59 protein-coding genes and 2 pseudogenes (2 of these 61 running past the window's edge) are annotated in these 55078 nt (G+C 62.4%); 36 read left to right on the forward strand and 25 right to left on the reverse strand.

What is annotated here, in order from left to right; genetic code table 11:
• Positions 1-50 carry the 5' end (the start) of an arginyltransferase gene (locus tag EJ076_RS17775; RefSeq protein ID WP_109668555.1) on the reverse strand. The gene continues 715 nt to the left of window position 1, outside the view, so the window shows 50 of its 765 coding nt (coding positions 1-50); the start codon lies at positions 48-50; the stop codon falls past the left edge of the window.
• A gap of 140 nt (positions 51-190) precedes the next feature.
• Complete coding sequence (locus EJ076_RS17780) at positions 191-661, reverse strand: RDD family protein (protein ID WP_109668557.1); 471 nt, start codon at positions 659-661, stop codon at positions 191-193.
• A gap of 208 nt (positions 662-869) precedes the next feature.
• On the opposite strand from EJ076_RS17780, the gene sthA reads away from it, so the two are divergent.
• Entirely contained in the window at positions 870-2258 is a 1389-nt protein-coding gene (sthA, locus tag EJ076_RS17785) for a Si-specific NAD(P)(+) transhydrogenase (RefSeq protein ID WP_109668559.1), read from the forward strand.
• Positions 2259-2260: 2 nt separating this feature from the next.
• Here sthA and EJ076_RS17790 read toward each other — a convergent pair whose 3' ends face one another.
• The 5 genes from EJ076_RS17790 to EJ076_RS17810 all read right to left on the reverse strand — a co-directional run bounded on the left by EJ076_RS17790 (position 2261) and on the right by EJ076_RS17810 (position 7517).
• Positions 2261-3370: a substrate-binding domain-containing protein gene (locus EJ076_RS17790; RefSeq protein WP_126068769.1), complete on the reverse strand. Its 1110-nt coding sequence runs from the start codon at positions 3368-3370 to the stop codon at positions 2261-2263.
• Complete coding sequence (locus EJ076_RS17795; protein WP_109668563.1) at positions 3370-3987, reverse strand: 5-bromo-4-chloroindolyl phosphate hydrolysis family protein; 618 nt, start codon at positions 3985-3987, stop codon at positions 3370-3372. The genes EJ076_RS17790 and EJ076_RS17795 overlap by 1 nt, the downstream gene beginning before the upstream one ends.
• Positions 3988-4001: 14 nt before the next feature.
• A complete protein-coding gene (locus EJ076_RS17800; RefSeq protein ID WP_126068770.1) occupies positions 4002-5573 on the reverse strand; it encodes a substrate-binding domain-containing protein in 1572 nt (523 codons plus the stop codon).
• Between the two features lie 11 nt (positions 5574-5584).
• The gene (locus tag EJ076_RS17805; protein WP_109668567.1) at positions 5585-6664 is read right to left on the reverse strand and encodes a toxic anion resistance protein; all 1080 of its coding nucleotides are present in this window, start codon (positions 6662-6664) and stop codon (positions 5585-5587) included.
• A 187-nt stretch (positions 6665-6851) separates the two neighbouring features.
• Positions 6852-7517, reverse strand: coding sequence for an alpha/beta hydrolase (locus EJ076_RS17810; protein WP_109668569.1), 666 nt, complete (start codon positions 7515-7517; stop codon positions 6852-6854).
• Positions 7518-7720: 203 nt separating this feature from the next.
• Between EJ076_RS17810 and EJ076_RS17815 the strand changes: the two genes are divergently transcribed.
• Positions 7721-8944, forward strand: coding sequence for an OpgC family protein (locus EJ076_RS17815; protein ID WP_126068771.1), 1224 nt, complete (start codon positions 7721-7723; stop codon positions 8942-8944).
• 13 nt (positions 8945-8957) lie between these two features.
• Here the strand turns inward: EJ076_RS17815 and EJ076_RS17820 are convergent, their stop codons facing one another.
• The gene (locus tag EJ076_RS17820) at positions 8958-10037 is read right to left on the reverse strand and encodes a substrate-binding domain-containing protein (protein ID WP_109668573.1); all 1080 of its coding nucleotides are present in this window, start codon (positions 10035-10037) and stop codon (positions 8958-8960) included.
• 155 nt (positions 10038-10192) lie between these two features.
• Here EJ076_RS17820 and EJ076_RS17825 point away from each other — a divergent pair, with 155 nt between their 5' ends.
• The gene (locus EJ076_RS17825) at positions 10193-10336 is read left to right on the forward strand and encodes a hypothetical protein (RefSeq protein ID WP_126068772.1); all 144 of its coding nucleotides are present in this window, start codon (positions 10193-10195) and stop codon (positions 10334-10336) included.
• Positions 10337-10398: 62 nt separating this feature from the next.
• Positions 10399-10545 carry a hypothetical protein gene (locus tag EJ076_RS17830; RefSeq protein ID WP_082525713.1) on the forward strand — a complete coding sequence of 49 codons (147 nt, stop codon included), beginning with the start codon at positions 10399-10401 and terminating at the stop codon, positions 10543-10545.
• Positions 10546-10606: 61 nt separating this feature from the next.
• Here the strand turns inward: EJ076_RS17830 and EJ076_RS17835 are convergent, their stop codons facing one another.
• Positions 10607-10981 (reverse strand): DUF423 domain-containing protein, encoded by a 375-nt coding sequence (locus EJ076_RS17835; protein ID WP_126068773.1) that lies wholly within the window; start codon positions 10979-10981, stop codon positions 10607-10609.
• Between the two features lie 39 nt (positions 10982-11020).
• Positions 11021-12280 carry a multidrug efflux MFS transporter gene (locus EJ076_RS17840; protein ID WP_126068774.1) on the reverse strand — a complete coding sequence of 420 codons (1260 nt, stop codon included), beginning with the start codon at positions 12278-12280 and terminating at the stop codon, positions 11021-11023.
• A 198-nt stretch (positions 12281-12478) separates the two neighbouring features.
• On the opposite strand from EJ076_RS17840, the gene EJ076_RS17845 reads away from it, so the two are divergent.
• Positions 12479-13144 (forward strand): GntR family transcriptional regulator, encoded by a 666-nt coding sequence (locus tag EJ076_RS17845; protein WP_126068775.1) that lies wholly within the window; start codon positions 12479-12481, stop codon positions 13142-13144.
• A gap of 216 nt (positions 13145-13360) precedes the next feature.
• Positions 13361-13594 (forward strand): DUF982 domain-containing protein, encoded by a 234-nt coding sequence (locus tag EJ076_RS17850; protein ID WP_245462826.1) that lies wholly within the window; start codon positions 13361-13363, stop codon positions 13592-13594.
• Between the two features lie 66 nt (positions 13595-13660).
• On the opposite strand, the gene EJ076_RS17855 is transcribed toward EJ076_RS17850, so the two are convergent.
• Positions 13661-13813 (reverse strand): hypothetical protein, encoded by a 153-nt coding sequence (locus EJ076_RS17855; RefSeq protein ID WP_081738829.1) that lies wholly within the window; start codon positions 13811-13813, stop codon positions 13661-13663.
• Positions 13814-14015: 202 nt separating this feature from the next.
• On the opposite strand from EJ076_RS17855, the gene EJ076_RS17860 reads away from it, so the two are divergent.
• Positions 14016-14987, forward strand: coding sequence for a glycosyl transferase family 90 (locus EJ076_RS17860; RefSeq protein ID WP_126068776.1), 972 nt, complete (start codon positions 14016-14018; stop codon positions 14985-14987).
• Positions 14988-15020: 33 nt separating this feature from the next.
• On the opposite strand, the gene EJ076_RS17865 is transcribed toward EJ076_RS17860, so the two are convergent.
• A complete protein-coding gene (locus EJ076_RS17865; RefSeq protein ID WP_126068777.1) occupies positions 15021-16064 on the reverse strand; it encodes an aldo/keto reductase in 1044 nt (347 codons plus the stop codon).
• Positions 16065-16343: 279 nt separating this feature from the next.
• Between EJ076_RS17865 and ppk2 the strand changes: the two genes are divergently transcribed.
• The gene (gene ppk2 / locus EJ076_RS17870) at positions 16344-17264 is read left to right on the forward strand and encodes a polyphosphate kinase 2 (RefSeq protein WP_056594030.1); all 921 of its coding nucleotides are present in this window, start codon (positions 16344-16346) and stop codon (positions 17262-17264) included.
• A gap of 37 nt (positions 17265-17301) precedes the next feature.
• Here the strand turns inward: ppk2 and EJ076_RS17875 are convergent, their stop codons facing one another.
• The 4 genes from EJ076_RS17875 to EJ076_RS17890 form a co-directional block, all read right to left on the reverse strand.
• Complete coding sequence (locus tag EJ076_RS17875; RefSeq protein WP_126068778.1) at positions 17302-17949, reverse strand: dihydrofolate reductase family protein; 648 nt, start codon at positions 17947-17949, stop codon at positions 17302-17304.
• 218 nt (positions 17950-18167) lie between these two features.
• Positions 18168-19199: a porphobilinogen synthase gene (gene hemB, locus EJ076_RS17880; RefSeq protein ID WP_126068779.1), complete on the reverse strand. Its 1032-nt coding sequence runs from the start codon at positions 19197-19199 to the stop codon at positions 18168-18170.
• Positions 19200-19285: 86 nt separating this feature from the next.
• Positions 19286-20116, reverse strand: a complete 831-nt coding sequence (locus EJ076_RS17885; protein WP_126068780.1) for a DUF2066 domain-containing protein — start codon at positions 20114-20116, stop codon at positions 19286-19288.
• An 87-nt stretch (positions 20117-20203) separates the two neighbouring features.
• Complete coding sequence (locus EJ076_RS17890; protein WP_245462827.1) at positions 20204-20710, reverse strand: pyridoxamine 5'-phosphate oxidase family protein; 507 nt, start codon at positions 20708-20710, stop codon at positions 20204-20206.
• A 190-nt stretch (positions 20711-20900) separates the two neighbouring features.
• Here EJ076_RS17890 and EJ076_RS17895 point away from each other — a divergent pair, with 190 nt between their 5' ends.
• From EJ076_RS17895 to EJ076_RS17910, 4 genes are all read left to right on the forward strand, one after another.
• Positions 20901-21449: an isoprenylcysteine carboxylmethyltransferase family protein gene (locus EJ076_RS17895; protein WP_126068781.1), complete on the forward strand. Its 549-nt coding sequence runs from the start codon at positions 20901-20903 to the stop codon at positions 21447-21449.
• Positions 21450-21558: 109 nt separating this feature from the next.
• Positions 21559-22602 carry an enoyl-CoA hydratase/isomerase family protein gene (locus EJ076_RS17900; RefSeq protein WP_126068782.1) on the forward strand — a complete coding sequence of 348 codons (1044 nt, stop codon included), beginning with the start codon at positions 21559-21561 and terminating at the stop codon, positions 22600-22602.
• The gene (locus EJ076_RS17905) at positions 22599-23021 is read left to right on the forward strand and encodes a DUF6163 family protein (RefSeq protein WP_109668597.1); all 423 of its coding nucleotides are present in this window, start codon (positions 22599-22601) and stop codon (positions 23019-23021) included. Before EJ076_RS17900 ends, EJ076_RS17905 begins: the two co-directional genes overlap by 4 nt.
• A gap of 238 nt (positions 23022-23259) precedes the next feature.
• Complete coding sequence (locus tag EJ076_RS17910) at positions 23260-23775, forward strand: winged helix DNA-binding protein (protein WP_008875359.1); 516 nt, start codon at positions 23260-23262, stop codon at positions 23773-23775.
• A gap of 112 nt (positions 23776-23887) precedes the next feature.
• Here the strand turns inward: EJ076_RS17910 and EJ076_RS17915 are convergent, their stop codons facing one another.
• The gene (locus tag EJ076_RS17915) at positions 23888-24421 is read right to left on the reverse strand and encodes a hypothetical protein (protein ID WP_126068783.1); all 534 of its coding nucleotides are present in this window, start codon (positions 24419-24421) and stop codon (positions 23888-23890) included.
• A 372-nt stretch (positions 24422-24793) separates the two neighbouring features.
• Between EJ076_RS17915 and EJ076_RS17920 the strand changes: the two are divergent.
• From EJ076_RS17920 to EJ076_RS17965, 10 genes and pseudogenes are all read left to right on the forward strand, one after another.
• Positions 24794-26046: pseudogene (locus EJ076_RS17920) on the forward strand (L,D-transpeptidase family protein).
• A 376-nt stretch (positions 26047-26422) separates the two neighbouring features.
• On the forward strand, positions 26423-27736 hold the full coding sequence (glyA, locus tag EJ076_RS17925; RefSeq protein WP_013532252.1) for a serine hydroxymethyltransferase: 1314 nt from the start codon (positions 26423-26425) through the stop codon (positions 27734-27736).
• Positions 27737-27808: 72 nt separating this feature from the next.
• Positions 27809-28462: a hypothetical protein gene (locus EJ076_RS17930; RefSeq protein ID WP_126068784.1), complete on the forward strand. Its 654-nt coding sequence runs from the start codon at positions 27809-27811 to the stop codon at positions 28460-28462.
• Positions 28463-28625: 163 nt separating this feature from the next.
• Positions 28626-29105, forward strand: coding sequence for a transcriptional regulator NrdR (gene nrdR, locus EJ076_RS17935; RefSeq protein WP_023810227.1), 480 nt, complete (start codon positions 28626-28628; stop codon positions 29103-29105).
• 2 nt (positions 29106-29107) lie between these two features.
• The gene (ribD, locus tag EJ076_RS17940) at positions 29108-30223 is read left to right on the forward strand and encodes a bifunctional diaminohydroxyphosphoribosylaminopyrimidine deaminase/5-amino-6-(5-phosphoribosylamino)uracil reductase RibD (protein ID WP_126068785.1); all 1116 of its coding nucleotides are present in this window, start codon (positions 29108-29110) and stop codon (positions 30221-30223) included.
• An 11-nt stretch (positions 30224-30234) separates the two neighbouring features.
• Positions 30235-30852, forward strand: a complete 618-nt coding sequence (locus EJ076_RS17945) for a riboflavin synthase (RefSeq protein WP_126068786.1) — start codon at positions 30235-30237, stop codon at positions 30850-30852.
• Positions 30852-31022 (forward strand): hypothetical protein, encoded by a 171-nt coding sequence (locus EJ076_RS36155; protein ID WP_348639797.1) that lies wholly within the window; start codon positions 30852-30854, stop codon positions 31020-31022. Before EJ076_RS17945 ends, EJ076_RS36155 begins: the two co-directional genes overlap by 1 nt.
• 84 nt (positions 31023-31106) lie before the next feature.
• Positions 31107-31601, forward strand: coding sequence for a 6,7-dimethyl-8-ribityllumazine synthase (gene ribH, locus EJ076_RS17955; RefSeq protein WP_109668609.1), 495 nt, complete (start codon positions 31107-31109; stop codon positions 31599-31601).
• On the forward strand, positions 31598-32098 hold the full coding sequence (gene nusB / locus EJ076_RS17960) for a transcription antitermination factor NusB (protein WP_126068788.1): 501 nt from the start codon (positions 31598-31600) through the stop codon (positions 32096-32098). Before ribH ends, nusB begins: the two co-directional genes overlap by 4 nt.
• Positions 32095-33306: an MFS transporter gene (locus EJ076_RS17965; protein ID WP_126068789.1), complete on the forward strand. Its 1212-nt coding sequence runs from the start codon at positions 32095-32097 to the stop codon at positions 33304-33306. Before nusB ends, EJ076_RS17965 begins: the two co-directional genes overlap by 4 nt.
• An 8-nt stretch (positions 33307-33314) precedes the next feature.
• Here the strand turns inward: EJ076_RS17965 and EJ076_RS17970 are convergent, their stop codons facing one another.
• A complete protein-coding gene (locus EJ076_RS17970; RefSeq protein WP_126068790.1) occupies positions 33315-33887 on the reverse strand; it encodes an NADPH-dependent FMN reductase in 573 nt (190 codons plus the stop codon).
• A gap of 206 nt (positions 33888-34093) precedes the next feature.
• Between EJ076_RS17970 and EJ076_RS17975 the strand changes: the two genes are divergently transcribed.
• The 4 genes from EJ076_RS17975 to EJ076_RS17990 are packed head-to-tail and all read left to right on the forward strand — an operon-like array spanning position 34094 to position 37905.
• Entirely contained in the window at positions 34094-35005 is a 912-nt protein-coding gene (locus tag EJ076_RS17975) for an ABC transporter substrate-binding protein (RefSeq protein WP_126068791.1), read from the forward strand.
• A 55-nt stretch (positions 35006-35060) separates the two neighbouring features.
• Positions 35061-36224, forward strand: a complete 1164-nt coding sequence (locus EJ076_RS17980; protein WP_126068792.1) for an ABC transporter permease — start codon at positions 35061-35063, stop codon at positions 36222-36224.
• Complete coding sequence (locus EJ076_RS17985) at positions 36221-37159, forward strand: ABC transporter ATP-binding protein (protein WP_126068793.1); 939 nt, start codon at positions 36221-36223, stop codon at positions 37157-37159. The genes EJ076_RS17980 and EJ076_RS17985 overlap by 4 nt, the downstream gene beginning before the upstream one ends.
• A complete protein-coding gene (locus EJ076_RS17990) occupies positions 37156-37905 on the forward strand; it encodes an ABC transporter permease (RefSeq protein ID WP_126068794.1) in 750 nt (249 codons plus the stop codon). Before EJ076_RS17985 ends, EJ076_RS17990 begins: the two co-directional genes overlap by 4 nt.
• 27 nt (positions 37906-37932) lie before the next feature.
• Here the strand turns inward: EJ076_RS17990 and EJ076_RS35480 are convergent.
• Positions 37933-38232, reverse strand: a pseudogene (locus EJ076_RS35480) (CatB-related O-acetyltransferase); the annotation flags it as partial.
• Between the two features lie 904 nt (positions 38233-39136).
• On the opposite strand from EJ076_RS35480, the gene EJ076_RS18000 reads away from it, so the two are divergent.
• Complete coding sequence (locus EJ076_RS18000) at positions 39137-41278, forward strand: sodium-translocating pyrophosphatase (protein WP_109668627.1); 2142 nt, start codon at positions 39137-39139, stop codon at positions 41276-41278.
• Between the two features lie 150 nt (positions 41279-41428).
• On the opposite strand, the gene EJ076_RS18005 is transcribed toward EJ076_RS18000, so the two are convergent.
• Positions 41429-41902 (reverse strand): NUDIX pyrophosphatase, encoded by a 474-nt coding sequence (locus EJ076_RS18005; protein WP_126068795.1) that lies wholly within the window; start codon positions 41900-41902, stop codon positions 41429-41431.
• A gap of 154 nt (positions 41903-42056) precedes the next feature.
• Positions 42057-42572 (reverse strand): outer membrane protein assembly factor BamE, encoded by a 516-nt coding sequence (locus EJ076_RS18010; RefSeq protein ID WP_109668931.1) that lies wholly within the window; start codon positions 42570-42572, stop codon positions 42057-42059.
• Positions 42573-42686: 114 nt separating this feature from the next.
• On the opposite strand from EJ076_RS18010, the gene EJ076_RS18015 reads away from it, so the two are divergent.
• The 7 genes from EJ076_RS18015 to EJ076_RS18045 all read left to right on the forward strand — a co-directional run bounded on the left by EJ076_RS18015 (position 42687) and on the right by EJ076_RS18045 (position 47517).
• Positions 42687-43235 (forward strand): ubiquinol-cytochrome C chaperone family protein, encoded by a 549-nt coding sequence (locus tag EJ076_RS18015; RefSeq protein ID WP_126068796.1) that lies wholly within the window; start codon positions 42687-42689, stop codon positions 43233-43235.
• Positions 43232-43780, forward strand: a complete 549-nt coding sequence (locus EJ076_RS18020) for a DUF177 domain-containing protein (RefSeq protein WP_126068797.1) — start codon at positions 43232-43234, stop codon at positions 43778-43780. The genes EJ076_RS18015 and EJ076_RS18020 overlap by 4 nt, the downstream gene beginning before the upstream one ends.
• 113 nt (positions 43781-43893) lie before the next feature.
• On the forward strand, positions 43894-44964 hold the full coding sequence (gene plsX / locus EJ076_RS18025; protein WP_126068798.1) for a phosphate acyltransferase PlsX: 1071 nt from the start codon (positions 43894-43896) through the stop codon (positions 44962-44964).
• A 9-nt stretch (positions 44965-44973) separates the two neighbouring features.
• On the forward strand, positions 44974-45945 hold the full coding sequence (locus EJ076_RS18030; RefSeq protein ID WP_126068799.1) for a beta-ketoacyl-ACP synthase III: 972 nt from the start codon (positions 44974-44976) through the stop codon (positions 45943-45945).
• A gap of 103 nt (positions 45946-46048) precedes the next feature.
• Complete coding sequence (locus tag EJ076_RS18035; RefSeq protein WP_013532231.1) at positions 46049-46372, forward strand: integration host factor subunit alpha; 324 nt, start codon at positions 46049-46051, stop codon at positions 46370-46372.
• A 125-nt stretch (positions 46373-46497) separates the two neighbouring features.
• Positions 46498-47037, forward strand: coding sequence for a MerR family transcriptional regulator (locus EJ076_RS18040; protein ID WP_023810244.1), 540 nt, complete (start codon positions 46498-46500; stop codon positions 47035-47037).
• A 177-nt stretch (positions 47038-47214) separates the two neighbouring features.
• Positions 47215-47517 carry a hypothetical protein gene (locus tag EJ076_RS18045; protein WP_126068800.1) on the forward strand — a complete coding sequence of 101 codons (303 nt, stop codon included), beginning with the start codon at positions 47215-47217 and terminating at the stop codon, positions 47515-47517.
• A gap of 132 nt (positions 47518-47649) precedes the next feature.
• Here EJ076_RS18045 and EJ076_RS18050 read toward each other — a convergent pair whose 3' ends face one another.
• Complete coding sequence (locus EJ076_RS18050; protein ID WP_013531192.1) at positions 47650-48507, reverse strand: helix-turn-helix transcriptional regulator; 858 nt, start codon at positions 48505-48507, stop codon at positions 47650-47652.
• Positions 48508-48736: 229 nt separating this feature from the next.
• Here EJ076_RS18050 and EJ076_RS18055 point away from each other — a divergent pair, with 229 nt between their 5' ends.
• A complete protein-coding gene (locus EJ076_RS18055; RefSeq protein WP_164548675.1) occupies positions 48737-49747 on the forward strand; it encodes a fatty acid desaturase in 1011 nt (336 codons plus the stop codon).
• A 91-nt stretch (positions 49748-49838) separates the two neighbouring features.
• The gene (locus EJ076_RS18060) at positions 49839-50666 is read left to right on the forward strand and encodes a PhnD/SsuA/transferrin family substrate-binding protein (protein ID WP_126068801.1); all 828 of its coding nucleotides are present in this window, start codon (positions 49839-49841) and stop codon (positions 50664-50666) included.
• Here the strand turns inward: EJ076_RS18060 and EJ076_RS18065 are convergent.
• The 3 genes from EJ076_RS18065 to EJ076_RS18080 all read right to left on the reverse strand — a co-directional run.
• Positions 50631-51986, reverse strand: a complete 1356-nt coding sequence (locus EJ076_RS18065; RefSeq protein ID WP_109668646.1) for a Xaa-Pro peptidase family protein — start codon at positions 51984-51986, stop codon at positions 50631-50633. The two genes, EJ076_RS18060 and EJ076_RS18065, sit on opposite strands and share 36 nt — an antisense overlap.
• A gap of 2 nt (positions 51987-51988) precedes the next feature.
• Positions 51989-54559 carry an FAD-dependent oxidoreductase gene (locus tag EJ076_RS18070; RefSeq protein WP_126068802.1) on the reverse strand — a complete coding sequence of 857 codons (2571 nt, stop codon included), beginning with the start codon at positions 54557-54559 and terminating at the stop codon, positions 51989-51991.
• Positions 54560-54729: 170 nt separating this feature from the next.
• Positions 54730-55078, reverse strand: partial view of a trimethylamine methyltransferase family protein gene (locus tag EJ076_RS18080; protein ID WP_109668651.1) — the end only. It continues 1229 nt past the right edge of the window; the window shows 349 of its 1578 coding nt (coding positions 1230-1578); its start codon lies beyond the right edge, outside the window; the stop codon is at positions 54730-54732.

A 55078-nucleotide genomic window follows, 5' to 3' on the forward strand; every position in this document is an offset into this window, starting at 1 on the left:
GACGGCGCGGTCAGGAAGAACTGCGGCGACTGGGTCGGATGCTGCGTCATCGAGCCTTGGAAACACTCCTTCGAATCGCTCTACCTTTGGCGCGGACGGCGAAAAATTCAACAGGATTGTGGAGACGTGGTCGACTCGACGCCTTCATATTTGCGCTCAATCGGTTCGACTGCTCTTCAGAGGGGCCGTTTCAGCGGTCTGTGCGGCTGACGACCGTGCCAAGCAAAAGGTCGTGCAAGGTGCGCTTGCGGTCGGAAAACAGTGTCACCAGAAGGACCAGCGGCGACAGGATGACGTTGCCGGCCCAGAACAGCACCGAATGGACGACCGCGGTGAGGCCGTCGATCGGCCTGCCGTCAAGCCGGTCGAGGCGGATGCCCATCATCTTCATGCCCGTGGTGGCCTGGTCGGTGCTGCCCAGCGTGTTCCAGATATAGAGGATGGCGACGGCCGGCACCAGGACGCCGAACAGCATCCAGCCAAGCCCGAGGGTCAAAAGCCCGAGGAAGAACACCAATATGGCAAACGGAATGGTGAGCAGCGCGACGATGACATAGTCGATCACGAAGGCCAGGATGCGCTTCGTGCGCACGCCGTCATAGGCCCTGACATCGTCAAGCCTGCTGGTGATGATTTCGCCGTCGAGAACGCGCGCGTTCATGTCATTTCCTCGTAACAGGGCCCTGCATAGGGTGCGGGCCGCTCAACAATGAAATGGTGAGGGCCCGTCGCGGAATCAAGATCGGGCTTTTTGCGGCGCACGAACTCAAACAGCGTGAGATGCAATCTGAACCGGTTGAATTTGCGGCGCGGATGGCATTAGCTTGCTGCGGCGCAACAAAGCGCTCAGGGGTAGGGGACGGGGCAAGATGGACTACGACATGCTGGTCATCGGCAGCGGCCCTTCCGGTCGCCGTGCCGCGGTGCAGTCGGCCAAGCTCGGCAAATCGGTGCTGGTGGTCGACCGCGGCCGGCGTCTAGGCGGTGTCTCCGTGCATACCGGCACCATCCCGTCGAAAACGCTGCGCGAAACCGTGCTCAACCTCTCGGGCTGGCGCGAGCGCGGTTTCTACGGGCGCGGCTACCGGGTCAAGCAGGATATCTCGGTCGGCGATCTGGTCGAGCGCCTGCACAAGACGCTCGATCACGAGGTCGAGGTGTTGCAACATCAGTTCATGCGCAACACGGTCAAGAGCGCTCGCGCTGCGGTCAAATTTCTCGGCCCCAACAAGGTCAGCCTGACCACCGATACCGGCGATTACAGCGAGGTTGGTTTTGCCAATGCGCTGATCGCGGTCGGCACCAGGCCGCACCGGCCGCGCGACGTGCCTTTCGACAAGACCCGCGTCTTCGACAGCGACGAGATGCTGGAGCTCGATCGCTTGCCGCGCACGCTGACGGTGATCGGCGCCGGCGTCATCGGCGTCGAATATGCGACGATCTTTTCCGCGCTCGACGTGCCGGTAACCTTGGTCGAGCCGCGCAACTCCATCCTCGATTTCGTCGACCGCGAGATCGTCGACGATTTCATCCACCAGATGCGCGATCGTGGCATGACCATCCGGTTGGGCAGCGCGGTGAAGGAAATACGGTCCAAGCCGGACGCTGCCGAGGTGGAACTGGCCGATGGCCGCACCATTCGTTCCGAGGTCGTGCTCTACGCCGCCGGCCGCACCGGCAATGTCGGCAGCCTGGGCCTGGATGTCGTCGGCATCGACGCCGACACCAGAGGGCGTATCAAAGTCGATCCGCAATCCTTCCAGACCAGCGTCCCCAACATCTATGCCGCCGGCGATGTCATCGGCTTTCCGAGCCTGGCCTCGACTTCGATGGAGCAGGGCAGGGTGGCGGCCTGCCATGCTTTCGGCGTGCCCTTGCCGCCACCGCCGGAAACCTTTCCCTATGGCATCTACGCGGTGCCGGAAATCTCGACGGTCGGCCAGTCCGAGGAACAGGTGCGCGAGAGCGGTGCGGCCTATGAGGTCGGCGTGGCGCGTTTCCGCGAGACCTCGCGCGGCCACATCATGGGCGTCAACACCGGCTTCCTGAAGCTCTTGTTCTCGATCGAAACGCGCCGCCTGCTCGGCGCGCACATCATCGGCGAGGGCGCTACCGAGCTCATCCACATCGGCCAGGCGGTGATCAACCTCGGCGGCACTGTCGACTTCTTCGTCAACAACACCTTCAACTATCCGACGCTCGCCGAGGCCTACAAGATCGCCGGGCTGGATGCCTGGAACAGGATGGGGCGAGGGTAAATCTACCCTTCCATCTGGGCGAGCAGGGCCAGCATCACATCGGCCGAGGGCATCGGCAGAACGGCCTCAATTTCCGCCGGCCGTACGCCGGCGATCGCTGCATCGGCGCCGCCAGTGACGGTGCCGAGAGGTCCGCGAAACCCGTGCTTCGTCCAGGCGAGTTCCTGCAGCTTCGGGCTGGTCAGGGCCTCCAGCAGCCTGTCGGCGGCCGGATCGATGACGATCAGCGGATGCGCCGAATAGACGGTCGGTCTGGGGTAGAGGATTTCGGGCTTGGCGCCTATGCCGGTCTGCACCCTTTGCCAGCGTGCCGGATCGGCGAGCGCCCATTCGACCAGCTGGTTTTCATAGCCGACCACCATCGGCTCGGCGCCCAGGCCACCGGCAATGTACTGGTCGAACAGCTTTCCTGACGACGACGACTTCAGGCCCATGCTGCGGAAGATCGCCTTGGCCTCGTCACCGTGCTGGGCAAGCAGTTCCTGCGTCGCCACATCGCCGCTCATCAGGCTCAGCACCAGGCCGGCGAACATGAAGCCGGAATTGGATCGGTTGGGGTCGGTGGAGACGATGCGTGCCCGGCCGTAGAGTTCGTCTATGCCGAGGTTCGACCAGTTCTTGCCGGCCAATATGGCGTCAAGCAACGCCTTGAGGTCGAGCTGGTTGTAGCCGCCCTTGGCGGCGACCGTGACCAGCCCGCTCTTCTTCAGGCCTTCGACCACCGGTCCCCATGTGTAGACGACGATCGGCGAGTTGAGCACCACCTGGTCGTTTCGGATCGCCACGCCGCTTTTGCGTGCCAGGTCGACCATGATCGACGACGACGGCCACAGGAACTGCGGCTTCTGCGACAGAAGTGCGGATTCGCGCACCATTTCGACGGAGCCGGCGACGCGTGGATCGAGTTCCAGCCCGTAGCCGCCCAGCGCATGGACGACATCCGGATCGGCTAGGAAGGCCTGCTTCTCGCCGCCGATGAAGCCGAACAGATGCGCCTTGTTGCCGAGATAGCCACGGAACTCCGGACGGTCCTTCAGTGTCAGATAGCCACCCGTGCCGGCAGCGGCGGCACCCAGCAGACCCAGTCCGAAAGCGCGGCGCGAAATGGCCATCAGCGACCGATATCCTCTTTCAGCGACTCCTGTATGAGTCGCAGGTCAACGTCGAGCGTGCCGAGTTCACTGTCGGCCAGACTGTCGGCGTAATGCACGAAGGCGTCCTGAAGCTTGGTGATCACCGCGCCGACATTGGTCAGCCGCGCCTGGCTGGGCGCACGCCGGTTGGCCAACGCCGCGTAGCCTTCCGACACCTCGGCCGCCTGTGGCAAATAATAGGTGAGAAATCGCCGCACGGCAGGCGCACTTTCGGGCTTGGCTTCGACCCTGGTGATCACATCGGCGGCGATGTCCGACAGGTTCTTCACCTTTGCCGCCATGTCCTTGTCGGGAATGGTGCGGGCGGTTGCGGCCAGGCGGTCCGCCGCCGGCTGGGCCTGCGCCAGCAACTCGCGCGCAAACGCAACCCGGCTGCCGCCGATCGAGCTGAGGTCGAGCCCTTCGAACAGCTGACGCGGCGCCAGCACGAACACAAGCCCGGCAAAGACCAGCGCGGCGATAACCACCGACACCAGGAACGGGAAATGCGTGAGAAAACTCAAACCGATCAGCAGCACCGCCGAGACGAGGCCCGCCACGATCCAGTTCCAGTCGTTGCCGAACAAGCCACGCATCCTAGCCGCGCATCTCAGTTGTAGCCCCGGGCGGCGCGGAAGGCGCCTGCCAGATCGCCGCTGCCATCGAATACGCGCGCCGAAGTTGCCTTGGCAAGGCTGTCGAGCTGGCTCTTGTCGGCATCGCCGAAGGTGATGCCGAACACCGGCACGCGCGCCGGCGCGCTGCGCCACTGGCTTAGAAACAGGTCGGCGCTGCCGTCGGTGCGGCCATCTGTCATGATGACGATCGCCGGCAGATATTTCGACAGATCCGCTGTTGCCGTGATCTGCTGCAGCGCCTGCTGGGCACAGGCATACATGTCGGTGCCGCCGCCGGCATGCTGGTCCGCGACGGCAGCCAGCAACTGGGCTTGCCCGGCAGCATCGCCGGTCGCTTCGAAATTGGCGCGCACGGCACTGTCGAACGGCAGCACGAAGATGCGGTCGGACGGCGTCCATTGCACCAGCACCTCGCTGGCCTTTTCCGGCGTGAACAGGAACTGCGCCGCTGCCTGTAACTGTTTCTCGCCCTGGTCTTCCATGGAGCCGGAAAAGTCGAAGCACAGTGCCGTCAGTGAAGGCTTGCGCAAGGCTTCCTGATAGAGATCGAGCGCCTTGCGGATCACCGCCGGCTCCGGCATGCGGATCGAGGTCACCAGTTTGCCCGGATCGAAATTCCAGTCGGGTTCGGCCGCGGCCTGGATCGCCGAGCCGCCAAGCGGCAGCCGCCGGCCGGTGTCGGCGATGCGTTTGCGCACCGCATCCGACTGCAGATAGGCGAGCAGGTCGGTGAAGAATTTTTCGACCTCCGGGCCGCGCCCATGGTCGATGAAGCCGAGCGGCGAATCGCCGACCGCGACGCCGTCCGCCGGATAGACGGCATAGAGCGGCTCCTTGCCCATCTGCTTCAGTTTGTCGTTGGTCTCCTTCAGCGTCGCCTCATAGTTCCACATGGCGTCATAGACGGTGCCCTTGCCGGCCGAGTCGACATAGAGGTCTGCCAGCCAGCCCGACGAGCCTGATGAGCGCTCGACGCCTTGCAGCAAAGCGCTCACCGTCTCACGCACATTCGGATTGTCGAGGTCGCCGGGCTCGATCACCTCCTTGCCGCCGAGTGCGCTGGAGAGCATGGCGAGATAGGCGCTGGCGCCGGAATTGGATTGCGTCGCCGACGTCATCAGGAACTTGAGCTTGCCGTCCTTCACCGCGGCCAGAATGTCTTTCATGAAAACATCCTTGCCGACCCAGCCGAGCTCCGCGGCCTTGGATTTGCGCACGCCGAGAATGACCGGCATCTGCGCGATCGAGGTCAGGTTGCGCACCTTGCGGCCTGAATCGAACAGGTCGACCCAGACACTCGAGGCCGGCCAGACCGCATCCTGGTCGAGCCCGGCGGGCCGTTGCAGGCCAAGGCCGATGTCGAGCGAGCCCTCATAGGCAAAGGTGCATGTGGCACCCTGCTTGTCGCAGAATTCCTGAACGATCGGCTGCAGGACAGTGTTTTCCGAGCCCGATACGATCGAGAATTTGACGTGGCTGGCGTTGCAGGCCGCGAGCAGAACCGCCAGGGCCAGCAGCAGAACGGACGTCAGCGTCTTCGGCATGGCGGTTCCGATCAGGCCTGGGTCAGCGCTTTCTTCAGATCGATCGTCATCTGGTCCATCTGCTTTTCAGCATCGGCCCGCTTCTGGCGACCCTCCTGCTGGACCTTCAGCACGCCCTGCACGGTGTCGATGAGATCGCGGTTGGCCTGCGCCAGCGTCTCGACATCGACAATGCCGCGCTGCGCCTGTTCTTCGATCGAGATCGCCTGATCCTTCATCATCTTGGAGGTCTGCCGGATCATCTCATTGGTGGCGTCCGTCACCGTCTTTTGCAGTTCGAGCGCCGATTTCTGATTGGTCAGCCCAAGCAGGATGACCATTTTCTGCTTCCAGGCCGGCACGGTGAGCGCCGAGGTCGCCTGCAGGTTCTCGATCAGCGTCTCGTCGCCGGACTGGACGATGCGGATCTGCGGCAGTTGCTGGATGCCGAGCTGGCGCGCCTGCACCAGATAGAAGACGCGCTTTTCCAGACGATCCAGCGCCTGGACCGCATCCTGATAGGTCTGCGCCTCCAGCGTGCCGCCGACATCGCCGCTGGCCGAATCCGCCGCGGCCTTCAGCTTGGGCAATTCGTTGGTGCGATAGTCGTCGACGAATTTCTTGCCTGCCTGCACATAGGCGTCGAGCTTGAGGATCGAGTCCTTGGTCTGCTCATGCAGGTCGTCGAGCACGGCGATGTCGCGCCGCAGCGTATCCTTGTGGCGGTCGAGTTCGAGGCCGATGCGGTCGATCTGGCCGGCAACATCCTCGTATTTTTCCTTGAAGCGTTCGAGCCGCGCCTTGAAGGAGGAAAACAGATTGCCGAGAAACCCTTCGTCCTTCAGCGAAGCCGGATCGAGGTTCTTGGCCTTCATGATGATGTCGGTCAGCAGATTTCCGGTGTCGCCGAGATCGCGATTGCGAAGCTGACCCAGAATCTTGTCGGCATAGTCGCTGACAGCCTGCTGGGCACGGTCGCCATAGACCGAAATGCCGGCGCGATCCCTGACGTCGATCGTGCTTTCGATCCTGGCGATGTCGGACGGGTCGGCAACGATTGCCGGCAATGTCGAGGTGTCGTCGAGCAGAGTGATGCTGTTCTTGTCGGCCATGCAGACCTCCCCTCAAAATGAACAGTATCTCCATAGGCTGTGTGTGACAGGGATATGTCGGCATTGTGGATAAGGGAAGGGGCCGACCCGGCTCTGGGCGCAAAACATGCGGGTTTCAGCCTGAAAACGGGCAAGGTTTGCAGGGATTCGATCCGGTGGACAAGCTCATTCCGCCGGCTACTGTCCATCAGTCTTGTGCGACGGTGGCTGGCGCTGTCAGCCATTGCCTGACGATCGCCGCGTCGGCGCTGCCGAATTCATGACCCGATGCAACAATCCGGGCATCGATCTCGGCGCCATGCTGGCTGAGCAATGTCACCAGCGCCGGCGCGAAGGGCGCATAGGTGAGATCCGCGGCGCCGGCGATGATGAGCGCTCGCACCTTTGACAGATCCGTCGCCGGCACGTCATCGAGCACCGGCATCGGTCTCAGCAGCGCTGCGCGTTCGACGAGGCCCGGACGCAGCAGCATCAGGCTCGAAACCAGATTGGCGCCGTTCGAATAGCCGAGGAACATCGTGCGGGAGAGGTCGAGATGATGGCGTGCGGCCGCGTCAGCAACGAAACCCGCAAAGGCCTCGGTTTCGGTGCGGATGCTTGCCTGTTCGAAGCGCGTCGGCGTGATGCGCGCGAACCAGCGGAAACCATCCTCCTGGACGATGCGGCCGCGCACCGCGATCAGCACGGCATGCGGCGCGATCTCTCGTGCCAGCGGCACCAATGTGGTCTCGTCGACACCCGACCCATGCAGCAGGAAGAGGCATTCGTCGGTTGAATCCGCAGGGCTGTAAAGGCGGTAGCTGAAGGCGAGATCACGCAGCAGCGCACCATCTTGTGAGGTCCTTTCGGTCATGGCCTCATCCTTTTGATTCCATGATGATTCCCATCAGTTTGCCGGCTTCAAAACGCAATATTTTCAAGCTCCGCGAAAGTTGATTGAACCGGGCGCATTACAGTCCGTTTCTTCGCCGATACCATTGCTTCGGGAGGAATCGAAGCGGTGCGCCGGGGGTCGCATTGCCGGCATGAACAACCAGCTTTGAGGCCTTTTTGTCGATGACCACCCAGATTTCCCCAGACCGCGATGCGCGTGTCCCAGACCGCGATTCGCGCATCGCCGATCGCGACACGCGTATCGATGTGTTCCGCGCTCTCGCTCTGCTGACCATCTATGTCGACCACGTACCGGGTACCGCCTTCGAGTATCTGACGTACAAGAATTTCGGCTTTTCAGACGCGGCGGAAGTCTTCGTGCTGATCTCCGGCATCTCGGTCGCGCTCGCCTATGGCAAGAAATTCCAGCCTGGAAACCGGTTGTTGGCGACGTTGAAGATGTGGCGCCGCGCTGGTGTGCTCTATGCCGCCCACATCGTCACCACCATGGTGGTGATGGCGATCTTCTGCGCCGCGGCGGTGTTTGCCAGGCGACCGGAGCTTTTGACGATGATCAACCTCGAGCCGTTGATCAAGAATACGCCACAAGTGCTGATCGGCATCGTGACGCTCGGCCACCAGCTCGGCTATAACAACATCCTGCCGGTCTATGCCGTGCTGCTCCTGCTGGCGCCGGTCTTTCTGCTCTTCGTCAGCTACCGGCCATTGCCGGCGCTTGCCGCATCCGGCGCGCTGTGGCTGGTCGCTGGGATCTACCAGATTGCTCCGCCCAACTATCCCGAGCCTGGCTTCTGGTTTCTTAATCCACTGTCGTGGCAGTTCCTTTTCAATATCGGCCTGGCAGGCACGCTGCATGTGCGTCGCGGCGGTAGCATCCCGGTCAATCGCTGGCTGGTCGGCGCGGCTTTGGCCTACACCGCGACCGCTGTGGTCTGGGTGCATAGCCCGCTCTGGGGGCAGATCTCCTGGTTGGGTCTGCCTCCGGTGCTGACCGGCTTCGACAAGACGTTCCTGTCACTGCCAAGGCTGCTGCACATATTGGCGGTGAGCTACCTGATCGTGGCATTCCCCGCCATCTCGAACCTGTTTCGCACCGGGCGCGATCATCCGCTTGCCATATTGGGCAAACGATCGCTGCCGGTTTTCATTGCCGGCACTGTGCTCGCAATGGCGGCGCAGGTGCTGAAGCTGATCAATCCGGGCGGATTTGCCTATGACAGCCTGTTGATATCGGCCGGCATCGTCATGCAGTTCGCGGTCGCCTACTATCTCGAATGGCTTTCGGGCCTCGGCTGGTCCGGGAAAAGCAGGCCGGCTCACAATCCGGCACCGCCCGTCCATGCGTCCTTCGGCATGTCGTCGATGGCGACAAGAATGGGGCGTTGAGGCGTCAGGCGGCTCAGGCGGGCGAGGGGCCGGATGAAGCCCGCACCAAGAGGTCGACGGGCAGCGATTGCCGGCTGAACGAGCCGTCGTTTTCAAGGATCGCCTTGACGGCAAGGCGGCCCATCTCGGCGATCGGCTGGACGATTGTGGTCAGCGGCGGCTTGGAAACCGCTCCTTCCGGAACACCGTCGAAGCCGACGATCGAAACGTCGCCCGGTACCGCGATGTCACGCTGCCGCAGCCAGTCCAGTGCATGGAGTGCAATCCTGTCCGACATGGCCAGTATTGCGGTCGGCGTCTCGGCGCCGGCGAAAATATGGTCGAGGCCGGCCCACACGCTCTCCTCGTCGTTGACAGTTTCGTAGATCGGCACACGCGAGACATCGATGTCGAAGCGGGAGAGTTCGGCGAAGTAGCCACGCAGGCGGTCGCGCGTCCCGGAATAGAGGGCCTTCTCCACTTGCTCCTGCGTGGTGGGGCCGAAGCCGGAGTCCGCGACGGGCAAGGCAAGCACCGCAAAGCGACGATGCCCGAGCTCGGTCAGATGTCGGGCCGCCAGGCCGGCCCCGGCGATGTTGTCGACACCGATAGCGGCGACCGCCTCATCATCGTCTGAATCGAGATCGAGTGCCACAAAGGGCAGCTTGCGTTCACGCGCCAGTTCGACCAGCTTTGAACCGCCATCAACGCAGAAGACAATGAAGCCATCGACCAGCGCACTCTGGATGTTCCAGGCGAGCTGTTCGTTGTTGGCGGCGGAGACCAGCGAGATCCCCGCACCGGTCGCATCACAAGCCTGCGAGATGCTGGCCATCATCACCCGGGCGAAAGGGTCGTCGAAGAAGTAGGAAAGCGGCTCGGCCGTCGCGACACCGATGGCGTTGACCTTGCCGGCCCGCAGCAGCCGGCCCTTGGGGTCAGGTCCGCCATATCCCATAGCCTCGGCTGCCGCCTTGACCCGTTCTCGGACCTCCTCGCGCACGATCTCCGGGCGGGCGAATACGTTCGACGCGGTGCCGTGCGACACGCCGGCCGCTTTGGCAATGTCTGCCAGCCGGACCGGTCTTGTCTTTCCAGAGGCCAATAGCGCCATTTTTGTCTCCTCAATTCAGTCCATCTACCACTTTCGTTGGATCGGTTCAAATTTTGACTTGATCATGGGTTCGGTGCGGTGTATGTTTGAATCGATCCAATCCATATTTGATCTTTTGATTGGATCGATTCAATCCTTGGAAAGGGAGATGTGTCATGCACCCCGTCAACTTTCTGTTCGAAGACATTTATCGCAATGACTGGAGCATCTCGTCGAACACCACGACGCAGAAGCGCCGCGGCAAGGCCAGTCCATGGGTTCGCGAACTGCGGTTCCTTGTGGAGCGCAAGCGGAGCTGATCGGGGTCGTTTTTTCGCGCCCATCGATTGGATCGATTCAAGTACTGAAAGGAGTGCATGTCATGCATCCCGTGAGCTATCTGTTCGAAGACATCTATCGCAACTATTGGGGCATCGCGCCGGCCGAACGGCCGGAGGGGCGTCGATTGGCGAGGTTGCGGCGACGCAATCGCGAATCGCTTGTCCAGCCCGAGCGCCGGCAGGACTGACTGCTCCGCAAACGACGTTTGACGGGCGCAGGCTTGGTATCGGGCAGGGCGCCCAGAGGCGTCAGGAACGCGCGCGCACCAGCGCCGAGGCAGCGATCGTCAGCCAGCCGGCGATGAGCAGCGTGCCTCCGATCGGCGCCGACAGCGGGAACAGCCGTGAGCCGATAAAATCACGGGCCAGCAAATCGCCGCAGAACAGCAGAAGTCCAACCAGCAGCACCAGGCCGCCGATATGCAGCGTCCGGTTCGCGCCAAGCAATCCGGCGGCGAGGAAGACCGGCGCATGCATGATCAGGAAGGATGCGGCGGTGCCGACGAACGCGCCGCCCAGATGCGCCGCTGCGGCCGACAGCGCCACGCCGGCGGCGCCACAGAGGCCCCCGGCCAGGACGAGGATACGGCCGATGTTGCCGGAAGGTTGTTCGGCCGTGCTCATGCCGTGGCTCCGTGATCTCAGAGGGATACGCCTAACCCGTCAGGGCTTGCCGGGGTTGGCGAGCATGTCCTGCTCGCGGCGTGACTGCGCCAGCCAGTTATACACCGCGCCCCCGGCCATCAAGACGGATGTGCCCAGAAACACAGAACGCATGCCGAAATGGCCGCCGGCAAAGCCGCCCAGCAAGGGGCCGGCTACCTGCCCGACATATTGGGCGGAGATCGACAGCCCGAGCACGTTGCCGCCGACGCCATCAGGCACATTATGACGGATGACGCTGGTGATGCAGGGTAAGAGCCCGCCTAGCGCCAGACCCATCAGGAAGCGCAGGCCGATGAGTTGCCAGCTCTGCGTGACGAAGGCCTGCGGGATCAACAGCAGCGCCGAGACGGCAAGCGCGCCGATGATGACGTTCCAGTGGCCGACGCGGTCGGCGAGCTTGCCGAGACGCGAAGCCGACAGGATGGCGCCAAGGGCCGCCGCCGACATGACAACGCCTGATATCAGCGTGACGCCGCTCTGGTCTTCGATGAGCTGCTGCACATAGACGGTGATGATCGGCTCGATCGACATGGTGGCGAAACTCAACAGCATGCCAGTCGCCAGCATGGCGACAACAGGCCGCTTGTCGGGGATTTGTGCCCAGCCGCCTTTCGGCTTCTGCTTCGACGGGGCATCTGCTGTTTTAGGCCGGGGATTCTCCTTGATGAGAAAGGCGGTCGCCAAGAACGCCAGGAAGATGACACCGCCGGACAAGAGGAAGGTGGCGCGGATGCCGATCAGCGGCGGCAAGATACCGCCAACCAGTGGGCCGACCAATGCCCCAGCCGTGATGCCGGCAGACAGCAGGCCGAGCGCCCAGCCGGAACGCTCCTTCGGCGTCTGCATGGCGACGAGGATGGTCGATCCCGAGGAATAGCCGCCGGCAAAACCGATCAGCAGCCGCAGCAGCACCAGTTGCCAGACGGTCTGCACCATGCCGGTCAGCGACATGCATATGGCCATGCCGAAGCTGGCGCGAACCAGCATCACCTTGCGGCCGTAGCGGTCGCCGAGACGTCCCCAGAGCGGCGCCACCAGTGCCGCCGCAAAGAACGTCGCGCCATAGGCGATCCCCGACCATTGCACGATCGCCGCGTGGCCCTCGGCGCCGAGCTGCTCGATATAGAGCGGCAGGAATGGCAAAAGCAGCGTCATGGCGACAAGCGTCGAAAACGAACCGGCAAAGCACACGAACAGATTGCGCCGCCAGTGGATGTTGTAGGTGCTGTCGGTCGCCGGAGGCGTATTCTGCGGCATGTCATATGTCCTGTCCGAGCAACGCGGAGCTATGGGTTGCCGCGGATACCAATTTGGGATACCAAGATGGTGCCCCTCATGGACGCAAGCTTGGCCGCTGTCAATGTGGCCCTGTCAAACGTGAACGGGAACCGCGGCCGGCAAGCCGATCGCCGGCAAACGGCCCGAACCAGCAACGGCCAGACAATGGAACCGACAATGTCGCAGATGCAAAGCGTCGAAAAACAGCTTCGGCAGATGATCCTGGGCCTCGAGATCGGTCCCGGCGAGAAGCTGACGGAGCGCTGGATCGAAAGCCGCTTCGGTGCGTCGCGAACCCCGGTCAGGGCGGCACTTCTGCGGCTCGAGACCGAGGGCCTTGTCGGCAGGGAAGGACGTGGCTGGACGGTGTCGCCCATCAATCTGGCTGAACTCGAGCAGATCGCCGTCTACAGGGAGGCGGTCGAGGTTGCGGCACTTCGCTTGACATGCGCCTTGGCGGACCGGAGCGCCGTCGATGTCATCGAGGCGATGCTCGAGTCCTGCGACAACGACACGCCGCGCGAGGAATGGCATCGTGTCGGCATGGATTTTCACATCGAACTGGCGCGTCTGTCGGGCAACGAATTTCTGTTCCGGGCGGTTCGCGATGCCATGACGCGCCTGTCCCGGGCGCGCTGGCTGGAGGTGCGCGACGAAGCGGCCCTTGCTCGCGCCTGGGCCGAACATCGCGCCATTCTGGCAGCCGCACGTCTTGGCGATGCCGATGAAGCCGCGCGCCTGCTCTCAGTCCACATCGTCGGCAGCCGCGACCGGTTGGTGACGTCGCTCGCCAACGATCGGCGCGGTCTTCGCGCCAGAGGCTTTGCCGTCGTCGCCGCCTAGAGCGCAATTCCAGGAAAAGTGTGAAACGGTTTTCCGTCCGGAATTGCGTCAAGACAGGAAAAGTGTTTGCGTCCGGAATTGCTCCAAACGATCTGTGCAGGGCAGGGTATACGCCATGCAAAGGCGTCGTCTGGACGTATGCGCACTTTCGGCCTCGCTTCGCAGACGCCGATGGCGTAAGGAGCGGCGATGGAAAACAACCGATTTGAAACACCTGTGACTGTGAAGTCAGTCGCGGCGGGAAGCACTCAGCTCTTGCGTACGGCGCGTGAGGCTTCCGACTACCTCCTCAACAACTGGCCCGGCAAGCGCAGCCCCAAGCATCGCGCGGCGCTGCAGGCCTGCCATGACGCACTCGCCGGCGACAAGCCGGCGATGAACGCTAGGCGCGCCTTCATTGCGGCAGCGCGCGAAGTGGACGTCTTTGTCAGCGACAAGGCGCCCGCCTGATACAAGCCGGCCATCTGGGCGGCCATCTGGGTTGAGGCATGGCCCGCATCTGCGGGCCTTTTGCCGTCACTTTGCCGTTTCGGTTTCGCCTTCGGTCTCGTCCTCGGGCTTCGAACGTTCCCGCGCCGCAACCTTGGCTGCCAGCTTCTCGGCCTTCTTGGCTGCTTTCTGGCGGTCGCGTTCCTTGCGTTCCTGATCGTAATTTGGTGGTCGCGCCATATCGGCTCCTTTTCACTGCCTCGCGGCTCTGGTCCTGCCTAGGAGCATTAGCCGTCAAACACAACAGCTGAAGCGATAGTGCCCGGCGGTTCGTGGGGACGACGGTCCGGGACTTGCAAGATGCGCGGCACAATGGTGTAGGAGAACCGGGGCGCCAACAAACTGCGCAGCGATCCGCCCGCTTGTTTTGATCAAGTGAACTATGGCCACCATCCAACGAACGACGGCAAGGGTTTTCTACTATGCGCGCAACGTCTTGCGCGATATCGCACCGCAGGCACTCTTCCGTCGGCGGTTGGCGGGCCGTCTCGAACAGGCCAGGCTCTCGGATCAGGCGGTGCGGCGGCGGCTGAATTACTACAACAAGCTGCAGCATGTGTTTTCGCCCAGCCCGGCTGCGGTGCGTCTCGACGAGCTGCCCTCTACGCCGACTATGTACCACTACGACCTCAAGGAGTTTGCCCGTTATTTCGATCCGGCATTGCTCGTCGACGTCGAATTCGGCGACGTCATCGACGTGCCGAAGGTGCCGACGCTGGTCAAGGATCGGCCGATCCGCGCCGACGACGAAAATGCGGTCATCATGAAATTCAACAAGTTTAGGCACTTCTACATGCCGGCCGACGCAACTGCATTCGCCGACAAGCGCCCGGCCGTGGTCTGGCGCGGTGATCTCAACAATCCGAAACGGACAAGATTTCTCGACGCCGTGCGTGACTTGCCGTTTTGCGACGCCGGCTCGCACAAGCCGAACGCGCCGGCCGAGTACAGCAAGCCTTTTCTCAGCATCAGCCAACAGCAGCATAATCGCTACATCGTCTCACTCGAAGGCAACGACGTGGCGACCAACCTCAAATGGATCCTGAATTCGAATTCGCTCTGCCTGATGCCGTTGCCGACATACGAGACATGGTTTGCGGAAAAGCGACTCGAGGCCGGTGTCCACTATGTGCCGCTCGACCCGGATTTCGCCGATGTCACGGAGAAGGTGCGCTATTTCGAACACCACCCGGCCGAGGCGCAACGCATCATCGCCGCGGCCAATGCCTATTGCCGCCAATTCTCCAACGAGCAGGACGAGCAGGCTATCTCCCTGCTCGTCCTCTATAAATATTTTGTCCTCAGCGGTCAGATCAAGCCTGATCCTGAGGTCTGGCGTTTTATCCAGGGTTAGGACGTAGCGTGCCTCGGCGCCAAACCTGGCTCGTCAGATGCCGCTGCGGTCAAGAACCAGGTCGGCGGGGCCGAAGCGGTCCTTTGCCGTCAATTGCTGGTGCCAGTAGGGATATAGCAGCGGTGGCCGGCTGACCGCGTCGAGGCGGCTGCGTTCGTCGTCGGTGAGCACCAGGCTCGCAGCCGCGATATTGTCCCTGAACTGCGTTTCGGTCCTACCGCCGATCACCAGCGAGGAGACTGCGGGTCGGCCAAGCAGCCAGGCCAGTGCTACCTGCGCGGCCGACACGCCGCGCTGCGTGCCGATCTCGACCAGCACATCGACGATCCGCCACAGCCGGTCCTCGTCGCGGATCGGCGGTTCCGACCAGCCGGCGAGCTGACGGGCGGTGGGGCTGTCGCGGCGGTATTTGCCGGACAGCAATCCGCCGGCAAGCGGGCTCCAGACCAGGACGCCCAGCCCCTGGTCGACGGAAATCGGCAGCAATTCATACTCCGCCTCGCGCGCTTCCAGCGTGTAGTGGATCTGCTGGGTGACGAAGCGCGGCTGGTGATGGCTGTCGCTGATGCCAAGCGCCTTCATCACTTGCCAGCCAGAATAGTTGGAGCAGCCGACATAGCGGATCTTGCCCTGCGCAACCAAAGTATCGAGCGCTGCGATGGTTTCCTCCAGCGGCGTCACCCCATCCCATTCGTGCAGGAAGTAGATGTCGATGACGTCGGTCTTGAGCCGCTTCAGGCTCTTCTCGCATTCGCGGATCAGATGATGGCGCGACAAGCCTTCATCGTTCGGACCTTTGCCGATCCGCATCCGCGCCTTGGAGGCGATCAGCACGTCGCCCTTGCGCTTGCCGCCGAGCGCTTCACCGATGATCTCTTCCGAAATGCCGTTCGAATAGACATTGGCGGTGTCGATGACGTTGATGCCGGCATCGATGCAGAGATCGATCATCCGGCGCGCCTCGTCGAGGTCGGTCTTGCCGACCGCCGAAAACGCGCCGGCGCCGCCGAAAGTCATGGTGCCCATGGTCAGTGTCGAAACTTTCAGGCCGGAACGGCCGAGGGTGCGGTATTCCATGTCAGTCCTCGCGATTGCGTTGGGAAGGGGGCTGGGGAGGGGGCCCCGAATGTGGCCGCTATTTGTAGGACAATTTGGGCGACTTGTCTCCATGCCACGACGACGGATCGATCATGCCTCGCTGGATTGACAGCGGCGGTGATCACGCTCGGGCTGCAATAAAACCGTCATTGCCGGCCTATATTGAAGTCGGCTCAGGGTGTTGCCGTTCCGGGCCATAAGCCGGGAGTTTGCGACGCCGGACATGGATCGACAGAGCTTGCAAGCGGAGCAGCTGAGATGACCGAGCTAAAACAGAATTCTCCTGCCAAGGACTGGCTTGAAGCCGAGCTCGCCGACACGCTCGACGAGGACTATGAGCTCGAAATGTCGGAGCCGGCGCTGTCGATGGAGATCGCAAAGATCTACAAGAACGCGCATCCGCCTTCGATCGATCGCATGCAGTATTTTCGCGAGCTGATCACCCTACAGTCCGAATTGATCAAGCTGCAGTCCTGGGTCGCCTACCACAAGAAGAAGCTGGTGGTGATCTTCGAGGGGCGCGACTCGGCCGGCAAGGGTGGCGTCATCAAGCGCATCACCCAGCGGCTCAACCCGCGCATCTGCCGTGTCGTGGCACTACCGGCGCCGACCGAGCGTGAGAAGTCGCAATGGTATTTCCAGCGCTATGTGCCACATCTGCCGGCCGGCGGCGAGATCGTGCTGTTCGACCGCTCCTGGTACAACCGCTCCGGCGTCGAGCGGGTGATGGGCTTTGCCCAGCCCGATCAGGTGGAAGAGTTCTTCCGCGACGTGCCGGAGTTCGAGCGCATGTTGGTCCGCTCGGGCATCACCGTGGTCAAATACTGGTTCTCGATCACCGATGAGGAACAGCAGATGCGCTTCCTGATGCGCATCCACGATCCGATGAAGCAGTGGAAACTATCGCCGATGGACCTGCAGTCGCGCGTGCGCTGGGAGCAGTACACCAAGGCCAAGGAAGAGACCTTCGTGCGCACCAACATCCCGGAAGCCCCCTGGTTCATCGTCGAAGGCAACGACAAGAAGCGGGCGCGGTTGAACTGCATCGACCACCTGCTCAAGCAAATGCCCTATGAAGAGGTCCCGCACGAAGAGATCACGCTGCCGGAGCGCGTTTTCAATCCCGAATACGAACGTCAGACGCTGCCGCGCGAGCTCTACGTGCCGGAGAAGTACTGAGCGTCTTTACCCTCCCCGACGCGGGGAGGGTAAAGAACTACGCCCGCTTGATGATCACGTGCGTGGCGAGCGGCGTCGCCACCTGCTCGCTGCACTGATAGCCCAGCTTGAGCATGTCGAGGCCGCCAAAAAGGTTCTCGCCCGCGCCAAGCAGCACCGGCGCGATCGCCAGATGCATCTCGTCGATCAGCTTCTCCTGGAGATATTGCCGAATGGTGGCGACGCCGCCGCCCACCCGCACGTCCTTGCCGTCCGCCCCGGCTTTCGCCTGTTCAAGCGCCGAATGGATGCCGTCGGTGATGAAATAAAAGGTTGTGCCGCCCTCCATGACGATCGGTTCGCGCTTGTGGTGGGTCAGCACGAAAACCGGCACGTGGTATGGCGGGTTGTCGCCCCACCAGCCCTTCCAGCTGTCGTCAGGCCATTCGCCGCGGATCGGCCCGAACATGTTGCGGCCGAGGATCCAGGCGCCGACATTCTCGAAGCTGCGCGCCGCGAACGCCTCATTGGTATCGGTGGTGCCGCCATCCAGTCCGAGCACCATCTTGCGGAAGGTGCGGGTACCAAATACCCACTTGTGCAGGGATTCCCCGCCGACGCCGAGCGGATTTTGTAGGTTCTGATCGGGACCGGCGCCGTAGCCGTCGAGCGACAGGCTGAAAGCGTTGACACGAAGTTTGGACATGAGAGCCTCCTCGATAACCAGTTGTATTTTGCAATCGGTTATTTGTAGCAAGCTGCTTGCGAATTGCAAGCGGTATTTTTTAGGTACAAACGAGCCTCGAAGCGAATGGTCTAGCGACCCTCGCTCTGGTCTCCCGGCCGGACGTCGGAAATTGTCAGGGATGCCGAGGCGGATCGCCGGCATTTGCTCGCCGCGACCGATCATCGTCGGAAGAGAAGTTATCCCTTCAGCAGTTCCGCCACTTCGGGAGCGAAATAGGTCAAAATGCCGTCGCAGCCGGCGCGCTTGAAGGCGAGCAGCGATTCCAGCATCGCCTTCTCGCCATCGATCCAGCCATTGGCAGCGGCAGCCTTGATCATCGAATATTCGCCCGACACCTGGTAGGCGAAGGTCGGCATCTGGAACTCGTCCTTCAGCCGCCGGATGATGTCGAGATAGGGCAGGCCGGGCTTGACCATCAGCATGTCGGCGCCTTCGGCGATATCCTGCTCGGCCTCGCGCACCGCCTCGTCGGAATTGGCATGGTCGATGTAATAGGTCTTCTTGTCGCCCTTGAGCAGGCCGGCGGTGCCGACCGCCTCGCGATAGGGACCGTAGAAGGCCGAGGCGAACTTGGTCGCATAGGACATGATCGCCACATCCTGGAAACCATTGGCGTCGAGCGCGTCGCGGATGGCGCCGATGCGGCCATCCATCATGTCGGACGGCGCGATGATGTCAGCGCCGGCCGCCGCCTGGATGACGGCCGCGGCTGTCACCTGTTCCACCGTCTCGTCGTTGACGATGATGCCGTCGCGCAGGATGCCGTCATGGCCGTGGCTGGTGAACGGGTCGAGCGCGGCATCGGTGATGATGCCGATCTCCGGCACCGCGTCCTTGATCGCGCGAGTGGCGCGGTTGATGACGTTGTTTGGGTCGAGGATGTGCGAACCGGTCTGGTCGCGCAGCGAGATGTCGACATTGGGGAAGGTGGCGAGCGCGGGAATGCCGAGCTTTGCCGCGCGTTCGGCCTCCTTGACGGCGAGGTCGATCGACAGGCGGAAGACGCCGGGCATGGCGGCGATCGGCTCGCGGATATTCTTGCCGTCAACGACGAAGATCGGCCAGATCAGGTCGTCGACCGAGAGCCTGTTCTCTTGCACCAGACGGCGCGACCAGTCGGCCTTGCGCATGCGGCGCAAGCGGCGGCTGCCGGTGATGTCGTCGACGCTGCGCGCGCCGGCTGGCTTTGTCGGGGTGAATTTGTTCATCGCCAAAACTCCAGATCGGCGGCTTTTACCACGAGCCCTTGCCGCTGACCAATGCGACACGTTTGTGCCAGCAATCCGGTCGAGGCCTATTCGGGCTGCCCGTTGCCCGAAAGAATCTGCGTCGCGCCCTTGATAGCAACGCGGAAAGCCTCATCGAAGCTGACACCGCGCACGTGCCACATATAGGTCTTGCCCGCCATGGCCAGCCGCCAGTCGGCGATCCAGCCCAGCTCCTTGTCGCTCCAGACGAGGCTGCCGGAAAGCGCCTGGTCGGCGCCGGCCTTCTTCGCAATGGTATCGAGCTTTGTCATCTCGGTGTTACGAAGCGCCTGATCGGCCAATCCGGCCTGCGACAGCAGCGCCGCCGTGGGAAAAGCCACCTGCATGGCCAGCGGCGCGGCGGCATTGCCGAACGATTCGCGCATCAGCACGCCGCGCTCGTCGTCGGCATCGAGCGCGAAATGCCTTGTACCGCGCTCGGTCGCCAAAAACACCGCCAGCCGTGGCCGCTCGGCCAGCCACGGCCTGCTGCCGAGCAAAGCCAGCACCGGGTCGATGTCAGCCGGCCTGTACTGGCAATAAAGATTATGAGGCCGATCGTACGTGCCCTGATCGTCATGGTTGGGAATGCCTTCCATGCGGTCGCGGTAGCTGAAGCTGGCGACGAAGCTGCCGGCCTTGTCGCGCAGCGCCACCATCTCCGGTTTCGCCGGCAGGCGCTGATCGCCGGAAACCCGGATCAGAACCGCGTCGAGACAGCGCTTGAACCCGGCCTGGCGGTTTTTCTCGTACTTGCCGTTGACGATGGTCTGAGAGCTGTAGAGGTCCTCGAGGGAGGCCGCGACCGACGGATGGGTTGCCGCGCAAGCGACCATCAGTCCAATCAGCATCAGGACAGCGCGCAAAAGCTGCGACATGGCCCACCGTCCCCCGAAGCCGATCATCGCCGTGACGAACGGCTTTGTAGCATCGGCACCCGCGGCAGCCAAGACGCGCAAATATGACTATCGATTGGACGGCCACGCAAGGTCAGGCCCGGTCCTGAAGAACGATACGTTGTTGGTGAAAATGCTGGCTGGGGCAAGCCTGATCATGCGCCCATCCGGATGTTCGATCTGGGCTACGTTGTCGATGAACCACCCGTTCCAGTTTGGCTCGGGACCGAGATACTTATGGAGTAGCCGTTTGAAGCGGTCCGGCGACATTGGCTCCACGGTAGCGAGGCCGCGCAGCCCCAGATGCAGCAGGATGCCGGCATTGTTGTCGAAGTGAACAATTTCCACCGCGCAGCGCGGATCTCTTTCAATATGCTTTACCGCGCTTGCCTCCGTCGAACCGAGAAGCCAGAGCGCTCCTGCCTCCCAGATGAACCACATCGGCGCATTGCGCGGTGCGCCGTCCGCTGTAACGGTCGCCAGATTCGCCATCAGCGGTCGACCCAGAACATCTTCCGGGTCGAATTTTCGCGGCATCGCTAAATCGAATTCTGGCGCTCCGGGAACAAGGATCATGTGGTCGCCCTTGAGTTGACGGCCTCAGAGATCGGTTAGCCGTGCCTTAGCTGACGATTTTGCACCCATTTGGCCGGCGCGCAAAGACTGCCTCTTTCCGCTCCCGAAATCCAAACGGGCACCTGACCGGCGGGCTTGACGCATCCTCACGCCACGCTAGGTCCGCACGGGTTGACCGAAGGAGCGAGCGATGGTTTTCATCTGGTTCGTCTATGCCGCATGGCTCCTGCTGATTGTCTATCTGACCGTTTCGGCCATCGGCGTGAAACGGGATACCGAGGAGCACATGCCACAGCGCCTGGGCCTGATGGTGGCGATGATTGTTGCTTTCCTGCTTCCGCATCTGTCGACATTCCGTTTCGTCAACTTCGCTCCCGTAAACGCTGCCTTGAGCAGCATTGGTGTCATGGTAACCGCTGCCGGAATGGCCTTCCTGGTCTGGGCGCGGCAAAGCCTGGGCAGCAATTGGAGCCAGATCGTCTCCGCAAAGCAGGGGCATGAACTCGTGACGTCGGGCCCTTACCGCTATGTGCGCCATCCCATGTACAGCGGTGGCCTGGTCGCATGCATCGGTTCGGCGATCGTGGCGGGCGACGGCTTCGTCTTTTTGCTGATACTGCTGGGTTCGATCTTTCTGTGGCGTGTCGGCGCGGAAGACAGGCTCCTGGCACAGCAATTTCCCGCTGAATTCCCCGGCTATGCCCGTCGGACGAAGGCGTTGATCCCGTTCGTGTGGTAGCAGTTTTCAACCGAATGGCGCTTTCCATCACGGGCTACGACAATTGACGTTCGCCCGGTCGCCGCTTAGCACTTCAGTCCCGCCGGCGCGGGGGAGGGATTCTTTCACGATGGATTTTGGCGGAGGCGACGAGATTCGCTTCGAACATCTGGGTCGGGCCGGCATCGTCACCTTGACGCGGCCGCAGGCGCTCAATGCCTTGACGCACCGCATGATCAGGGCGCTCGACGCTGCTCTTTGCGCCTGGGAGACTGATCAAGGCATCGACGTCATCGTCGTCAAGGCCGAGGGCAGGGCCTTTTCGGCCGGCGGCGACATCCTGCATGTCTACGAGACCGGCCGGGCTGGAAAACCGCCGGTCGAGTTCTTCGCCGACGAATACCGGCTCAATGCCCGCATCAACAGCTCTAGGAAACCCTACGTCGCCCTGATCGACGGCATCGTCATGGGCGGTGGCGTCGGCATTTCCTTCCACGGCTCGCATCGGGTGATGACCGAGAATGCCCAGTTCGCCATGCCGGAGGTCGGCATCGGCTTTTTCCCCGATGTCGGCGGCAGCCACCTGCTGCCTGATCTCGGCGGCTCCTTCGGCATGTATCTGGCGCTGACCGGCAATCGCATCCGCTATGGCGACGCCCTGTGGTCGGGCCTGGCCACCCACACCATCAAGGCCGAGGACCAGGGCGGCTTCCTCGACCGGCTGACGCTGACCGGCGACCCGGAATCGGTGCTGCGCGGTTTCTTCATCCAGGCAAGGCGAGAGACCGACAGGCCGACGCTGGAGGCGATATCGAGCCATTTTTCGCAACCGTCCCTGAAACGCGTCATCGACAGCCTGGAGCGGGCAGCAGGCGCCGACGAATTCGCGGCAAAGACGCTGGCGACAATCCTCACCCGCTCGCCCACCAGCCTGCGCGTCGCCTGGCGTCAGATCAGCGCCGGGCTGACCCTGTCCATGGAAGCATGCATGAAGATGGAGTTCCGCATCCTCAACCGGATGCTGGCCGGCCATGATTTCTACGAAGGCATTCGCGCCGCCATCATCGACAAGGGCTCGAAGCCGCAGTGGCGGCCGGCGAGCCTCGGTGCGGTCAGCGATGCCGATGTCGACGCCTATTTCGCTCCGCTGGGCGAAAGGGAGCTCGAGCTGTGAGCGAAGTGACCTCCCGACGTGTCGTGCTGCAGCCCTCCGGGGTGGAGGTGATCTTCGCCTGGTTCCAGCGCGTCATATCGGGCTACTGCCTGCTGTTCGGCATTCTCTACTGGATCAAGCTGATCGGCTTTTATCCGGGCTCGCTGTGGCGTTTCGACCTGATGCCCGTGCATTGGCAGGTGGCGGCCGTGGTGCTCGCCGTGTTCTTTCCCTTCGCCGCTGCCGGCCTGTGGATGCTGGCGTCCTGGGGGCCGGTGATCTGGTTCATTTGCGCGGTGACCGAGACCGTCATGTATGCCGGCTTTCCCGAGCTTTTCGGCCACCGTATGCTGATTGTCGTCTCGCATGCCGCGGTGGCGGTGCTCTACATCGTCTTCCGCGTCGTCATCTACCTGCAGAAGCGCCCTGTCCGCCACTAAGTCCTTGAGCACATTGGCGACCTGGCTTCTGCCTCGATTCGGCCCCTCAATTGTTGCCGAAATCTTTAGGTTAATTATCCTTGCTCGGGTGACCGTTCGTTAAGCCTCTTTCGAAACCTGTTACCGGTAAGCTCTTGTTAGCCCTAGCGTTTAAGTCGAATTTTATGAGTATTCGATAGTGTCGCGATCAAGGTGAAAAACAAAAAATCACCAGGGCGACAAACGAGAGGCAAAGACAATGATCAATTCGCGTCCGGCGGCGAAGACCGCCAACGTATCCGACGATCGCCGCGAGGCTATCCGTTCCCTGTACATGGAATCGCTGCAGCTTGTTGAGCGGCTGCACCGCCGCCTGCTTGATGTGATCAAGGACGAATTCGACCGCAACGGCCGTTCCGACATCAATGCCATCCAGGCGCTGCTGCTGTTCAACATCGGCAATTCCGAGCTGACCGCCGGCGAACTGCGCTCGCGTGGCTACTATCTCGGCTCGAACGTGTCCTACAATCTGAAGAAGCTGGTCGATCTCGGCTTCATCAACCACCAGCGCTCGCGCATCGACCGCCGTTCGGTCCGCGTCTCGCTGACGCCGAAGGGCAACGAGGTGGCCGAGGTCGTCGCCGGCCTTTACGAGCGTCATGTCGGCTCGATCGAACAGGTCGGCGGCATCAACACCGACGAGTTCAAGCAGATGAACCGCGCCCTGCAGCGGCTCGATCGCTTCTGGAACGATACCATCGCCTACCGGATGTAAGGCGCAGCATCAGATCCGGCCCGCGCCACAGAAGCGCGGCCGAAATGTCGACCTTCAGTCAGGGCCGGTGCCGAAAGGCATCGGCCTTTTCTTTTGGCGGCCGTCGTCTCGGCTACGGCTTCAGCGGGCAGAATTTCTCGTGAAAAAACGCAAGCGCCTGTTCGGCCTGGCGCGGCTCGCCGAAGAACGGGCCGATTGCTTCTGGCTCCCTGGTCGGATCGCAACTGCCTTCGGTGTTGGTCGCGCAACTCTTGGTCAACCCCTTGAGCGAGATGGTGGCCGGCGGATTGTCGAAGCCAATGGCCGTAACGGCACTCAAGTCCAGCGTGTAGGCCAGGCGATAATAGGGTTCGCCGTCCTCCTCGAACTGCTGCTCGGCCTTGTAGGTGCAGTCGCTGAGCTTCGTCACCGTGAACCTTAGCGTTTCCATCTTGTCGCCGACCTCGTTGGGGCCGGTGCTGGTAAAGACCGCTGGCGATCGGGAAACCTGTTTGAAGGGTTGGTCGGTCTGCTGCCCGTATCTGGGGATCGCACCCTGTTCGAGGCCATGCACGAAATAGGCGACCATCTCCTCCGGCGTCGGTGGGCTGCCGTTCGGGCCTCCGGCCAAGGCTAATGTCGCGATGACTGCAATGGCACCAGGCATGGCCTCGTTCCTCGCGTTGGGCGAGCTGTCACTGTACTATCAGGGGCTTGTGGCTCATCGGCAAAAATTGTGGTCGGCAATCGCCGATCGATACCAAAAAAGCACGGACCGTTCTTTTCGGAAAGCCGGCCGGGCGGATTTGGGCGCAAGGCCACGTTGCCGCCATATTCCAATGGAACCGAGGATGCCGGTGATGCTGTGGTGAAGGCCGTGCGTTCACCCGGAACCCGTATCGTGCCTCGAGCGTTTGTGGCCAAGCTGACACGGACAATGGTTGGCTAATTGTTAAGATTGCCAATTCTAGAGTGCGGGCAAGATCGCCCCATAACCGAATGCAGTAGATCGAACGCTACAAGAATGTCTGGAACGTCCATGAAAACCAGCCGCCGTTTTTTCCTTTCCGGAGCCTCCGCGCTCGCAGCCGCAGTGGTCGCAGGCGGCGCCAATGCGCAGGATGTGATCGGTGATATCCTGAAATCCTCGGCGCGCGGCAATTGGGACGACCAGTTCGACGCCCGCGCCAGCGAGGGCGGCAAGGTGGCCTCGACGCTGCCGATCTTCAGCCCACAGACCGTCGCTTTCACCGAACAGGCGGTCGCGCAATATCAGAACATTGCCGGGCAGGGCGGTTGGGTAGAGGTTCCCGCGACCAAGAAACTGCAGCTCGGCGTCGATGATCCTGATGTGGTGCCGTTGCGCAAGCGGCTGATGGTTTCTGGCGACCTGTCGCAGAGCGCCGGCATTTCGACAGCTTTCGACTCCTACGTCGACTCGGCGGTCAAGCGCTTCCAGTTGCGTCACGGCCTGCCTGCCGACGGCTCGATGGGCAAATACACCTACGCGGCGATGAATGTCTCGGCGCAAATCCGGCTTGGCCAGTTGCAGACCAATCTGCAGCGGCTGCGCGAGAAGGCCGGCACGCTGGGCAGTCGCTACGTGCTGGTCGACATTCCGGCGGCGCAGGTCGAAGCGGTCGAGAACGACCGCGTCGTGCTTCGCCATACTGCGATTGTCGGCAAGATCGATCGCCAGACGCCGATCGTCAATTCCAAGATCAACGAGATCATCGTCAATCCGTACTGGAATGCGCCGGTCTCGATCGTGCGCAAGGACATCATTCCGCTGATGCGGAAGAATCCCGATTATCTGAAGGACAGCCATATCCGCCTGTTCGCGCCGGACGGCAGCGAAGTCGATCCGCTCAATGTCGACTGGTCGACCGACGACGCCGCCAAGTATCGCTTCCGCCAGGATCCGGGCGCGGGCAATGCGATGGCGTCGGTTAAGATCAATTTCCCGAGCCCCGACGGCGTCTATATGCACGATACCCCCAGCAGAGCCTGTTTGGCAAGATGATGCGCTTCGATTCCTCGGGCTGCGTGCGCGTGCAGAATGTGCGCGACCTCGTCACCTGGATCCTGCGCGACACGCCGGGCTGGGACCGTCAGCATTTCGAGGCGGCGATCAAGACCGGCGAAAACACGCCGATCCAGATTACCAACCCCGTGCCGGTCCACTTCCTCTATCTTTCGGCCTGGTCTACGGCCCCAGGCGTCGTGCAGTTCCGCGACGACGTCTACGCGCTCGACGGCAACAACGAGCTGCAGATCACGTCATCGCTTTAAGTGACTGATTTTTTTATAAAAAGGCCGCCGCTCAGGGCGGCCTTTTCGTTGCTCGGGTGCCGCTGTGTTTCTCGCGGGAGGGGCGGCTGGACAGATCGGCCGGCTTTGCGCATGGTCGGCGGGAAAGTCTGGAACCGGACCATGGAAGTCGCTGTTCATTCTGGCCGTACGCGTCCTCGTCGCCGTGTCCGGCGCGCTGGTGCGTCTGGCGCGCGAGGCCTTGCTGAAGATCGCAAGGCGAGGAAATAGCGACCTGCTGGCTTCGCTGGCGCAATCCGGCCAGCAAATTTCGCGCGGCAAACGTGGCGGGGCGAAAACAACTGTGTTAATGGCGCGGCGAACCTTCGCAGCCCCCGAACCCCGAGGATTTCAGGCCATGGCAACAGCAGCGGCAGTGTCGAACAAATTCGAATCCTTCTTCGAAACCACGCTGGCTGACGCCGATCCGGAGATTTTCGGCGCCATCCGCAACGAACTCGGTCGTCAGCGTCACGAGATCGAGCTGATCGCCTCGGAAAACATTGTTTCCCGCGCCGTGCTTGAAGCGCAAGGCTCGATCATGACCAACAAATACGCCGAGGGCTATCCGGGCAAGCGTTACTATGGCGGCTGCCAGTTCGTCGACGTGGCCGAGGAACTGGCCATCGAGCGGGCAAAGAAGCTGTTCGGCTGCAACTTCGCCAACGTCCAGCCGAATTCCGGCAGCCAGATGAATCAGGCGGTGTTCCTGGCGCTCTTGCAGCCAGGCGATACTTTCATGGGCCTCGACCTCAATTCCGGCGGCCATCTGACCCACGGTTCGCCGGTCAACATGAGTGGCAAATGGTTCAAGGTCGTCTCCTATGGCGTGCGCCAGGACGACCATCTGCTCGACATGGACGCCATCGAGAAGACCGCGCATGAGACCAAGCCGAAGCTGATCCTGGCCGGCGGCACCGCCTATTCGCGCGTCTGGGACTGGAAGCGTTTTCGCGAGATCGCCGATGCGGTCGGCGCCTACCTGATGGTCGACATGGCGCACATCGCCGGCCTGGTCGCCGGCGGCGTGCATCCGTCACCGCTGCCGCACGCCCATGTCGTGACCACCACGACGCACAAGTCGTTGCGCGGCCCGCGCGGCGGCATGATCCTGTGCAATGACGAGGACATCGCCAAGAAGATGAACTCGGCGGTGTTCCCCGGCTTGCAGGGCGGTCCACTGATGCATGTCATCGCCGCCAAGGCGGTGGCTTTCGGCGAAGCGCTGAAGCCGAGCTTCAAGGTCTACGCCGAGAGCGTCGCCGCCAACGCCAAGGCGCTTGCCTCAAGTCTCAAGGAAACCGGGCTCGACATCGTCTCCGGCGGCACCGACAACCATTTGATGCTGGTCGACCTCAGGCCCAAGAATGCCACCGGCAAGCGCGCCGAGGCAGCGCTGGGCCGCGCCAACATCACCTGCAACAAGAACGGCATCCCGTTCGATCCGGAAAAGCCTTTCGTCACCTCGGGCGTGCGTCTCGGCACCCCGGCCGGCACCACGCGCGGCTTTGGCCAGGCCGAATTCCGCGAGATCGGCAAGCTGATCGCCGAAGTGCTGGATGGTCTCAAGGTCGCCAATTCCGACGAGGGCAATGCCGCTGTCGAAGCCGCGGTCAAGGCCAAGGTCGTGGCGCTGACCGATCGTTTCCCGCTCTATCCCTATCTCGGCTGAGGCGATAGGAGGTCTTACCGCCTGCTGCGACGACAAGCGTCTCAGCAGGCCGGGCGACCGGCAGGAGCCTTGATGATGCGACTATTTCGGCTCGCCGACCTTGGCGCCGTAGGCGTTCTGGCCGCTTTGATGGCCTTGCCGCTCCCCGACGTCGCCTTGGCGCAGACCGCCCCTGCTCAAGCCGCGCCCGCGCAACCCGCCCCTGCCCAGGTCGCACCCGCGGCACCGGCCCAGGCGGCACCCAAGCTCGAAACCTTTGGCAGGTGGTCAACCCTGGTCGACGAGGTCGACACCGGTGAGGATCTGCGCAAGACCTGCGCGGCCTCGACCGCCTTTATCGGCGCCGGTGGCGTGCCTGGTACCCTGACGCTCGTCATCACGAACGGCGATGCCCTGCCGCCGGATGCCTACCCGTCCATAACCATCGCTGTTGACAACAAGGATCTGCCGGCCGGCAAGTCCGTCGCCGCCACTTTCGGCGACGACAAGGGCCGCGTCGCCGCAAAGCTCCATTCCGATGGCGCGGTCAACGGCCGGCTCAGCTGGACCGTGGACAATCAGGCCAAGACCAGCCTGGCGCTCTTGCGCGTCATGCGCCGGGCATCGGCGCTTGACGTCTCTTTCGGCGATGCGCCGGTTGGAAGCATATCCATGGACGGCTTCACCAAGGCCTATCGCAGTCTCGGCGCATCGTGCGGGTTTCCGACCGCCGACGTCGCCCCCTGACGACATCGGCACGCAGTCTGGCTGCTTGGCGAGGCTGGCAATCTTGCATGCGCCTCGCTATCTCTGTGGCTGAGAGGCGAGGGGTTGGTGGCGATACTTTGCCATCGTTGCAAAAACCTCTAAGCCTTTCGCTTCACCAGATTCGCCAACCAAAGGCTACTCCATGCGCTGTCCCTATTGCCAGTCAGAAGATACGCAGGTGAAGGATTCGCGCCCCGCCGAGGATGGCGCGGCGATCCGCCGACGGCGCGTCTGCCCCGATTGCGGCGGCCGCTTCACCACCTTCGAGCGTGTGCAGTTGCGCGACCTTGTCGTGGTCAAGAAATCGGGCCGCAAAGTGCCGTTCGACCGCGACAAGCTGTTGCGCTCGGTGGAGATCGCCGTGCGCAAGCGCAATGTCGATCCCGAGCGCATCGATCGCGCGGTGACCGGCATCGTGCGCCAGCTCGAAAGCTCCGGCGAGACCGAAGTGGCCTCCGGCGAGGTCGGCCGACTGGTCATGGAAGCGTTGAAATCGCTCGACGATGTCGCCTATGTCCGCTTCGCCTCGGTTTACCGCAATTTTCGCGAGGCCAAGGATTTCCACGAATTGCTGGGCGAGCTCAAGGGGGACGAAATCAAGGGTGAAGAGGAAGCCAGCTGAGCATGACTGCAAGCGAACAGGCCGCCCTTGATCGCCGCTTCATGGCGGCGGCACTCAGACTGTCGCGAAAAAATGCCGGGCGCACCGCGACCAACCCGTCTGTCGGCACGCTGATCGTGCGCGATGACGGCAATGGCCCGATGATCGTCGGCACCGGCGTCACCGCTGTCGGCGGCCGCCCGCATGCCGAGACCGAGGCCCTGGCCGAGGCTGGCGCGCTCGCGCGCGGCGCCACCGCTTACGTCACTCTCGAACCTTGCGCCCATCATGGCCGCACGCCGCCTTGCGCCAATGCGCTGGTCAATGCCGGTGTCGCGCGCGTCGTCGGCGCCGCCAGCGATCCCGATTCGCGCGTGTCCGGCAAGGGCTACGCAATCCTGCGTGCCGCCGGTGTCGAGGTGGTCGAGAAGGTGTTGGCGGCGGAAGCCGCCGAGCAGATGGCCGGCTATTTGATTCGATCGCTGAGAAAACGCCCCGAAGTGATTCTCAAGCTTGCGCTTTCCAGCGACGGCAAGATCGGCTGGGAAGGCGGGGGACAGGTGTCGATCACCGGCGATATTGCGCGCCGCGAAGTATACCTGATGCGGGCCGAGGCCGACGGCATATTGGTTGGTATCGGCACAGCCCTTGAGGATGATCCGGCCCTGACGGTGCGCTTGCCGGGGCTGGAGAACCGTTCGCCGGCGCGCATCGTGCTCGACCGCCAGATCAGGTTGCCGGAGGCCTCGAAACTGGTTTCGGGCGTTGACCGGGTGCCACTCTATGTCGCCGCTTGCCTTGAGGCCGATCCGTTGCGGCGAGCAGCAATCGAACGCGCCGGTGTGCGCTTCATCGGTACTGAAACGCATGAGGGCGGCGTCGCGCTGCCGGAACTGCTCGAGGATCTGGCAGCGCTTGGCATGGCCAGTGTTCTGGTCGAGGGCGGCGCCAAGGTGGCGAGCGCTTTCCTGGCCGATGGGCTGGTCGACCGCATCGTGCTGTTCGAGGGGCCGGAAGCGATTGGCAATGGCGGCATTGCATCGCCGATCGACGCTGACCATATCCCGGCAGGATTTCGCAAGCTGCGCGAGATGCGCTTTGGCGAAGACAGCTACGCCGAGTGGATAAGAGACCTTTAGGATCAACACCGATGTTTACCGGAATTGTCACCGATGTCGGCACTGTCGCTTCCGTCAAGCCGCTCAGGGAAGGGGTGGGTTTGCGCATCGACACCGCCTATGACCCACAGACCATCGCCATCGGCGCCTCGATCTCCTGTGGCGGCGTTTGCCTGACAGTGACGGCCTTGCCCGACAGCGGCTCGAACGCGCGCTGGTTCGAGGTCGAGGCCTGGGAAGAGGCGCTCAGGCTGACGACGGCGATGGGCTGGAAGTCAGGCACGCGGATCAATCTGGAGCGGGCGCTGAAGATCGGCGACGAACTCGGCGGCCACATCGTTTCGGGTCATGTCGACGGTATGGCGGAGATCGTCGAGCGCAAGGATGAGGGCGACGCGGTGCGTTTTACTCTCGAAGCACCGCGCGAGCTGGCGAAGTTCATTGCGCCAAAAGGCTCGGTCGCACTCGACGGCACCTCGCTCACCGTCAACAAGGTCGAAGCCACGCGTTTCGACGTGCTACTGATCCACCATTCGCTGACCGTGACCACCTGGGGCGAGCGCAAGGTCGGCGACCGCGTCAATCTCGAGATCGACACCATGGCCCGCTACGCGGCGCGTCTCGTGGAGGCAGAGAAAGAGGGGCTTTGATGGTCAAGAATAGACGGATCTCGGCTGAACAAGAAGAAGAACTCCGGCGCCTGACACTCGAAGCGCTGGCCGATGTGGACGCCGGTCGTGTGATCGATCATCAGACCGTACAGACCTGGGTTGATAACCTCGACAGCCATCTCAAGAACGAGGTTAGTGAACCTGAATAGGTTGGCAAACCGGGCGCGTGCAACATCTTCGCTTGCGGTCAACCCGGCTTCGGCCTAAGTCACCGGCGATCCCCGGAGACTTTTATGGCTGGCACATCCCAACACGGCAAAGCCTTCATTCGTCCGAAGACGAAGGCGCATCTGCTCATTGTCGAAGCGCGCTTTCATGACGATCTTGCCGACACGCTGCTCGAAGGCGCGACAAGCGCGCTCGATGAAGCGGGCGCGACTTACGACGTCGTCACCGTTCCAGGTTCGCTCGAGATTCCCGCGGTGATTACCTTCGCGCTGGACGGGGCGACGGAGGGCGGCACACATTATGACGGCTTTGTTGCGCTCGGCACCATCATCCGCGGCGACACCTATCATTTCGACATTGTCGCCAATGAATCCAGCCGCGCGCTCATGGACCTGAGCGTGCAGGACTCGGTCTGCATCGGTAACGGCATCCTGACCACCGAGAATGACGCCCAGGCCTGGACTCGCGCCAAGCGCTCGGAGGGCGACAAGGGTGGCTTTGCCGCGCGTGCGGCGCTGACCATGATCGCCCTCAAGGAACAATTGGGAGCGCGATCGTGAGCGAACCCGCTTCGCCCGGCCAGCCGGCAGTGCGCCACGCCAACAAGCGCGGCGCTGCCCGTCTGGCCGCCGTGCAGGCGCTCTACCAGATGGATGTCGCCGGCAGCGGCGTCTTCGAGATCACCGCCGAATACGAAGCCTTTCGTCTCGGCAAGGAAGTCGACGGCGCGCTCTACCGCGAGGCCGATGCGCAATGGTTTCGCGCCATCCTGGCGGGTGTCGTCGAGAACCAGAAGACCATCGATCCCATCATCCGCCAGGCGCTGACCGAGGACTGGCCGCTGTCGCGGCTCGATTCGACGCTGCGCGGCATTCTGCGCGCCGGCGTCTACGAGCTGATGAAACGCGAGGATGTTCCCGTCGCGGTTATCGTCTCCGAATATGTCGACATCGCCAAGGCTTTCTACGAGGAAGATGAGCCGAAGCTGGTCAATGCCGTTCTCGACCGTGTGTCACGCCGGGTGCGTGGCGAGGGGCGCGGCAAGGACGCATCATGACGGCAATCGCCGTCGAGGCCGGCAGGGAGGCTCGCCGCACCGCTTTGATCCTCGCCGCCTCGCAGGCGATCATCGGCTCGGCGGCCCCCATCGCCATCTCCATGGGGGCGCTGGCCGGGCAATATCTGCTTGGCCCCGACAAATCACTGGCGACGGCGCCGATCACCGGCTTCAACATCGGCGTGGCGCTTGGCGCGTTGCCCGCGGCGGCCATCATCCGCAGCATGGGCCAGCGCGGCGGCTTCATGACCGGAACAATCGTCACCGCGCTTGGCGGCCTCGTCGCCACGCTTGCGCTCTTCCAAAGCAGCTTCTGGCTGTTTGCCTTTGGCTTGCTCACGATCGGTGTCGGCGGCGCCTTCGTCCAGCAGTTCCGCTTCGCCGCCGCCGACAACGCACCGCCGGAGTTCAAGGCGCGCGCCATCTCTTTCGTGCTGGCCGGTGGTATCATCACCGCCATCCTCGGGCCGCAGATCGTCATCTTCACACGCGAATTGTTGGCGCCGGTGATGTTTGCCGGTTCGTTCGTCTCCATCCTGCCGTTGGCCGCGGTCGGCGCCATCATCCTGTCGTTCCTGCGGCTGCCGGCGAAAGCATCCGGCAAGGTGGAGATCGCCGCCAGCGACGCCAGGCCATTGGCCGAAATCGTCACGCAGCCGCGCTTCGTCGCCGCACTTTTCTGCGCGGTCGGCAGCTACGCGCTGATGAGCTTCGTCATGACCGGCGCACCGCTGGCCATGGTCGGTTGCGGACTGTCGGAGGATGACGCGACGCTCGGCATCTCCTGGCACGTCATGGCGATGTTCGCGCCAAGCTTCTTCACCGGCTCGCTGATCCATCGCTTCGGCGCCGAACGCATTGTGGCCCTCGGCCTAGTCCTGCTCATCGGCTGCGCCATTGTCGCTCTGTCGGGCCTGGCGCTCTGGCAATTCTGGACATCGCTGATCCTGCTCGGCCTTGGCTGGAATTTCGGCTTCATCGGCGCGACGGCGATGGTGGCGGCCAGCTACCGGCCGTCGGAAAAGGGCAAGGTGCAAGGCTTCCACGATTTCGTCCTGTTCGGCTCCGTCGCCTGCGCCTCGCTGATGTCGGGCATGGTCTACAACGCCTGGGGTTGGGAGATGCTGAACTGGATGGTATTCCCGGTTGCTGTGCTCTGTTTCGTGGCGCTAGGCGCGCTGAAGGTGACGAGCGCGCACCCGGTTTGACGCCAAACCTATGCGTCCGGCGGCAACACCTGAAGCACCCGCGCTATGAACATGTGGAACTCAGCCATGTAGTTGCGTAGGAAGTCCTCGGTGGATTCGACCGTCACTTCGCCGTCGTCCGTTATCAGTCCCGGCGTGAACTGGATATAGGCTTCCGGCGCATTCATCTGGGGTGAGTTGCAGAAGCTCAGAACGCTGCGCAGGCTTTGTTGGGCGACAGCGGTTGCGATGGCGCCCGGCGATGTTCCGATGACGGCGGACGGTTTGCGCGCGAATGAATTCTTTCCATAGGGGCGGCTGGCCCAGTCGATCGCGTTCTTCAATCCGCCAGGGATCGAGCGATTGTACTCCGGGGTAACGAACAGCACGGCCTGAACGGAGGCGATCGCCTCTTTGAAATCCCTGGCGACCGGTGGGAAATTCGCGTCATAGTCGTAGCTGTAAAGGGGCAGATCCCTGAAAACGATTTCCGTCATTTCAAGTTCCGGAGGAGCCAGTTGAACGAGCGCCTTCGCGAGCTTGCGGTTGATGGATTCCCGGGCAAGACTGCCGATGAGGTAACCGACTTTGTGTATGGCCATGACACGCTCTCCGTGTTTGCCACCCGCACCCTCATTGCATTATCCGCCAGATGGCAGCAGATCGCCAGCGTCGCCTCGAAATCGGCCTTCCGAACAAAAATATTGCGCTGATCCCCCTTGTTATGAAACCGTGTGCCCCGACTGGCCGTTGAAGCCATGCTTATATGCGGCCACCGCATTTCGGTTCATAGCAAGGGGTTTTCACGATGTTTTCAGTCAAGGTCCTGGCCGGCGCGGCATTGGCGCTCGGCATCACGGCGGCTTCCGCCAGCGCCCAGGTGGTTGTGTCTTCGAAGATCGACACCGAGGGCGGCGTGCTCGGCAACATCATCCAGCTCGTCCTCAACGCCAACAACATCAAGACATCAGACCGTATCCAGCTCGGTGGTACGCCGGTGGTGCGCAAGGCGATCACTGCCGGTGAGATCGACATCTATCCCGAATACACCGGCAACGCCGCCTTCTTCTTCGAAAAGGCCGACGACCCGGTCTGGAAAGATGCCGCCGAGGCCTATGAGACGGCCAAGAAGCTCGACTACGACGCCAACAAGATCGTCTGGCTGTCGCCATCACCCGCCAACAACACCTGGGCGATCGCGTTGCGCAAGGAAGTCGCCGAGACCAACAAGCTCGCCACGCTCACTGACTTCGGCAAATATGTCGCGGGCGGCGGCCAGGTGGTGCTGGCGGCTTCCGCCGAGTTCGTCAATTCGGCCGCCGCCCTGCCGGCCTTCCAGACCACCTATGGCTTCACGCTGAAGCCTGAGCAACTGATCACGCTCTCGGGCGGCGACACCGCGGCCACCATCGCTGCCGCCGCCAACCAGACCAGTGGCGCCAACGCCGCCATGGTCTACGGCACCGATGGCGGCATCGCACCGTCCGGGCTCGTCGTGCTCGACGACGACAAGGGCGTGCAGCCGGTCTACCAACCGGCGCCGATCATTCGCGAAAAGGTGCTGAAGGAACATCCCGAGATCGAGACGCTGCTCAAGCCGGTCTTCGCCAAACTCGACCTCGTCACGCTGCAGGAGTTGAACGGTCGCGTGCAGGTCGGCGGCGAGCCGGTCAAGGGCGTCGCCGAAGACTTCCTGAAGAAGAACGGCTTCCTGAAGTAGGACGATTCCGGCGCGCCGCTTTCGTGGCGCGCCGGATCGACTGACGGGGGAGGGCGTGAACATTCGGTTCGACAAGCTCGGCGTGGTCATCGCCGCGATATCAGCCTATGCGGCTTTTGCCGCGCCCTTTGCCACGTTCCGCGCTAACCGCATCGTCCCCGGCCAGGCGCGCTCGATTCTCGAGGCGCTGCCGGCAACCATCGGGGCGCTGCTGCTCGCCATCATCGTCGTCGGCGCGCTCATTGCTCTGTTCAGGACGCCGCTTGTGCTGCGCCTCGCCGCCAGCGTGGTGGCGCTTGCCGCGCTCGCGCTGCTGGTTGGCGTCGCCGGCACATTTCTCACGCCGGCGGGCAACACCTTTGCGAGGGTTTCGCCGGCCTCAGGCTTCTGGATTCTCATCTTTGCCTTCACGCTTTTGCTGGCTGACGTGCTGACACGGCTGAACCTGTCGCCCTGGGGGCGGGTTGGTGTGCTGGTCGCGGCCAGCGCGGCGATCGGTCTTTTGCTGATTTCGGGAAGCTGGAACGACCTTTCCATCCTGAAGGAATACGCCAACCGCGCCGAGAGTTTCTGGGCGGAAGGCTCCAAGCATGTGACGCTGGCGCTCGGTTCGCTGGCTGCTGCGGTGATCGTCGGCCTGCCGCTCGGCATCCTGTGCCATCGCGTCGAAAGGCTGCGCGCCGGCGTGCTCAACGTGCTCAACATCATCCAGACCATTCCCTCGATCGCGCTGTTCGGCCTGCTGATCGCGCCACTCGGCTGGGTCGCCACGCATGTGCCGGGGGCTGCCGCGCTCGGCATTCGTGGCATCGGCACAGCACCCGCCTTCGTCGCACTGTTCCTCTATTCGCTGCTGCCGGTGGTGGCCAACACCGTGGTCGGTCTCGCCGGCGTGCCGCGGGCCGCCAACGACGCCGCGCGCGGCATGGGCATGACCGACAGGCAGCGCCTGTTCGGCGTCGAGTTTCCGCTGGCATTTCCTGTCATTCTCACCGGCATCCGCATCGTTTTGGTGCAGAACATCGGCCTTGCCACCATTGCCGCGCTGATCGGTGGCGGTGGTTTCGGCGTCTTCGTCTTCCAGGGCGTTGGCCAGACGGCGATGGACCTCGTGCTGCTCGGCGCCGTGCCAACGGTCGCGCTCGCCTTCGCCGCCGCCATCATCCTCGATGCGGTGATCGAAATGACTGCCACCAAGCGCAGGGTTGAAACGGCATGATCGAGATCGAAGGCATTACCAAGCGCTATGACGCGACAACAGTGGTCGATGACGTTTCGATGGTCATCGAGCCGCGCACGGTTTGCGTCATTGTCGGCACCTCCGGTTCCGGCAAGACGACGCTGCTGCGCATGATCAACCGGCTGGTCGAGCCGACCTCGGGCATCATCAAGCTCGACGGCGCCGACAATCGTTCGCTGCCGGGTTACGAGCTGCGCCGCAGCATCGGCTACGCCATCCAGGGCCACGGCCTGTTTCCGCATCGTACGGTGGCGCAGAACATTGCCACCGTGCCGGTGCTGCTCGGCTGGGACAAGGCCCGCATCAAGGCCCGGGTCGACGAGTTGATGACGCTCTATCAGCTCGATCCCGAAGCATTCGGTCCGCGCTACCCGCACGAACTGTCCGGCGGCCAGCAGCAGCGTGTCGGCGTTGCCCGCGCGCTCGCCGCCGAGCCCAACGTGCTGTTGATGGACGAACCGTTCGGCGCGTTGGATCCGATCATCCGCACCAAGGCGCAGGAGGATCTGCTGGCGATCCAGAAGCGCTTCGGCACCACCATCATCCTCGTCACCCACGACATGGAAGAGGCCGTGCATATGGGCGACAAGATCGCGGTCATGGATGCCGGCAAGCTCGTGCAATACGCCAAGCCAGCCGAGATCCTGGCGAAGCCTGCAAGTGCCTTCGTCGAGACCCTGGTCGGCGCCAGCGAGCGGCCGTTCCGGTTGCTGTCGCTCGGTCGCGTCCGCGATGCCGTGGAGAAGGGCTCGGCCGAAGGCGAAGCGATCCCCGGCGACGCCAGCCAGCGCGACGCACTGGCCGAATTGTTGTGGTCGGGCCGGCCGGCGCTGCCCGTCAAAGGCGCCGACGGCAAGCCGCTTGGCCGCGTCACCGTCGACGGTCTGGTGAAACGCGCGGCGAGGCCGGCATGAAGGCCTGGCTTCCATCGCTGCTCAGGCTGGCCTTGGTGGTGCTGCTCGTCGCCTTTGTCACCAATCCCGGCTGGTTCGAGCCACTGCTGAAGCCGTTGACCGAGAACAATGCGCCGGTGATCTACAACCAGGGCAGCCTGCTGACGCTGACATTGCTGCATTTGCGCACGGTTCTGATCGCCACCGTGGCTGCAACCATCGTCGCGGTGGCGCTTGCCATCCTGGTCACCAGACCGGCCGGTGCCGAATTCCTGCCGCTGTCGCGCAGCCTGGTCAACATCGGCCAGACCTTTCCGCCGGTGGCGGTGCTGGCGCTCGCGGTGCCGGCCGTTGGCTTCGGCGAGAAGCCGACGCTGATCGCGCTGTTTCTCTACGGCCTGCTGCCTATCTTCGAGAATGCGCTGACCGGCCTGACGACGCTGCCGGCCAATGTGGTCGAGGCGGCGCGCGGTGCCGGCATGACCGGTTGGCAACGGCTCACCAAGGTCGAGCTGCCGCTCAGCGCCCCGATCATTCTCGGCGGCATCAGGCTGTCGGTGGTCATCAGCCTTGCCACCGCCACCATCGGCTCGACCGTGGCCGCAAAGACCCTGGGCGAAGTGATCATCGCCGGGCTGTTGTCCAACAACCTTGCTTTCATCCTGCAGGGCGGCCTGATCGTGGCAGCCCTTGCCGTGCTGATCTATGACGGTCTGTCGGCGATCGAGCGCTACACGGCGCGCCGTATGGGCAGAGAGGCGGCCTAGTTCGCGACCTCACCTGACGCTGATGCGCTATGACGCGCTACTCGCGGCAATGAAGGCGTCAACCGGGCCAAAGAACCTCGGCTGTTCTGCTATGATCTTCTCGTCGCTCCATTCCCACCAGCGGATAGCAAGCAATCTCGCAATCTGGTCGTCGGTAAACCTGTTACGGATGAACTTGGCAGGATTTCCGGCGACAATCGCGTAGGGAGCTACGTCCTTCGTTACGATCGAGCCGGCTCCAACAACGGCACCATCACCAATCGTTATTCCTGGCATGATGATTGCGCGTCGTCCGATCCATACATCGTTGCCGATTTCAGTCGGTCCGTTGACCACCAGATCACTATAGGCAACCATCGACTTTGTCATGAGAGCTCGGAATGGGAAAGTTGAGACAAACTGCGTCGGATGATTAGCGCGACAAAGGAATAGGACTTCCTCCGCTATTGAACAGAACGCTCCTATTCTTAGCGGCGAGGTTTCATCGCACCAATAGATATTACTGGGCTTCACGCTGTATGACCTGCGGCCAACTGATGCGTGCTGCGGCAGGACTTCCGGATTGGGAACTCGTCTAAGCCCAAGCTTGGTTCTAAGTTCTCTTGCAAATCCCATTTGTGCCTAAGCCATTTTGGTTAGAGGTTTGACTTCGTTCATGTGCTCAACGTTTCTATACTAGGCGGGTACGTCGCGGCACCTATTTGACCCTGCACCGCCAACGGAAACGCAACGGCACGGCATCGACCTTCTTTGTCGCCAGGAAAGTTTCAATTTCGAAGATATCCGAAGACGCGAGTCGGCTCTGCCTGGATTCTGTCAGTGACCCGCTACTTTCTGTGGGCGACCGAGAGAATTGGATCAAGTTCGGAGGGCCGCTGCTCTCAGAAGCGAGCTGGGCTTGGGCGCAGAGCGCGGGCATCGGCTGATTGGTCGTGTTGCACCTGTTCTGACCTAACCAACGGACGAGCAGCTGGCTGGACTCAACGACTGAGCTTTCAGGGCCGCCACAAGCCCTTCAGTGCCGGGCATGGCCCGATCTGAATAAATTCAATCGGTTTGCAAGAAGGCATTGCGGCGAAAGCCGGGCAAAAACCGAACAATATCTTGACGTTCCGAGCCCCGTTTCGCATACACCGCTGCGAAGGGTTGGATTCCGTCTGAGGAATCCGGTCTCTGTCTCAACGGCCCAGGGAGGGGTTCTTTTGGGCCATCAATCGAGGAAAATCCGGCAATGACAATTATTTCCGCCGTCATCGCCTGCGGCCTGCTTTCAATCCTTTACGCCATCTGGGCGACACGTTCGGTCCTTGCGGCCGATCAGGGCAATGCACGCATGCAGGAAATCTCCGCGGCTATCCGCGAGGGCGCACAAGCCTATCTGGCGCGTCAGTACACCACCATCGCTATCGTTGGCGTCGTCGTCCTTGTGCTCGCCTGGTGGTTGCTGTCCATCACCGCCGCGATCGGCTTCCTGATCGGTGCGGTGCTTTCGGGCGCCGCCGGCTTCATCGGCATGCATGTCTCCGTTCGCGCCAACGTTCGCACGGCGCAGGCCGCATCAAACAGCCTCGCTGCCGGCCTCGACATCGCGTTCAAATCGGGCGCTATCACCGGCATGCTGGTTGCTGGCCTGGCCCTGCTCGGCGTATCGATCTACTACCTTGTCCTGACCCACTTCATGGGCCTTCAGCCCAATGACCGCATCGTCATCGACTCGCTGGTCTCGCTCGGCTTCGGCGCATCGCTGATCTCGATCTTCGCCCGTCTCGGCGGCGGTATCTTCACCAAGGGTGCGGATGTCGGCGGCGATCTCGTCGGCAAGGTCGAAGCCGGTATTCCCGAAGACGATCCGCGCAATCCGGCCACCATCGCCGATAATGTCGGCGACAATGTCGGCGACTGCGCCGGCATGGCCGCCGACCTGTTCGAGACCTATGCGGTGACCGTCGTCGCCACCATGGTTCTGGCTGCCATCTTCTTTGGCGGCACCCCCGTCCTGGGTGCGGCCATGCTTTATCCGCTCGCCATCTGCGGCGCTTGCATCCTGACCTCGATCGTCGGCACCTTCTTCGTCAAGCTCGGTTCCAACGGCTCGATCATGGGCGCACTCTACAAGGGCCTGATCGTCACCGGCCTGCTGTCCATCGTCGGTCTTGGCGTCGCCACCTCGGTCACCCTGGGCTGGGGCGAGATCGGCACCGTTGCCGGCATGGCCATCACCGGCAAGAACCTGTTCATCTGCGGCCTCGTCGGCCTCGTGGTGACCGGTCTCATCGTCGTGATCACCGAATACTATACCGGCACCAACAAGCGCCCGGTCAACTCCATCGCCCAGGCGTCGGTCACCGGTCACGGCACCAACGTCATCCAGGGCCTTGCGGTCTCGCTGGAATCGACGGCGCTGCCGGCGATCGTCATCGTCGGCGGCATCATCTCGACTTATCAGCTCGCCGGTCTCTTCGGTACGGCGATCGCGGTCACCACGATGCTCGGCCTTGCCGGCATGATCGTTGCTCTCGACGCCTTCGGTCCGGTCACCGACAATGCCGGCGGCATTGCTGAAATGGCCGGCCTGCCCAAGGAAGTGCGCCAGTCCACCGACGCGCTCGACGCGGTCGGCAACACCACCAAGGCGGTGACCAAGGGCTACGCCATCGGTTCGGCCGGTCTCGGCGCGCTGGTGCTGTTTGCCGCCTACTCGAACGACCTGAAGTTCTTTGCCGCCAATGGCGACAAATATCCCTACTTCCAGGGTATGGGCGAGATCTCCTTCGATCTCTCCAACCCCTATGTCGTCGCCGGCCTGATCTTCGGCGGCCTGATCCCGTATCTGTTCGGCGGCATTGCCATGACGGCCGTCGGCCGCGCGGCGGGCGCCATCGTCGAGGAAGTGCGCAAGCAGTTCCGCGAGGATCCGGGCATCATGGCTGGCACCTCGAAGCCGAACTACGCACGCGCGGTCGACCTTCTGACCAAGGCAGCAATCCGCGAGATGATCATCCCGTCGCTGCTGCCGGTGCTGGCGCCGCTCGTCGTCTATTTCGGCGTGCTGCTGATCTCGGGTTCGAAGGCGTCCGCCTTTGCCGCCCTTGGTGCGTCGCTGCTCGGCGTCATCGTCAATGGCCTGTTCGTCGCTATCTCGATGACCTCTGGCGGCGGTGCCTGGGACAACGCCAAGAAGTCTTTCGAAGACGGCTTTGTCGACAAGGACGGCGTCAAGCATCTCAAGGGTTCCGAAGCGCACAAGGCTTCGGTGACCGGCGACACGGTCGGCGATCCCTACAAGGACACCGCTGGCCCGGCCGTCAACCCGGCGATCAAGATCACCAATATCGTGGCGCTCCTGCTACTGGCCGTGCTCGCGCACGGCTGATCACGGAGCCATCGCTCGAAAACAAAACCCGCGGGAGCGATCCCGCGGGTCTTTGTTTGGCTTCGACGGCAGGCTTCAGACGAAAGGCATGCTCGTGAGGGCGGGCGTTGAAGAGCTTCTTGTCCCCGCCATGTCGGCTGGATGCTATCGTCAGGACGGCACGTTTATGTCGTCACGTTTGAGTCGTTCGTTCAATTCCCACAAGGCTGTCCTGTTGCTGTCCCATTTGAGTAACCGGGACGCTTCTTCATAGGCCACCCATCGATATTCGGTATGCTCGCGCGATAGTACGATAGTCAGATCATCCTCCAGATATATCCCGAACGCACGTTCCAGGACCACGTATACGTCTGGTCCCCAGAGATCGCGATCCTGGAAGTGAAAGGCCGGCACGCTAGCCACCGCGTCTAGCGAGACCAACGGCGCTTTGAAGGGGACGCCAGCCTCCTCCATCGCCTCACGCCTCGCTGCTTGTTCGGCTGTTTCCCCTTGTTCGACGCCGCCCGCTACCCCCTGCCAGCAATCTTCAGAATGATCGCCGCGCCTGAAGATTGCATACTCAATCCGACCGTCGTCGCGATATCGATATGGGATGACTAAGATCTGCAGAGGTAGGCGCGCCATGCTGTTACTCCCTTCGAGATCGCACAATATAAGATCACGACTGGCGCGGATCGTCGAACAACGGCAGAAAACAAAAACCCGCCGGATCGCTCCCACGGGTTTTTGGTCGCCTGAGATGTTGCTGCTTTCCCGCAGGGGAACTCAGAGTCTGAGATCAGGGAGTGCCGCCGCCGGGAATGCCGGGCGCCAGCTTGCTGGCGCCGTTGATGATCTGGCTGAGGAAGTTCTGGTCCTTGCCGCCGGTCGGTGTGGTGCGTGAGACGAAGTCGAACATCTTGCCGTCTTTCAGCCCGTAATTGGCGATCTGGGTGACGCGGCCGTCGGCGCCGAAATAGACCGCCAGCACCTTCTGATCGATGAGCCTGGGCTTGTCGAAGGCGACGTAGCGCTTGCGCGTCTGCGATATGTAATAGAAGGCCTCGTTGTCGAAGGTCGCCGTCGTCGACGGCGTGCCGAGCGCCAGCAACACCTGCTCGCGGCTGGAACCGACTGGTACCGAATCGATTGCCTGCTGGTCGATGACGTAACCCTGCGTCAGCGTCTCGCTGGGGCTGAGGTCACCGATCATCTTGTTGGTGTGGCAGGCGGACAGCGCCGAAACAATCACCAGCAGCGAGATTGCGCCAGCGGGCCTGGACGAGAAGGTCGACTTGAAATTCAGCGCGCGCAACAACAACTCCATTAGCTGGCCGCAACTTGCGCTGGGCCGCGAAACCGGTAAACCAGCTTGCTTGCCGATGCAACAAGGCCACTTCAACAAACGGTCCCCAGGAGACCATCCCCAATGTTCCAGCGCTTTTTTGGCCGCGAACGCCACGCCAACCGCGCTATCACCGAGGCGCTTTACGCACAAATCGTGGCGGCGGCGCGGCAGACCGTGTTTTATTCCCACTGGAATGTGCCAGACACGCCGCTGGGCCGTTTCGAGATGCTGTCGTTGCACATGTTCCTGTTCCAGCATCGGTTGCGCGGTGAGAGCGGCGTGGCGCAAGAGGTCGCTCAGGTGCTGATCGACGAGTTCTTCCTCGACGTCGATCATTCACTGCGGGAGTTGGGCATTGGCGACGTTGGCGTGCCCAAACGCATGAAAAAGCTGGCAAAGATGTTTTATGGCCGAACCGCCGCCTATGACGATGCCCTGGAAAGAAACGACCGTGACGGGCTCACCGCAGCCCTTGCCCGCAATGTCCGGCCCGACGCCGGCGCCTGGCCGGAAGCATCGCTGCTGGCCGACTATGTCACCGACGCCTGCAACCTGCTGGCCGCGCAGACACCCGAATCGATTGTCTCCGGCACGCTGGCCTTTCCCGTCGCCAAGGGAGGTGAACAATGAAGCACATTGACCCGCAAAGCCCGGTATCCTTCCGCGCCAACGTCACGCGCCTGCCGCAGAAGGGTCTGCCGGTGGTTATCGAGGCCGATGCCGCACAGCGCGCAGCGCTGGCCGAGGAGCACGGCCTGATTTCGGTCGAATCCTATCGCGCTGAGCTTCTGGTGGCGTCATGGAAGCGCAACGGCGTGAAGATCAGCGGTCGCATCGAAGCGGACATCACCCAGGCTTGCATCGTCACGCTCGAGCCTGTCGAAGCGCATATCGACGAACCAGTCGAAGCTCTGTTGCTACCTGAAGACTCCAAGCTTGGACGGCAGGGTTTCGACGGCGGCGGCGAGATCCTGCTCGACGCGGAAGGCCCTGACAGTCCCGAAACATTTTCCGGTGACACGATCGATGTCGGGGCACTTGCCGAACAGTACTTCGGACTGGCCATCGACCCTTATCCGCGCAAGCAGGGCGCGTCGCTGAATGCCGGCAGCGAGACCGAACCGGCGGAGAATGAATTTCAGCAAAAACTGCGATCCTTGCTGGGAAAATCCTGAAAACCTCGCCCGCGACGGAAAAGTCGGTTGTGCAGCAGCCCAAAACCGTTATTTTCGCCGAACCTTCGCGAGCGCTAAAGCGATCTGCCGCCTAACCGTGAGATAAATACCGCGTGATCAGGATTTCCATCGATGCCATGGGCGGCGATCACGGACCAGCCGTGGTTATTCCGGCGCTCATGACGGTCGCGACCCGCCGTCCCGACATCCGCTTCGTCATCTACGGGCGTGAGGAGGTCGTGCGCCCGGAACTCGCCAAGTTTCCCAAGCTCGCCGAGGTCAGCGAGTTCTTCCATTGCGAAATAGCGGTCAGGATGGACGACAAGCCGAGCCAGGCGCTGCGCCACGGCCGCTGGAAGTCGTCGATGTGGAAGGCCGTCGAAGCGGTCAAGGCCGGCACGGCGGACGCCTGCATCTCGGCCGGCAACACCGGCGCGCTGATGGCGATGTCGAAATTCTGCCTGCGCACCATGGCCACCATCGAACGCCCGGCGATCGCAGCACTTTGGCCGACATTGCGCGGCGAAAGCGTGGTGCTGGACGTCGGCGCCACCATCGGCGCCGATGCGCACCAGCTGATCGACTTTGCCATTCTCGGCACCGGCATGGCGCGCTCGGTCTTCGGCATTGCCCGGCCCAGCGTCGGTCTGCTCAATGTCGGGGTTGAGGAGATCAAGGGCCAGGAAGAGGTCAAGGAGGCCGGGCGCATGCTGCGCGAAGCCAATATGGCCTCGATGAACTATCATGGTTTTGTCGAGGGCGACGACATCGGCAAGGGTGCGGTCGATGTGGTTGTCACCGAAGGATTTGCCGGCAACATCGCGCTGAAGACGGCCGAAGGTACGGTAAGGCAGGTCAGCGGCTATCTGCGCGCGGCAATGAGCCGGACGTTGATGGCCAGGATCGGCTATCTCTTTGCCAAGGGCGCCTTTGATCGCTTGCGCGAGAAGCTGGACCCCGGCCGCTCCAATGGCGGCGTCTTCCTGGGGCTGAACGGCATCGTGGTGAAGAGCCATGGTGGTGCAGATTCGGACGGTTTCGCCGCGGCGATCGAGCTTGGCTATGATATGGTACGCAACAATCTGCTCGACCGCATCGAGGCCGACCTGGACCTGTTCCATGCGCGCAACCCGCATGCCCTGACATCTAGGAAATCCGACGTCGTTATCGACGCAAAGGAATAGGAAAGAACTTTGATCAGATCAGTCGTGCGCGGCACGGGCGCCGCGCTGCCCCGCCGAATCATGAAGAATGCCGATTTCGAAGGCATGGTCGAAACCTCCGACGAGTGGATCGCCCAGCGCACCGGTATTCGCCAGCGCCATATCGCAGGTGATGACGAGACGACGGCTTCGCTGGGAGAAGCGGCGGCGCGTGCCGCAATTGCCAATGCGGGTCTTACGCCCGCCGACATCGATCTGATCGTGCTGGCGACCTCGACGCCCAACAACACATTTCCGGCCACCGCTGTCGAGATACAGAACCGGCTTGGCATGCATCACGGCTTTGCCTTCGACATGCAGGCGGTCTGCTCCGGCTTCGTCTATGCGGTTGCCACCGCCGATCTCTACATCCGTGGCGGCCAGGCCAAGCGCGTCCTGGTGATCGGCTCGGAAACATTCTCGCGCATTCTCGACTGGAGCGACCGCTCGACCTGCGTGCTGTTCGGCGACGGTGCCGGTGCCTTGATCCTGGAAGCGGGCGAGGGCGCGGGCACGATCGCCGACCATGGCGTCCTGGCGGCCAGCCTGCGCTCCGACGGAACCCACAAGGACAAGCTTTTTGTCGACGGCGGGCCGTCGACCACGGGCACGGTCGGCCACCTCCGGATGGAGGGCCGCGAAGTCTTCAAGCATGCGGTCGGCATGATCACCGACGTCATCGAGGCGACGTTCTCGCAGGCCGGTATATCAGCCGGCGATCTCGACTGGTTCGTACCGCACCAGGCCAATAAACGAATTATTGACGCTTCCGCCAAGAAGCTCGGGATAGCCGAGCAAAAGGTGGTGGTTACGGTCGATTTGCACGGTAACACCTCGGCAGCTTCCGTGCCGTTGGCGCTTTCGGTGGCCGTCGCCGACGGCCGCATCAAGAAGGGCGATCTCGTCCTCCTGGAAGCGATGGGTGGCGGCTTCACCTGGGGCGCTGTTCTGGTTCGCTGGTAAGTGCCGAACGGTCCGGTTTCGGTCCTTGACCTTGCCGGATCAATTACTTAGGCTCTGCCGTTGTTGTGCCGAATTTTATGTTTTGAGCTGATGGGACGGTCGCATGGGGGGAAAGACACTTACGCGCGCCGACCTTGCCGAGGCAGTTTACCGGAAGGTCGGCTTGTCGCGCACTGAATCGGCCGAACTCGTCGAAGCGGTGCTGGACGAAATCTGCGAAGCGATCGTCCGCGGCGAGACAGTGAAGCTGTCGTCCTTCGCTACATTCCACGTCCGCTCCAAGAACGAGCGCATCGGCCGCAATCCCAAGACCGGCGAAGAAGTGCCGATCCTGCCGCGCCGGGTGATGACCTTCAAGTCGTCGAACGTGCTGAAGAGCCGTATCCTGCGCTCCCACCAAAGCGGCAAGGCCAAAAGCGGCAAGTAGCCCACTGCGCGGTTGAAAACCGCCGCCGCCATGACGCCGGGCTTGAATATTGCTTCATAAACCGCTGAAATAAGACCCGATTCGGCAGGGTAAGCCGGATCGTCGTCCAGCGTGAGGATTCGCCCATGGACAAGAGCCCCGACGCCTTTCGTACCATCAGCGAGGTCGCCGAAGATCTCGATCTGCCGCAGCATGTGCTGCGCTTCTGGGAAACGCGTTTCAACCAGATCAAGCCGATGAAGCGCGGCGGCGGTCGTCGTTACTACCGGCCGCAGGATGTCGAACTGATCAAGGGCATTCGCCACATGCTCTACGACCAGGGCTACACCATCAAGGGCGTGCAGAAACTGTTGCGCGAGAATGGCAATCATTTCCTGGTCGCCATCGGCAATGGTGACATGGCCGCCGTCGAGGCGATCTCGCAGCGCAGGCAGGCCGATCAGGTGCCGCTGACGCCTGCAGCCCAGCCGCGCGGCATGGATGACGAACTGGTTGGCCAGCCACGGGTCAAGCCCAGCCGCCGCTTTTTCGGCCTGGGCAAGAGCGACGAGGACGGTCCGGTGCAGCCGGACGCGTCGAAGCTCTCGCGCGACAATCGGGCCTTGCTACAGGAGGCGCTGTTCGACCTCCTGGAATGCAAGCGCCTGCTTGACCAGGTGCGCTAAAGCAATTCCAGGAAAAGTGTGACACGGTTTTCCCGGAAAAGCGCATGGCGCTTTCCCTTGGGAATTGCGTGAAAACAAAGAGATAGAGCAGCCCGAAGCGACATCGATATCTCGAAAACCGGAACCCGTCTTCCGGTGAGGCGTTTCGTTTCCTTCTGCAAGTGAAGGAAACACATCATGGCATCATTTTCGACCCTCTCGGACATCGACCTCGACAAGCAGGTCGCGGCTCTCACCAAGGAATTGGCCAGCTTGAGGAGGGCTGTGGCGAGGCGCGGCGGCGCCTATTACGAGGACGGTCGCGATGCCGCGCTCGACACCTATTCCGATCTTGCCGGGCGTCTGCGCGATGCCATGCCGGCAATCCGCAAACAGGGCAGGGTGATCGAGAAGTCGGCCCGCGACCATCCGGCGGCGGCCGCCGCGGTCGGCCTTGTGGTGCTCGGGCTTGTTGCCAGCCTGCTGTTCAGCCGGCGCTGAGCTGCGACCCTTGGTATCCTCTCCGGAACAATGACGGACAAAAATAGCGGCCGCCCTTCGGAGCGGTCGCCGTCGTTTTTTATCGGGTCCTGCCTAAATCTTAGGCTTTGTCAGAGGACCATGATTGGAAGCTCAGACAGTCCCTGTTGGGAACGACATGCCGGCCAGTCTGTGCGCGAAGCCGGACGCCTCGTGCGCATTGATGTCGGCGGCGCGGATCAGATTGTCGAAGTGCTGGATCAGTGTCTGGATCGGCTGGGTGGCGTTGAGCACCAGATACATGTCGCCGACATAGATGGCGGCACGATAGGGGCCGAAGATGGTGTAGGGGATCGAATAGCGCATCCGCCCATCATAGAGAAATAGCCGGAAGGTCGGGTAGAGGTCGTCGAGCAGCGTCGCCATATGCAGCAACTGGGCGCGCCGGTCGGCTTCCGGGAAACGATCCCAGACACCCAGGCCGCGGGCAAAGATCTCCAGCGTGTGGCGCGGCATGCAGACTTCCATGTCGGTTTCCGGCCGCCTGTTATAGTCGATGCGGTATTGGGTTTCTCCGGCCTGGGCGAGGCGGCTCTTGTTGGCGATGCCCGCCTCGTAGTCGACCAGCGCTTCGGTGCGCAGAAGATCGGGAATGCCGGCTGGAACGTAGCGGATCTTGGTGCCGGCCGCCTCGGCATGCCATTTGGCCAGCAGCGTGCGGTCGAAACCGTCGGGCGCTTCCTCGATCTCCAGGCTCTCGCGGATTTCGCCCGTGAGGCCCTCGTCCTGGCTGAGGCCGAGAAGCCAGTCCAGTGACACCTTGAACTCGGCGGCGATGTTGAGCAGCGTTTCGGCGCGGGGCAGGCGGGTCGAGGCGCCCGACAGCAGCTGCGACAGCGCCGAGCGGTCGATGCCAACCGCGGTCGCGAAGGCCGACTGGTTGAGGTCGGAGCGTGTCAAGAGCATTTTCAGGCGTTCGCGGAAGATCGTCGACAGGTCGCGCTTGTCCATGTCCGTGCTCCAAGCCGATTGAGGAAAAATTTGCGCTGAACCGCTTCCAAGCGCATCTCAGGCGTAAATGAATCCCTAAGTCTGTTTACAATGTATAACATGTGCGGTCAAAAATGCGCAATCGCAACAGTTTGTGCACTTTGTCTCGTTGAGTGGAATCATTTCTCCTGACACAATGCTGTCAGGAACCAATTGGGGTTCCGGCGACTGAGGGACAGTGGTCGATAGCATGACGAGCAAGAGCATCAGGCGACACAGCGTACCGGCCATCGAGTGGCCGACCGTGGTACTCGCCTTCTTCTGTTACGCAACATGGCTCGCCACCGGTTTCCTGCTCTGGCCATCCTACCCCGTCCTGGCGCTCGCCGTCCTGGCTTTCACCGCCGCACTGCAATCTTCGATCATGCACGAAGTGCTGCACGGTCATCCGACGCGCAACGCGCGGGTCAACGAAGCCTTTGTGTTTCTGCCGATCGGTCTGGTCTGGCCATTCCGCCGCTTCAAGACCATTCATCTGCGCCATCACGCCGACGAGCGGCTGACCGATCCACTGGACGATCCCGAGAGCTATTATCAAGCACTCTGGCAGCATGACGAGCTGCCGCCGACGATGAAATTCCTGCTCAAGATCAACAACACCATGGCCGGCCGTTTCGTGCTCGGCCCCTGGCTGTCCTGTATCGGCTTCTTCATCGACGACGCCAAGCAGATGATTGCCGGCGACAAGGCGATCCGCAAGGCCTGGCTGCTGCATGCGATCGGCCTGGCTGTCGTGCTGCCGATCGTCCAGTTCGGCTTCGGCATCCCGCTGTGGCTTTACATTCTGGTGCCGGTCTGGCTCGGCCAGTCGCTGATCTCGATCCGTACGTTCGCCGAGCATCAATGGTCGGAACATCCGGAAGGCCGCACGGTGATCGTCGAGCGCTCGCCGCTGTCGTTCCTGTTCCTCAACAACAATCTGCACTTCGTCCACCACAAGACCCCGACCGTGGCCTGGTACAAGCTGCCCAAGCTGTTTCGTGACCGCCGTGAGGAATGGTTGCGGATGAACAATGGCTATGCCTATCCGAACTATTTCGCGCTGATCAAAGCCTATGCGTTCAAAGCGAAAGAGCCGATCGTGCACCCGGTGCTGCGGCGCGCGCCGGAGCCGGGCAGGGCCTTCAAGCCGCGCATCAGGGCGCGCAGCATCAGCGGGCTTGGCAGTGCGCCGGTCCCCGCCGAGCCGCCGAAGGAATAATTCCGGCCTATCCGGGATCCGCGTCGGCCAATTCTGATTGGACGCCGCGTTTTTGCGATCCTTTTTCCAGACATGATGATTGAGTGTCGGCATGAGTGAATTGGTTGCGGCGTTGCCGATGTATGACTGGCCCGAAGTGCGCGGCGAGGTCGACGCGCAATGGGCACGATTGCGCGATGCCTTCCGGCAAAAAGGTATCGACGCGCCGCAAACCCTGGTGCGCAGCAATGGTGACCTGCCGTCGGTGCCGGGCGGTATTCGCGATGCTGCCGGTACATTGATCGCGCCCGATCCGGCGACCCTGCCGCCGGATGAACTCGACTATCACAAGCTTTGGCTGCACCCGGCGCTGTTGTTCGCGCAGACCTGCTGGGGGCCCATGGAGCTTGGCCTGTCCAGGCATGTGCAGGTGATCGGCCAGCCCAGCTACGACGCCTACGAAGGCGGGCAAGGCGAACTCTATTCCAGCGCGCTGGTGATGCGGACAGGCGAGGGGCCGGAAGTTCTATCGCCGGCGGACGGCAGCCCCTTGCTCCCGCTCGATCTGATGCGTGGCAAGCGCTTCACCTTCAACAGCCTCGATTCGATGTCGGGGTTTCTCGGACTGACACGCGACCTGGATGTGATGGGCGAAAGTCTGGACATCTTTGCCTCGCGGAGCGAAAGCGGCGGCCATCGCGCTTCGATCGTCGCCATTGCCGAAGGCAGGGCCGATGTTGCGGCGATCGACTGCGAGAGCTGGATACTGGCGCAACGCTTCGAGCCGGCGGCGAAAAAGGTGGCGGTCGTCGGCTGGACGGGACGGCGCAAAGGCCTGCCTTACATCACCGCCGCAACGACGCCGGAAAAGACGGTCAAGGCGCTGCGTGAGGCCATTGCCGGACTAGCCGAGCAGCCGCTCGTCAAGCGGGTAGGTTGAGAGCTGCTCGTTGCCGGCCGCGGTGATCAGGATCTGCTCCTCGATCTTGACGCCCTCGCGCCCGCCAAGCCGGCCGATATAGCTTTCCACGCACAGCACCATGCCTGGTTCCAGCACGCCGTCCGGCGTGTCTGATGTCCAGTCGCTGGCATGCGGCAGCGTCGGATATTCATCGGCCAGCCCAACGCCGTGATAAAGCACGCCGTAACGGGTCGGGAAGCAATCGCCGGGCGGTACCGCCGAGCGTTCGACAAGGTCGCGAAACCTGATGCCCGGCTGCATCAGAGCCGTGTTGTGTTCGATCTGATCGGCGGCGATGCGAAACAGGTCGCGCTGTTCGTTGGTCGGCGTTGTATCGCCGCACAGCCATGTGCGCGACAGGTCGGCGCAGAAGCCGTAGGGACCGATCAGGTCGGTGTCGAAGGCTACAAGATCGCCAGCCTCGATCTTGCGTGACGAGCATTCCTGGAACCACGGATTGGTGCGCGGCCCCGACGTGAGCAATCGCGTCTCGATCCATTCGCCGCCGCGCGCGATGTTCCCGCGATGAAGTTCCGCCCACAATTCGTTCTCGGAAATGCCCGGCTTCAGCGCCTGTTCCATCTCGCCCATCGCCGCTTCGCAAGCGACGATGGCGCGGCGCATGGCCAGGATTTCGTCCGGAGACTTGATCAGCCGCGCGTTCTCCATCACCGCTTCGCCATTGCCGATGGAAATGCCGAGGCGAGCCAGTTCCTCGACGCCTTCCGGATTGATGTGGTCGATGGCGATCCGGCTGTTGCCGCCACCATGCTCTTTCACCAGATCGACGATTCCGGCGGCCCAGCGGCGGACTTTCTGCTCGGTCAGTTCGCCGCCATAGAGATACATCCACGATACCGCCGGCCGCACTTCGTCGACGACGCCGGAATGGTCGGACAGGTGCTCGCAGGAAAAATAGTCGAACAGCACCACCGGCCCGTCGGTGGCAACAAAACAATGCCGCGTCGGGTTGTGCGCCACCCAGAGCTGCATGTTGGTGCTGTCGGTGGCGTAGCGGATGTTGACGGGGTCGTAGAGCAGGGCGCCGGCGTATCCGCGGCGCTTCAGCTCGGCGCGGATGCGTTCCAGCCGGTACTGGCGCATCGCAGGCAGATCGGGAGCGGCAATGCCTGCCGCTGCCCATTCAGCCTCAGCCTGCGCGCCGTAGCCCAGCACATGCTGGTTGAGCGACGCCGCCTTCTGGCGGGAGGCGTCGCGCAGCGCTTCGATAGAGTCCGGCTCGAACGGCATGATCTTGCGATGCCGGCCAAAGCTGCCCTTTGGCCCCGCGCTGTCCATGATCAGGTCCGCATCTTCTCGCCGCTAGGGTCGAAGGGCGCTTCGACGTTGATGCGGGCCGGTCGGCGGTGTCCGAGGATCTCGATCTCGAACAGTCCGGCACTTTCGTCCTCGGCAAGAGCCGCCGGCACATAGCCTTGCGCCATCGACTTCTGCACATAGTGGGCATAGCCGCCCGACGTGACCCAGCCAACCACGCGCCAGTCGCCGTCGACGATGCCGCGCACGGCGGACGCGCCTTCGGCAGCCTTGGAGCCACGTATTTCCTTGCCGCTCTTGTCGAAGCGCGGCGCGCCATAGCCGTGCGGCTTTTCAACCGTGCCGTAGTCCTTGCTGACCTTGGCCCAGATCGGCTCGTCGCCCATGACATCGGCATCGGCGGCATCGACGATGAAGGAAACGCGGCGCAGTTTTGGTCCTTCGGCCTGTTCCTTGGCGGCAGCCTCGCGGCCGATGAAGTCGTTTTTCTCCAGCTTGATGAAGCGATCCATCGCGCCTTCGAACGGTCCGTAGATCGGCCGCAGCTCGCGGAACCAGGTCGGAAAGTTCTTTTCGAGACGCATGGAGAGCAGAGCGCGCATGCCGAAATCGACCAGGCCGAACTCCACCCCGGCGTCTTTGATCGCCTGATAGACAAGGCGCTGATAGGCCGGCGCCATCCAGATTTCGTAGCCGAGGTCGCCGGTGTAGGTGATGCGGTTGACCAGGCATGGCGCGCCGCCGACAGCCATCTCGCGGAAATCCATGAAGCGGAAGGATTTGGTCGAGATGTCGACATCGACCAGCTTCTGAAGCAAGTCGCGCGACTTCGGCCCGGCGATCGACAGGCCGACCAGCGTCTGGTCAAAGCGGTGGATGCGGACCGACCCGTCCTTCGGCAGGTGCTTTTCGAACCAGCGCATGTGGTATTTCTGCGCCGCCGACGAACCCCAGATCATGAAGCGGTCTTCGGCCGCCTTGGCGATGGTGAAATCGCCGATCAGCTTGCCGAATTCGTTGAGCATCGGCGTCAGCACGATGCGGCCGGTCTTCGGCATGCGGTTGGTCATCAGCCGGTTGAGGAAATCCTCGGCCGCAGGTCCCGACACTTCGTATTTGGCGAAGTTGGCGATCTCGGTGACGCCGACACGCTCACGCGTGGCGCGCACTTCCTCGCCGATCGGCCCGAAGTCGTTGGAGCGGTGGAAGGAGACGATATCCCTGGGTTCCTTGCCCTTCGGCGCGAACCAGAGCGGCGTCTCAAGTCCCCAGCTGTCGCCCATGACCGCATTGTTGGCCAGCATCGTGTCGTAGAGCGGCGTCGTCTGCGCCGGGCGTGCGGCCGGCAGTTCCTCATTGGGGAAGCGGATGGAGAAGCGGCGCGAATAGTTTTCGCGCACCTTGGCGTTGGTGTAGCGCAGACCGGCCCATTCGCCGAAGCGGGTGACATCCATGCCCCAGACGTCGAAGCCGGGATCGCCATGCACCATCCAGTTCGACAGTGCCAGACCAACGCCGCCGCCCTGGCTGAAGCCGGCCATGACGGCGCAGGCGCACCAGAAATTGGTCAGGCCCTGCACCGGGCCGACCAGCGGGTTGCCGTCGAGCGCGAAGGTGAAGGGGCCGTTGATGATCTGCTTGATGCCGGCCTTCTCGATGCCGGGGAAGTGCTTGAAGCCGATTTCCAGCGACGGCGCGATGCGGTCGAGGTCGGGCGGGAGCAATTCATGGCCGAAATCCCACGGCGTGTTGACCGGCGACCACGGCTTGCAGGCCTTCTCATAGGTGCCGAGCAGGATGCCGTTGCGCTCCTGGCGGGTGTAGATCTCGCCCTTGAAATCGAGCACGCCGATCATCTCGCGGCCGGTCGACTTGTTGAATTCCTCGACCTCCGGCATCGGCTCGGTCAAGAGATACATATGCTCCATGGCCAGCACCGGCAGTTCGACGCCGACCATGCGGCCGATCTCGCGCGCCCACAGGCCGCCGCAATTGACGACATGCTCGGCCTTCACCGTGCCCTGTTCGGTGACGACGTTCCAAGTACCGTCGACCTCTTGCGTCAGTTCAACGACGCGGTTGCGCAGTACGATCTCGGCGCCGAGTTTTTTTGCTGCCTTGGAATAGGCGATCGTGGTGCCGGACGGATCAAGATGGCCTTCGACCGGATCCCACATGGCGCCGACGAAATTGGTCTCGTCCATCAGCGGGAACATCGCCTTGGCTTCGGACGGCGTGATCAGCTCTGTGTCCATGCCGAGATAGCGACCCTTGGCGTGGGCGAGGCGCAGGAAATCCATGCGCTCGGGCGTATCGGCCATCATCACGCCGCCGGTCAAATGCAGCGAGCAGGACTGGCCTGATATTTCCTCGATCTCCTTGTAGAGCTGCACCGTATAGGCCTGTAGCTTGGCGACGTTGGGATCGCCGTTCAGCGTGTGGAAGCCGCCCGCCGCATGCCAGGACGAGCCGGAGGTGAGCTCCGAGCGCTCGATCAGCATGATGTCGGTCCAGCCGGCCTTGGCTAGGTGATAGAGAACCGAGCAGCCGACGACGCCGCCGCCGATGACAACCGCTTTTACGTGAGATTTCATTTAGATAGGTCCGTTTTTGAAGAGATTGAATCGGGTGGCCCCTCTGGAGGGAAAGGAAGGGCGCCAGCCTGCATAAGCTCGCACCTTTCCTCTCCCCCGTCGATCGGGGGAGAGGTGTCGAGCGCAGCTCGACGGAGTGGGGGTCGACTGTTCATTAACAACACAGACGATCAAAAATCGGTCGGCGCGCCGCCCTCGGACCGGCGCTTGTCGACGAAGGCGTTGAGTTCCTCGCGGATGGCCGGGTCCATATGGGGCTCTTCGTAGGACGCAAGCCGTTCCTTCCAGACTTTGTTGGCCTTTTCGAGCGCCGTCGGCGAGCCAGCTTCCGCCCAGGTCTCGTAATTGCGCCAGTCGGAGAGGATCGGCGAGTAGAAGGCGGTCTTGTAGCGGTCCTGCGTGTGCTGGGTGCCGAAGAAATGGCCGCCCGGTCCGACCGACTGGATGGCGTCGAAGCCGAGCGCCTCGTCGGACAGGTCGAGCGGGGTCAGGAATTCGGCCACCATCTGCAGCAGGTCG

The sequence above is a fragment of the Mesorhizobium sp. M7D.F.Ca.US.005.01.1.1 genome (assembly GCF_003952545.1).
GTDB lineage: Bacteria > Pseudomonadota > Alphaproteobacteria > Rhizobiales > Rhizobiaceae > Mesorhizobium > Mesorhizobium loti.

Coding starts and splice junctions, on each gene's coding strand:
- EJ076_RS17780 (WP_109668557.1), bottom strand. CDS start 661: ATGAACGCGCGCGTTCTCGACGGCGAAATCATCACCAGCAGGCTTGAC.
- sthA (WP_109668559.1), top strand. CDS start 870: ATGGACTACGACATGCTGGTCATCGGCAGCGGCCCTTCCGGTCGCCGT.
- EJ076_RS17790 (WP_126068769.1), bottom strand. CDS start 3,370: ATGGCCATTTCGCGCCGCGCTTTCGGACTGGGTCTGCTGGGTGCCGCC.
- EJ076_RS17795 (WP_109668563.1), bottom strand. CDS start 3,987: ATGCGTGGCTTGTTCGGCAACGACTGGAACTGGATCGTGGCGGGCCTC.
- EJ076_RS17800 (WP_126068770.1), bottom strand. CDS start 5,573: ATGCCGAAGACGCTGACGTCCGTTCTGCTGCTGGCCCTGGCGGTTCTG.
- EJ076_RS17805 (WP_109668567.1), bottom strand. CDS start 6,664: ATGGCCGACAAGAACAGCATCACTCTGCTCGACGACACCTCGACATTG.
- EJ076_RS17810 (WP_109668569.1), bottom strand. CDS start 7,517: ATGACCGAAAGGACCTCACAAGATGGTGCGCTGCTGCGTGATCTCGCC.
- EJ076_RS17815 (WP_126068771.1), top strand. CDS start 7,721: ATGACCACCCAGATTTCCCCAGACCGCGATGCGCGTGTCCCAGACCGC.
- EJ076_RS17820 (WP_109668573.1), bottom strand. CDS start 10,037: ATGGCGCTATTGGCCTCTGGAAAGACAAGACCGGTCCGGCTGGCAGAC.
- EJ076_RS17825 (WP_126068772.1), top strand. CDS start 10,193: ATGCACCCCGTCAACTTTCTGTTCGAAGACATTTATCGCAATGACTGG.
- EJ076_RS17830 (WP_082525713.1), top strand. CDS start 10,399: ATGCATCCCGTGAGCTATCTGTTCGAAGACATCTATCGCAACTATTGG.
- EJ076_RS17835 (WP_126068773.1), bottom strand. CDS start 10,981: ATGAGCACGGCCGAACAACCTTCCGGCAACATCGGCCGTATCCTCGTC.
- EJ076_RS17840 (WP_126068774.1), bottom strand. CDS start 12,280: ATGCCGCAGAATACGCCTCCGGCGACCGACAGCACCTACAACATCCAC.
- EJ076_RS17845 (WP_126068775.1), top strand. CDS start 12,479: ATGTCGCAGATGCAAAGCGTCGAAAAACAGCTTCGGCAGATGATCCTG.
- EJ076_RS17855 (WP_081738829.1), bottom strand. CDS start 13,813: ATGGCGCGACCACCAAATTACGATCAGGAACGCAAGGAACGCGACCGC.
- EJ076_RS17860 (WP_126068776.1), top strand. CDS start 14,016: ATGGCCACCATCCAACGAACGACGGCAAGGGTTTTCTACTATGCGCGC.
- EJ076_RS17865 (WP_126068777.1), bottom strand. CDS start 16,064: ATGGAATACCGCACCCTCGGCCGTTCCGGCCTGAAAGTTTCGACACTG.
- ppk2 (WP_056594030.1), top strand. CDS start 16,344: ATGACCGAGCTAAAACAGAATTCTCCTGCCAAGGACTGGCTTGAAGCC.
- EJ076_RS17875 (WP_126068778.1), bottom strand. CDS start 17,949: ATGTCCAAACTTCGTGTCAACGCTTTCAGCCTGTCGCTCGACGGCTAC.
- hemB (WP_126068779.1), bottom strand. CDS start 19,199: ATGAACAAATTCACCCCGACAAAGCCAGCCGGCGCGCGCAGCGTCGAC.
- EJ076_RS17885 (WP_126068780.1), bottom strand. CDS start 20,116: ATGTCGCAGCTTTTGCGCGCTGTCCTGATGCTGATTGGACTGATGGTC.
- EJ076_RS17890 (WP_245462827.1), bottom strand. CDS start 20,710: ATGATCCTTGTTCCCGGAGCGCCAGAATTCGATTTAGCGATGCCGCGA.
- EJ076_RS17895 (WP_126068781.1), top strand. CDS start 20,901: ATGGTTTTCATCTGGTTCGTCTATGCCGCATGGCTCCTGCTGATTGTC.
- EJ076_RS17900 (WP_126068782.1), top strand. CDS start 21,559: ATGGATTTTGGCGGAGGCGACGAGATTCGCTTCGAACATCTGGGTCGG.
- EJ076_RS17910 (WP_008875359.1), top strand. CDS start 23,260: ATGATCAATTCGCGTCCGGCGGCGAAGACCGCCAACGTATCCGACGAT.
- EJ076_RS17915 (WP_126068783.1), bottom strand. CDS start 24,421: ATGCCTGGTGCCATTGCAGTCATCGCGACATTAGCCTTGGCCGGAGGC.
- glyA (WP_013532252.1), top strand. CDS start 26,423: ATGGCAACAGCAGCGGCAGTGTCGAACAAATTCGAATCCTTCTTCGAA.
- EJ076_RS17930 (WP_126068784.1), top strand. CDS start 27,809: ATGATGCGACTATTTCGGCTCGCCGACCTTGGCGCCGTAGGCGTTCTG.
- nrdR (WP_023810227.1), top strand. CDS start 28,626: ATGCGCTGTCCCTATTGCCAGTCAGAAGATACGCAGGTGAAGGATTCG.
- ribD (WP_126068785.1), top strand. CDS start 29,108: ATGACTGCAAGCGAACAGGCCGCCCTTGATCGCCGCTTCATGGCGGCG.
- EJ076_RS17945 (WP_126068786.1), top strand. CDS start 30,235: ATGTTTACCGGAATTGTCACCGATGTCGGCACTGTCGCTTCCGTCAAG.
- EJ076_RS36155 (WP_348639797.1), top strand. CDS start 30,852: ATGGTCAAGAATAGACGGATCTCGGCTGAACAAGAAGAAGAACTCCGG.
- ribH (WP_109668609.1), top strand. CDS start 31,107: ATGGCTGGCACATCCCAACACGGCAAAGCCTTCATTCGTCCGAAGACG.
- EJ076_RS17965 (WP_126068789.1), top strand. CDS start 32,095: ATGACGGCAATCGCCGTCGAGGCCGGCAGGGAGGCTCGCCGCACCGCT.
- EJ076_RS17970 (WP_126068790.1), bottom strand. CDS start 33,887: ATGGCCATACACAAAGTCGGTTACCTCATCGGCAGTCTTGCCCGGGAA.
- EJ076_RS17975 (WP_126068791.1), top strand. CDS start 34,094: ATGTTTTCAGTCAAGGTCCTGGCCGGCGCGGCATTGGCGCTCGGCATC.
- EJ076_RS17985 (WP_126068793.1), top strand. CDS start 36,221: ATGATCGAGATCGAAGGCATTACCAAGCGCTATGACGCGACAACAGTG.
- EJ076_RS17990 (WP_126068794.1), top strand. CDS start 37,156: ATGAAGGCCTGGCTTCCATCGCTGCTCAGGCTGGCCTTGGTGGTGCTG.
- EJ076_RS18000 (WP_109668627.1), top strand. CDS start 39,137: ATGACAATTATTTCCGCCGTCATCGCCTGCGGCCTGCTTTCAATCCTT.
- EJ076_RS18005 (WP_126068795.1), bottom strand. CDS start 41,902: ATGGCGCGCCTACCTCTGCAGATCTTAGTCATCCCATATCGATATCGC.
- EJ076_RS18015 (WP_126068796.1), top strand. CDS start 42,687: ATGTTCCAGCGCTTTTTTGGCCGCGAACGCCACGCCAACCGCGCTATC.
- EJ076_RS18020 (WP_126068797.1), top strand. CDS start 43,232: ATGAAGCACATTGACCCGCAAAGCCCGGTATCCTTCCGCGCCAACGTC.
- EJ076_RS18035 (WP_013532231.1), top strand. CDS start 46,049: ATGGGGGGAAAGACACTTACGCGCGCCGACCTTGCCGAGGCAGTTTAC.
- EJ076_RS18040 (WP_023810244.1), top strand. CDS start 46,498: ATGGACAAGAGCCCCGACGCCTTTCGTACCATCAGCGAGGTCGCCGAA.
- EJ076_RS18045 (WP_126068800.1), top strand. CDS start 47,215: ATGGCATCATTTTCGACCCTCTCGGACATCGACCTCGACAAGCAGGTC.
- EJ076_RS18050 (WP_013531192.1), bottom strand. CDS start 48,507: ATGGACAAGCGCGACCTGTCGACGATCTTCCGCGAACGCCTGAAAATG.
- EJ076_RS18055 (WP_164548675.1), top strand. CDS start 48,737: ATGACGAGCAAGAGCATCAGGCGACACAGCGTACCGGCCATCGAGTGG.
- EJ076_RS18060 (WP_126068801.1), top strand. CDS start 49,839: ATGAGTGAATTGGTTGCGGCGTTGCCGATGTATGACTGGCCCGAAGTG.
- EJ076_RS18065 (WP_109668646.1), bottom strand. CDS start 51,986: ATGGACAGCGCGGGGCCAAAGGGCAGCTTTGGCCGGCATCGCAAGATC.
- EJ076_RS18070 (WP_126068802.1), bottom strand. CDS start 54,559: ATGAAATCTCACGTAAAAGCGGTTGTCATCGGCGGCGGCGTCGTCGGC.